55 protein-coding genes, 1 rRNA gene and 1 riboswitch (1 of these 57 only partly in view) are annotated in these 57,411 nt (G+C 53.8%); of the genes, 30 read left to right on the top strand and 26 right to left on the bottom strand.

The annotated features are described in order from the left end of the window. The 8 genes from ygbI to EDI29_RS15060 all read left to right on the top strand — a co-directional run. Positions 1-356, top strand: partial view of a DNA-binding transcriptional repressor YgbI gene (gene ygbI / locus EDI29_RS15095; RefSeq protein ID WP_137741543.1) — the 3' portion only. The gene continues 406 nt to the left of window position 1, outside the view; 356 of the gene's 762 nt are visible here — the last part of the coding sequence; the start codon falls outside the window, past its left edge; its stop codon occupies positions 354-356. Between the two features lie 29 nt (positions 357-385). Continuing rightward, entirely contained in the window at positions 386-802 is a 417-nt protein-coding gene (locus EDI29_RS15090; protein ID WP_137741578.1) for a hypothetical protein, read from the top strand. A 425-nt stretch (positions 803-1,227) separates the two neighbouring features. Beyond that, positions 1,228-2,562, top strand: a complete 1,335-nt coding sequence (gene ugpB / locus EDI29_RS15085) for a sn-glycerol-3-phosphate ABC transporter substrate-binding protein UgpB (RefSeq protein ID WP_137741542.1) — start codon at positions 1,228-1,230, stop codon at positions 2,560-2,562. A gap of 68 nt (positions 2,563-2,630) precedes the next feature. Continuing rightward, on the top strand, positions 2,631-3,518 hold the full coding sequence (gene ugpA, locus EDI29_RS15080) for a sn-glycerol-3-phosphate ABC transporter permease UgpA (RefSeq protein ID WP_010303217.1): 888 nt from the start codon (positions 2,631-2,633) through the stop codon (positions 3,516-3,518). Further along, positions 3,515-4,360 carry a sn-glycerol-3-phosphate ABC transporter permease UgpE gene (gene ugpE, locus EDI29_RS15075; protein ID WP_113627061.1) on the top strand — a complete coding sequence of 282 codons (846 nt, stop codon included), beginning with the start codon at positions 3,515-3,517 and terminating at the stop codon, positions 4,358-4,360. The genes ugpA and ugpE overlap by 4 nt, the downstream gene beginning before the upstream one ends. 25 nt (positions 4,361-4,385) lie before the next feature. Beyond that, positions 4,386-5,459, top strand: a complete 1,074-nt coding sequence (locus EDI29_RS15070) for a sn-glycerol-3-phosphate import ATP-binding protein UgpC (RefSeq protein WP_137741541.1) — start codon at positions 4,386-4,388, stop codon at positions 5,457-5,459. Continuing rightward, positions 5,459-6,208: a glycerophosphodiester phosphodiesterase gene (gene ugpQ, locus EDI29_RS15065; protein WP_137741540.1), complete on the top strand. Its 750-nt coding sequence runs from the start codon at positions 5,459-5,461 to the stop codon at positions 6,206-6,208. Before EDI29_RS15070 ends, ugpQ begins: the two co-directional genes overlap by 1 nt. Before the next feature lie 115 nt (positions 6,209-6,323). Next, on the top strand, positions 6,324-7,280 hold the full coding sequence (locus tag EDI29_RS15060; protein WP_137741539.1) for an AEC family transporter: 957 nt from the start codon (positions 6,324-6,326) through the stop codon (positions 7,278-7,280). A gap of 13 nt (positions 7,281-7,293) precedes the next feature. Here the strand turns inward: EDI29_RS15060 and EDI29_RS15055 are convergent, their stop codons facing one another. Next, positions 7,294-7,590 (bottom strand): hypothetical protein, encoded by a 297-nt coding sequence (locus EDI29_RS15055; RefSeq protein WP_137741538.1) that lies wholly within the window; start codon positions 7,588-7,590, stop codon positions 7,294-7,296. A gap of 311 nt (positions 7,591-7,901) precedes the next feature. Between EDI29_RS15055 and EDI29_RS15050 the strand changes: the two genes are divergently transcribed. Further along, the gene (locus EDI29_RS15050) at positions 7,902-8,366 is read left to right on the top strand and encodes a tRNA (cytidine(34)-2'-O)-methyltransferase (RefSeq protein WP_107168676.1); all 465 of its coding nucleotides are present in this window, start codon (positions 7,902-7,904) and stop codon (positions 8,364-8,366) included. A gap of 10 nt (positions 8,367-8,376) precedes the next feature. Here EDI29_RS15050 and EDI29_RS15045 read toward each other — a convergent pair whose 3' ends face one another. From EDI29_RS15045 to cpxR, 4 genes are all read right to left on the bottom strand, one after another. After that, positions 8,377-9,186 carry a DUF3142 domain-containing protein gene (locus EDI29_RS15045; RefSeq protein ID WP_137741537.1) on the bottom strand — a complete coding sequence of 270 codons (810 nt, stop codon included), beginning with the start codon at positions 9,184-9,186 and terminating at the stop codon, positions 8,377-8,379. Further along, positions 9,156-11,330 (bottom strand): PA5441 family protein, encoded by a 2,175-nt coding sequence (locus EDI29_RS15040; protein ID WP_137741536.1) that lies wholly within the window; start codon positions 11,328-11,330, stop codon positions 9,156-9,158. The genes EDI29_RS15045 and EDI29_RS15040 overlap by 31 nt, the downstream gene beginning before the upstream one ends. 164 nt (positions 11,331-11,494) lie before the next feature. Then, a complete protein-coding gene (gene cpxA / locus EDI29_RS15035) occupies positions 11,495-12,865 on the bottom strand; it encodes an envelope stress sensor histidine kinase CpxA (RefSeq protein WP_107168682.1) in 1,371 nt (456 codons plus the stop codon). After that, entirely contained in the window at positions 12,862-13,560 is a 699-nt protein-coding gene (gene cpxR / locus EDI29_RS15030) for an envelope stress response regulator transcription factor CpxR (RefSeq protein ID WP_137741535.1), read from the bottom strand. Before cpxR ends, cpxA begins: the two co-directional genes overlap by 4 nt. A 153-nt stretch (positions 13,561-13,713) precedes the next feature. On the opposite strand from cpxR, the gene cpxP reads away from it, so the two are divergent. The 3 genes from cpxP to aguA all read left to right on the top strand — a co-directional run bounded on the left by cpxP (position 13,714) and on the right by aguA (position 16,661). Then, a complete protein-coding gene (gene cpxP / locus EDI29_RS15025; protein ID WP_137741534.1) occupies positions 13,714-14,226 on the top strand; it encodes a cell-envelope stress modulator CpxP in 513 nt (170 codons plus the stop codon). 428 nt (positions 14,227-14,654) lie between these two features. Continuing rightward, a complete protein-coding gene (aguB, locus tag EDI29_RS15020) occupies positions 14,655-15,539 on the top strand; it encodes an N-carbamoylputrescine amidase (RefSeq protein WP_137741533.1) in 885 nt (294 codons plus the stop codon). A 3-nt stretch (positions 15,540-15,542) separates the two neighbouring features. Continuing rightward, entirely contained in the window at positions 15,543-16,661 is a 1,119-nt protein-coding gene (gene aguA, locus EDI29_RS15015) for an agmatine deiminase (RefSeq protein WP_137741532.1), read from the top strand. A 119-nt stretch (positions 16,662-16,780) separates the two neighbouring features. On the opposite strand, the gene tpiA is transcribed toward aguA, so the two are convergent. Then, entirely contained in the window at positions 16,781-17,548 is a 768-nt protein-coding gene (gene tpiA, locus EDI29_RS15010) for a triose-phosphate isomerase (protein WP_137741531.1), read from the bottom strand. A gap of 165 nt (positions 17,549-17,713) precedes the next feature. Then, positions 17,714-18,313, bottom strand: coding sequence for a YiiQ family protein (locus EDI29_RS15005; RefSeq protein WP_137741530.1), 600 nt, complete (start codon positions 18,311-18,313; stop codon positions 17,714-17,716). Between the two features lie 237 nt (positions 18,314-18,550). Between EDI29_RS15005 and EDI29_RS15000 the strand changes: the two genes are divergently transcribed. Continuing rightward, positions 18,551-18,973 carry a DUF805 domain-containing protein gene (locus EDI29_RS15000; RefSeq protein ID WP_137741529.1) on the top strand — a complete coding sequence of 141 codons (423 nt, stop codon included), beginning with the start codon at positions 18,551-18,553 and terminating at the stop codon, positions 18,971-18,973. Positions 18,974-18,990: 17 nt separating this feature from the next. Here the strand turns inward: EDI29_RS15000 and fpr are convergent, their stop codons facing one another. From fpr to EDI29_RS14980, 4 genes are all read right to left on the bottom strand, one after another. Then, positions 18,991-19,737, bottom strand: a complete 747-nt coding sequence (gene fpr / locus EDI29_RS14995; protein WP_137741528.1) for a ferredoxin--NADP(+) reductase — start codon at positions 19,735-19,737, stop codon at positions 18,991-18,993. Between the two features lie 116 nt (positions 19,738-19,853). Next, positions 19,854-20,864 (bottom strand): class II fructose-bisphosphatase, encoded by a 1,011-nt coding sequence (glpX, locus tag EDI29_RS14990; RefSeq protein WP_137741527.1) that lies wholly within the window; start codon positions 20,862-20,864, stop codon positions 19,854-19,856. Between the two features lie 125 nt (positions 20,865-20,989). After that, positions 20,990-22,501: a glycerol kinase GlpK gene (gene glpK / locus EDI29_RS14985; protein ID WP_137741526.1), complete on the bottom strand. Its 1,512-nt coding sequence runs from the start codon at positions 22,499-22,501 to the stop codon at positions 20,990-20,992. 53 nt (positions 22,502-22,554) lie between these two features. Beyond that, a complete protein-coding gene (locus EDI29_RS14980; protein WP_137741525.1) occupies positions 22,555-23,394 on the bottom strand; it encodes an MIP/aquaporin family protein in 840 nt (279 codons plus the stop codon). Between the two features lie 528 nt (positions 23,395-23,922). On the opposite strand from EDI29_RS14980, the gene zapB reads away from it, so the two are divergent. Next, complete coding sequence (zapB, locus tag EDI29_RS14975; protein ID WP_005973326.1) at positions 23,923-24,162, top strand: septal ring assembly protein ZapB; 240 nt, start codon at positions 23,923-23,925, stop codon at positions 24,160-24,162. Positions 24,163-24,281: 119 nt separating this feature from the next. Here the strand turns inward: zapB and rraA are convergent, their stop codons facing one another. From rraA to priA, 7 genes are all read right to left on the bottom strand, one after another. Beyond that, positions 24,282-24,767 carry a ribonuclease E activity regulator RraA gene (gene rraA / locus EDI29_RS14970; RefSeq protein ID WP_039486799.1) on the bottom strand — a complete coding sequence of 162 codons (486 nt, stop codon included), beginning with the start codon at positions 24,765-24,767 and terminating at the stop codon, positions 24,282-24,284. A 134-nt stretch (positions 24,768-24,901) separates the two neighbouring features. Then, the gene (locus EDI29_RS14965; protein WP_137741524.1) at positions 24,902-25,819 is read right to left on the bottom strand and encodes a 1,4-dihydroxy-2-naphthoate polyprenyltransferase; all 918 of its coding nucleotides are present in this window, start codon (positions 25,817-25,819) and stop codon (positions 24,902-24,904) included. Between the two features lie 145 nt (positions 25,820-25,964). Continuing rightward, positions 25,965-27,296, bottom strand: a complete 1,332-nt coding sequence (gene hslU / locus EDI29_RS14960) for an HslU--HslV peptidase ATPase subunit (protein ID WP_137741523.1) — start codon at positions 27,294-27,296, stop codon at positions 25,965-25,967. A 9-nt stretch (positions 27,297-27,305) separates the two neighbouring features. Continuing rightward, a complete protein-coding gene (hslV, locus tag EDI29_RS14955) occupies positions 27,306-27,836 on the bottom strand; it encodes an ATP-dependent protease subunit HslV (RefSeq protein WP_005973334.1) in 531 nt (176 codons plus the stop codon). Between the two features lie 83 nt (positions 27,837-27,919). Beyond that, positions 27,920-28,795 (bottom strand): cell division protein FtsN, encoded by an 876-nt coding sequence (gene ftsN, locus EDI29_RS14950; RefSeq protein ID WP_137741522.1) that lies wholly within the window; start codon positions 28,793-28,795, stop codon positions 27,920-27,922. Between the two features lie 88 nt (positions 28,796-28,883). Further along, positions 28,884-29,927 (bottom strand): DNA-binding transcriptional regulator CytR, encoded by a 1,044-nt coding sequence (gene cytR, locus EDI29_RS14945; protein WP_137741521.1) that lies wholly within the window; start codon positions 29,925-29,927, stop codon positions 28,884-28,886. A 270-nt stretch (positions 29,928-30,197) separates the two neighbouring features. Continuing rightward, positions 30,198-32,396 (bottom strand): primosomal protein N', encoded by a 2,199-nt coding sequence (priA, locus tag EDI29_RS14940; protein WP_137741520.1) that lies wholly within the window; start codon positions 32,394-32,396, stop codon positions 30,198-30,200. A 272-nt stretch (positions 32,397-32,668) separates the two neighbouring features. Between priA and rpmE the strand changes: the two genes are divergently transcribed. Continuing rightward, on the top strand, positions 32,669-32,884 hold the full coding sequence (rpmE, locus tag EDI29_RS14935; RefSeq protein ID WP_010281510.1) for a 50S ribosomal protein L31: 216 nt from the start codon (positions 32,669-32,671) through the stop codon (positions 32,882-32,884). Positions 32,885-32,965: 81 nt separating this feature from the next. On the opposite strand, the gene EDI29_RS14930 is transcribed toward rpmE, so the two are convergent. The 6 genes from EDI29_RS14930 to metJ form a co-directional block, all read right to left on the bottom strand. Further along, on the bottom strand, positions 32,966-33,376 hold the full coding sequence (locus EDI29_RS14930; RefSeq protein ID WP_137741519.1) for a type II toxin-antitoxin system HicB family antitoxin: 411 nt from the start codon (positions 33,374-33,376) through the stop codon (positions 32,966-32,968). A 27-nt stretch (positions 33,377-33,403) separates the two neighbouring features. Continuing rightward, a complete protein-coding gene (locus EDI29_RS14925; RefSeq protein WP_137741518.1) occupies positions 33,404-33,583 on the bottom strand; it encodes a type II toxin-antitoxin system HicA family toxin in 180 nt (59 codons plus the stop codon). A gap of 99 nt (positions 33,584-33,682) precedes the next feature. Next, on the bottom strand, positions 33,683-34,693 hold the full coding sequence (locus EDI29_RS14920) for a FecCD family ABC transporter permease (protein ID WP_039508126.1): 1,011 nt from the start codon (positions 34,691-34,693) through the stop codon (positions 33,683-33,685). After that, entirely contained in the window at positions 34,690-35,652 is a 963-nt protein-coding gene (locus tag EDI29_RS14915) for an ABC transporter substrate-binding protein (RefSeq protein WP_137741517.1), read from the bottom strand. Before EDI29_RS14915 ends, EDI29_RS14920 begins: the two co-directional genes overlap by 4 nt. A gap of 9 nt (positions 35,653-35,661) precedes the next feature. Then, on the bottom strand, positions 35,662-36,459 hold the full coding sequence (locus EDI29_RS14910) for an ABC transporter ATP-binding protein (RefSeq protein WP_137741516.1): 798 nt from the start codon (positions 36,457-36,459) through the stop codon (positions 35,662-35,664). A 216-nt stretch (positions 36,460-36,675) separates the two neighbouring features. Continuing rightward, positions 36,676-36,993, bottom strand: coding sequence for a met regulon transcriptional regulator MetJ (gene metJ / locus EDI29_RS14905; RefSeq protein ID WP_005973355.1), 318 nt, complete (start codon positions 36,991-36,993; stop codon positions 36,676-36,678). Between the two features lie 186 nt (positions 36,994-37,179). Between metJ and metB the strand changes: the two genes are divergently transcribed. From metB to oxyR, 10 genes are all read left to right on the top strand, one after another. Next, positions 37,180-38,340 carry a cystathionine gamma-synthase gene (metB, locus tag EDI29_RS14900; RefSeq protein WP_010299271.1) on the top strand — a complete coding sequence of 387 codons (1,161 nt, stop codon included), beginning with the start codon at positions 37,180-37,182 and terminating at the stop codon, positions 38,338-38,340. Positions 38,341-38,342: 2 nt separating this feature from the next. Beyond that, positions 38,343-40,778, top strand: a complete 2,436-nt coding sequence (locus EDI29_RS14895; protein WP_137741515.1) for a bifunctional aspartate kinase/homoserine dehydrogenase II — start codon at positions 38,343-38,345, stop codon at positions 40,776-40,778. Between the two features lie 217 nt (positions 40,779-40,995). After that, entirely contained in the window at positions 40,996-42,162 is a 1,167-nt protein-coding gene (locus EDI29_RS14890) for an ABC transporter ATP-binding protein (RefSeq protein WP_137741514.1), read from the top strand. Between the two features lie 22 nt (positions 42,163-42,184). Beyond that, entirely contained in the window at positions 42,185-43,318 is a 1,134-nt protein-coding gene (locus tag EDI29_RS14885; RefSeq protein WP_137741513.1) for an extracellular solute-binding protein, read from the top strand. A gap of 70 nt (positions 43,319-43,388) precedes the next feature. Then, entirely contained in the window at positions 43,389-44,228 is an 840-nt protein-coding gene (locus EDI29_RS14880) for an ABC transporter permease (RefSeq protein WP_137741512.1), read from the top strand. Further along, positions 44,225-45,031 carry an ABC transporter permease gene (locus EDI29_RS14875; RefSeq protein WP_137741511.1) on the top strand — a complete coding sequence of 269 codons (807 nt, stop codon included), beginning with the start codon at positions 44,225-44,227 and terminating at the stop codon, positions 45,029-45,031. The genes EDI29_RS14880 and EDI29_RS14875 overlap by 4 nt, the downstream gene beginning before the upstream one ends. Then, positions 45,028-46,032 carry a LacI family DNA-binding transcriptional regulator gene (locus EDI29_RS14870; protein WP_137741510.1) on the top strand — a complete coding sequence of 335 codons (1,005 nt, stop codon included), beginning with the start codon at positions 45,028-45,030 and terminating at the stop codon, positions 46,030-46,032. The genes EDI29_RS14875 and EDI29_RS14870 overlap by 4 nt, the downstream gene beginning before the upstream one ends. Positions 46,033-46,080: 48 nt before the next feature. After that, complete coding sequence (locus EDI29_RS14865; protein WP_137741509.1) at positions 46,081-46,842, top strand: phosphodiesterase; 762 nt, start codon at positions 46,081-46,083, stop codon at positions 46,840-46,842. A gap of 528 nt (positions 46,843-47,370) precedes the next feature. Continuing rightward, entirely contained in the window at positions 47,371-48,267 is an 897-nt protein-coding gene (gene metF, locus EDI29_RS14860) for a methylenetetrahydrofolate reductase (RefSeq protein WP_137741508.1), read from the top strand. Between the two features lie 492 nt (positions 48,268-48,759). Beyond that, entirely contained in the window at positions 48,760-49,668 is a 909-nt protein-coding gene (gene oxyR / locus EDI29_RS14855) for a DNA-binding transcriptional regulator OxyR (RefSeq protein WP_010281486.1), read from the top strand. Here oxyR and sthA read toward each other — a convergent pair. Continuing rightward, complete coding sequence (sthA, locus tag EDI29_RS14850) at positions 49,660-51,066, bottom strand: Si-specific NAD(P)(+) transhydrogenase (protein WP_137741507.1); 1,407 nt, start codon at positions 51,064-51,066, stop codon at positions 49,660-49,662. The two genes, oxyR and sthA, sit on opposite strands and share 9 nt — an antisense overlap. A gap of 212 nt (positions 51,067-51,278) precedes the next feature. Here sthA and fabR point away from each other — a divergent pair, with 212 nt between their 5' ends. Next, positions 51,279-51,908: an HTH-type transcriptional repressor FabR gene (gene fabR / locus EDI29_RS14845; protein WP_048263022.1), complete on the top strand. Its 630-nt coding sequence runs from the start codon at positions 51,279-51,281 to the stop codon at positions 51,906-51,908. A gap of 32 nt (positions 51,909-51,940) precedes the next feature. After that, complete coding sequence (locus tag EDI29_RS14840; RefSeq protein ID WP_137741506.1) at positions 51,941-52,327, top strand: YijD family membrane protein; 387 nt, start codon at positions 51,941-51,943, stop codon at positions 52,325-52,327. 40 nt (positions 52,328-52,367) lie between these two features. On the opposite strand, the gene trmA is transcribed toward EDI29_RS14840, so the two are convergent. Then, entirely contained in the window at positions 52,368-53,471 is a 1,104-nt protein-coding gene (trmA, locus tag EDI29_RS14835) for a tRNA (uridine(54)-C5)-methyltransferase TrmA (protein ID WP_137741505.1), read from the bottom strand. A 131-nt stretch (positions 53,472-53,602) separates the two neighbouring features. Beyond that, positions 53,603-53,835: riboswitch (cobalamin riboswitch) on the top strand. 66 nt (positions 53,836-53,901) lie between these two features. Here trmA and btuB point away from each other — a divergent pair. The 3 genes from btuB to EDI29_RS14820 form a co-directional block, all read left to right on the top strand. Continuing rightward, positions 53,902-55,755 (top strand): TonB-dependent vitamin B12 receptor BtuB, encoded by a 1,854-nt coding sequence (btuB, locus tag EDI29_RS14830; protein WP_137741504.1) that lies wholly within the window; start codon positions 53,902-53,904, stop codon positions 55,753-55,755. Then, positions 55,700-56,557, top strand: a complete 858-nt coding sequence (gene murI, locus EDI29_RS14825) for a glutamate racemase (protein ID WP_137741503.1) — start codon at positions 55,700-55,702, stop codon at positions 56,555-56,557. The genes btuB and murI overlap by 56 nt, the downstream gene beginning before the upstream one ends. 380 nt (positions 56,558-56,937) lie before the next feature. Then, positions 56,938-57,411: ribosomal RNA gene (locus EDI29_RS14820) — 16S ribosomal RNA — on the top strand; the annotation flags it as partial.

The following is a 57,411-nucleotide window of genomic DNA, read 5'->3' as shown; positions in this document are numbered from 1 at the left end:
GTCGCATGATCCACACCGGCGGCACGCTGTGTCGGGAAAACCGATCCTGCATCGGCGAAGCGGTGGCGCAGGCGCTGCGCAACCTGTTTATCGACATCGCCTTTATCTCCGCATCGTCATGGAGCCTGCGCGGGCTGTCCACGCCGAATGAAGACAAAGTCGTGGTGAAACGCGCGGCGGTGGAAGCCAGCAGAAAACGCGTGCTGCTGTGCGACACCTCAAAATACGGCCGCATTGCTACCCACCTCGCCACGCCGCTCAACGTATTCGACAGCATCATCACCGACGACGGCCTGCCCGCCGCCGCCAAAGACGCGCTAGGTAAAATGGGTGTTGAGGTGCTGGTAGCGGGGTGAGGGGGTTGTTTATGCTAATGTTTTATAATATGAAAAGAAGAATAAGCATACTGTTAAGTATATCGATCCTAATTGCGTTGCCGCTTATCTATTATTGGCCTGCAATGGTTATCCTGACGGAAGGGAGTTCTCGCTATACAGAACAGGATACTCGGCGGTATGAAATGCTTACAGACGACATCATTAAAAATAGCCCGCGCATTTCTTCTCTCTATGATTTTGGCTATGCAACGGTTGATGGCCCTGCGTTGGAAGTCAGCAATATTACGTTTCAAAACATCGATGATGCGACAAACATACGCGGCTATCTAGCGTCGCTTGGTTTTACGCTGAGCTACACAGACACGACGGGTGAGTATTGGAAGTCGACGGATTCAGATAAAACGATACATATAGGAATCATCAACGATCCTAAAACCGTTATCGTTGATGTCATACGAAAATAGCCCTGAGCGTGGTAGTCAGAGTGTTTAATATAACCTTATGGTTTCACACCGTTACTCTAGCCTTCATTATGAGGCTGGTTATGAGACCGCTTTTGATTCGCGGCAATTTCATGCAGCGTCAATGGGCTTTCGCCGCTTTCATCTCCTGCCAAGATAGCGTGATATAAAGAGTTGCGGTCAGCATTATCTTGAGGATCGGTTTTTAGGCCGTTACTCCACTTATTACTCCTGTTGTCGTCCATGTTTAGTGAAAACCTGTAAAATTTATTTCCTGTAGCATAAGTGAATTCTTTACTTATGCCCCCTCCCTCTGTCACTTTCCCGTCATCTTCCAGTTATTTTTCTGTCATGCGCTCATGTCATGTTTACCTTCGCATAAAAAACGCCGTGATGATGGCGAACTTAATCGATTGCAGGAGACAGGCATGTTCAACAACACAATTCGTAAAACACATGCTATTCGCACCGCCGCGGCGTGTGTGGCATTCGCGCTGATGAGCGCCAGTGCGCAGGCCGCGACAGAAATTCCTTTCTGGCATTCCATGGAAGGCGAATTAGGGAAAGAAGTGAATTCTCTGGCCGACCGTTTTAACCAAGCACACAGCGATGTAAAAATTGTGCCGGTCTACAAAGGCAACTACGAACAGAATCTGGCTGCCGGGATTGCGGCCTATCGTGCGGGGAATGCACCCGCCATTTTGCAGGTCTATGAAGTCGGTACGGCGACCATGATGGCAAGTAAAGCCATCAAGCCAGTCTATGAAGTGTTCAAAGACGCTGGCATTAATTTCGATGAGTCGGTGTTTGTACCGACCGTCTCCGGTTATTACACCGATGCGAAGAGCGGCCACCTGCTGTCGCAGCCATTTAACAGCTCGACCCCGGTGCTGTACTACAACAAAGATGCCTTCAAGAAAGCAGGGTTAGATCCAGAGCAGCCGCCGAAAACCTGGCAGCAGATGGCCGACTACACCGCCAAACTGCGTGCTGCTGGGATGAAGTGCGGCTACGCCAGCGGCTGGCAGGGCTGGATTCAGATTGAAAACTTCAGCGCCTGGCATGGTCTGCCCGTTGCGAGCAAGAACAACGGTTTTGACGGCACCGATGCCGTGCTGGAATTCAACAAGCCGACGCAGGTCAAACACATCCAGCTGTTGCAGGACATGAACAAGAAGGGGGACTTCACCTATTTCGGGCGCAAGGATGAGCCGACCGAGAAATTCTACAACGGCGACTGTGCTATCACGACCGCTTCTTCCGGTTCGCTGGCGAACATCCGTGAACACGCCAAATTCAACTACGGCGTTGGCATGATGCCGTATGACGCCGATGCGAAAGGCGCACCGCAGAACGCCATTATCGGCGGAGCAAGCCTGTGGGTGATGGGCGGTAAAGATGCCGCGACCTACAAAGGCGTCGCTGAGTTTATGAAGTTCCTGGCCGAGCCGGAAAATGCTGCCGAATGGCACCAGAAAACCGGTTACCTGCCGATCACCACGGCGGCGTATGAGCTGACGCAGAAGCAGGGCTTCTATGAGAAAAACCCTGGTGCAGATATCGCTACGCGTCAGATGTTGAACAAGCCACCGTTGCCGTTCACCAAAGGGCTACGTTTGGGCAATATGCCGCAAATTCGTACCGTCGTGGATGAAGAATTAGAAAGCGTATGGACAGGTAAGAAGACGCCACAACAGGCGTTGGATAGCGCGGTAGAACGCGGTAACGCGCTGCTGCGTCGCTTCGAGCAGTCAACGAAGTAATACGTGTTGAGTAATACCGGGCCGAAGGGAATCGGCCTGTTTCTTTTCTGTTTGCAATGAGTTACCGCATGACATCATCCCGCCCCGTTTTTCGCAGCAGTTGGTTGCCCTATGTGCTGGTGCTGCCTCAACTGCTGATTACCGTGATTTTCTTTATCTGGCCTGCTGGTCAGGCGCTGTGGTATTCGGTGCAGAATCTGGACCCGTTTGGGCTATCCAGTGAGTTCGTCGGCATGGAGAACTTCAGACAGTTGTTCAATAACCCCTACTACCTCGATTCGTTTTACACCACGCTGATATTCAGCTTTCTGGTGGCAGGGTTTGGCATGCTGATTTCACTCTTTCTGGCCGCGCTGGTGGACTACGTGATCCGTGCCAGCCGCCTGTATCAGACGTTGATCATCCTGCCGTATGCTGTGGCACCTGCTGTCGCTGCCGTACTGTGGATGTTCCTGTTTAACCCCGGACTGGGGCTGATTACCCATTTTCTCGGGCTGCTGGGCTATACGTGGAACCACGCGCAGCACAGCGGTCAGGCGATGTTTTTAGTCGTACTGGCCTCGGTCTGGAAGCAGATTAGCTATAACTTCCTGTTCTTCCTCGCCGCGCTGCAATCGATCCCCCGTTCGCTGGTGGAAGCGGGTGCGATTGATGGTGCTGGCCCCGTGCGGCGCTTCTTCAATCTGGTGCTGCCGATGATCTCGCCGGTGAGCTTCTTCTTGCTGGTCGTCAATCTGGTGTATGCCTTTTTCGATACCTTCCCGATTATCGATGCCGCGACGGCTGGTGGGCCAGTGCAGTCGACGACCACGCTGATCTACAAAATTTATCGTGAGGGCTTCGCAGGGCTGGATCTGTCCAGTTCAGCAGCGCAGTCGGTGGTGCTGATGATACTGGTTATCGGGTTGACCGTGATTCAGTTCCGTTTTGTTGAGCGGAAGGTGAATTACCAATGATTGAGAATCGTCGCGGGTTAGATATTTTCAGCCACGTCATGCTGATCGTCGGCATTCTCGCCGTCTTGTTTCCGCTGTACGTGGGGTTTGTCGCTGCCACGCTGGATAATCAGGAAGTCTTTCAGGCTCCGATGACGCTCATCCCCGGTTCCCACCTGTGGGAAAACCTGCGTTATATCTGGCTGCACGGTGCGGGCAACAACACCACGCCGTTCGGGCTGATGCTGCTTAACAGCTTCGTGATGGCGCTGGCGATCACGGTGGGCAAAATTACCGTATCGATCCTGTCCGCCTACGCCATCGTCTATTTCCGTTTTCCGCTGCGCAATCTGTTCTTCTGGATGATTTTCCTGACGCTGATGCTGCCGGTGGAAGTGCGTATTTTCCCGACGGTGGAAGTGATCGCGCGGCTGGACATGATGGACAGCTACACCGGTTTAACGCTGCCGCTGATGGCCTCGGCAACCGCAACCTTCCTGTTTCGCCAGTTCTTTATGACGCTGCCGGATGAGCTGATGGAAGCGGCGCGTATCGACGGTGCCAGCCCGATGCGCTTCTTCTTCGACATGGTACTGCCGTTGTCGAAAACCAATTTGGCTGCGCTGTTTGTGATCACGTTCATCTACGGCTGGAACCAGTACCTGTGGCCGCTGCTGATTGTCAGCGATGCCAATCTGGGTACCGCCGTCGCTGGGATTAAAAGCATGATTGCCTCCGGCGATGGCGCGACCCAGTGGAATCAGGTGATGGCCGCAATGCTGCTGACCATGCTGCCGCCGCTGCTGGTGGTACTACTGATGCAGCGCTGGTTCGTTCGCGGTCTGGTCGACAGCGAAAAATAAATCAAGACGAATTTCGGAAACGCTTATGGCATGTTTAAAACTTCAGGCCGTCACCAAGTCTTACGATGGCAAAACACAGATTATCCAACCTATCGATCTGGACGTCGCTGACGGCGAATTCGTCGTGATGGTCGGGCCGTCAGGCTGCGGTAAATCGACGCTGCTGCGCATGGTGGCAGGCCTCGAACGCACCACCAGCGGCGATATCTATATTGATAACCAGCGCGTCACCGATCTGGAACCAAAAGATCGCGGTATTGCGATGGTGTTCCAGAACTATGCGCTTTATCCCCATATGAATGTATTCGACAATATGGCTTACGGCCTGAAAATCCGTGGCTTCGGCAAGACGCAGATTCGTGAGCGCGTGGAAGACGCGGCGCGAATTCTGGAACTGATGCCGCTGCTGCAACGCAAGCCGCGTGAACTATCCGGCGGTCAGCGTCAGCGTGTGGCAATGGGACGGGCAATTGTACGCGAACCAGCAGTGTTCCTGTTTGACGAACCGTTGTCGAATCTGGACGCCAAACTGCGCGTACAAATGCGGCTCGAACTACAGCAGTTGCACCAGCGCCTGAAAACCACCAGCCTGTACGTCACGCACGATCAGGTTGAAGCCATGACGCTGGCACAGCGCGTCATCGTGATGAACAAGGGTATTGCCGAGCAAATCGGCGCGCCGGCTGATATTTATCGCCGCCCGGCATCGCTGTTTGTGGCCAGCTTTATTGGCTCACCGGCCATGAACCTGTGGTCGGGTCGCATTAGCGATGACGGCTGCCGTTTTGAAATCGATGGTGACATCGCACTGGCGCTGCCTGAACCGAAGCCGCAGTGGCGCGGTAAAGCATTGACGCTGGGGGTTCGACCAGAGCATATTCAGCTGGCGACGCGTGAAACTGGCGGTATTCCGTTGCAGATTTCAACACTCGAACTGCTGGGCGCGGACAATTTAGCGCACGGCAAGTGGGGCGGGCAGAACGTGATCGCGCGGCTCTCTTATGAGCACTGCCCCGCGATTGGCTCGACGCTTTGGCTACACTTACCGACGTCATCATGGCACCTGTTTGATTCGCAAAGCGGATTACGGATGGAATAATGGAAACACTCTGGCCTTACCCGAGCATTGTCGCCCATCGCGGCGGCGGTTCACTGGCACCGGAAAACACGCTGGCGGCGATTGATGTCGGTGCCAGCCTCGGTCACAAGATGATCGAATTTGACGCCAAGCTGTCGCAGGACGGCCAGATTTTCCTCCTACACGACGACACGCTTGAGCGCACCAGCAACGGCTGGGGAATTGCAGGAGAACTGCCGTGGGACAAGCTGGTTGGGCTGGATGTCGGCGGCTGGTACGGCCATAAATTTGTTGGTGAACGCCTGCCGCTGCTATCGGAAGTGGCAAAACGCTGCGTGCAGTATGGCATGGCGGCCAATATCGAGATTAAACCCACCACCGGATACGAAGCAGAAACCGGGCGGCTGATTGCGCTGGCGGCGCGTCAACTGTGGGCCGCTCATCCGGTTGCACCGCTGCTGTCATCGTTCTCTGTCGACGCCCTGGAGGCGGCGCAACAGACCGCACCGGAACTGCCGCGCGGGCTGCTGCTGGATGAGTGGGAAGAAGACTGGCTGGCGTTAACGCAGCGTCTGGGGTGTGTGTCCATTCACCTGAATCACAAACTGCTGACGGCAGAACGCGTCGCGGCGCTGAAAGCGGCGGGTTTGCGCATTCTGGTTTATACCGTCAACCAACCCGATCGCGCGCAAACTTTGCTGGATTGGGGCGTTGACTGTATCTGTACTGACCGGATAGATTTAATCGGGGCTAACTTCGCGACCGGCTGAGGTTTGCCTCTATACCCGTCATACTTCAAGCTGCGGCGATGTTGATATTGCTGCAAGAAAATATAATGCGGGGACCTTCTTTCTGACTTGGTGCCGGTAATAAGGAAGTGGCTTCATGCCCGCATTTATTGTTTCGCTTTGGCACCAGATTTTTCTGTCGTTACCCCTCTTTGTTCTTATTGCGCTCGGTTATAGCCTGATTCGCTACGGTAAATGGCCGACCACCGTGACCGACGGCATGACGCGCTTTGTCTTCTCTGTGGCGATGCCCGCTATGCTGTTCCGTCTGATGTCGGATTTCTCTAAACGTCCGGTGGTGGATGCCCGACTGCTGATCGCCTTTTTCGGCGGCTGCCTGCTGGTGTTTGTCCTTGGCCGCATCGTGGCGCGCAAAATCTTTCATCTTGATGGCGTCTCCGGCTCGCTGTTTGCGCTGAGCGGCATCTTCTCCAACAACGTGATGCTGGGGCTGCCGATTGCCACACTGATGCTGGGTGAAGAGGCGATCCCGTCTGTCGCGCTGGTGGTGGTGTTTAACGGGCTGATTTTGTGGACGCTGGTGACGGTGTCGGTGGAATGGGCGCGTAACGGGGCGTTGTCGCTACAGGGCTTCACCAAAACCGCGCTGGGCGTGCTGAAGAACCCACTGATTATCGGCATTCTGTCCGGTACGGCGTTCAGCCTGACGGGCTTGCCGCTGCCGTCGTACGTCGATCAGCCGCTTTCCATGCTGGGGCAGATTGCCGCACCGCTGTCGCTGGTGGCGCTGGGGATGGGGCTGGCGGAATACCGCGTGCGTGATGGTTGGCAGATTAGTACAGCGATTTGTACCATCAAGCTGCTGGTACAACCGCTGGTGATCTGGGGGATTGCGATTGCGCTCGGCCTGCCGGAAATGGAGACGCGTGCGGTTGTGTTGCTCGGGTCGATGGCGGTGGGCGTTAACGTCTATTTGATGTCGCGCCAGTTCGATGTATTGGGCGGCCCGGTGGCATCAAGCCTGCTGCTATCAACGGCGATGGCGGCGTTAACCACGCCGTTGATTTTAACGCTGATGGGTGTGCGGCTATAAGGCCGCCATCGCATCAGGGATTCTGCTTAATTGGCGGTGGCGGTGTGGTTCTCTGTGACCGCTGCAAATCCTTCTGTAGCTGCTGTTGGCGTTGTTGCTGCAATTGCTGATTACGCTGCTCAAGCTGCTGATTCAGCTGTTGCTGCTGCAATTTTTGGCTTTGCTGCATACTTTGCTGTAGCTGTTTCTGGCTGCTGATGCCATTTTCAAACTGCTGCTGAGGCGTGGGCGCTTGCGGCGTGTTGGCGCTTGCCAGAAGCGGCAGGCCGAGCAGGGCAGCACAGGCCAATAGTGTCTTAGGGTGTTTCATTAAACCTCCACACAGGTCTTCGGCCTGTCGATAAGCCATTTGTGAAACGCAAACAGCGATAATGAGATAGAAGAGTAAAGCGTTTGCGCCATGGATGGCGCAAGCCGAGCGTACAGGGATGTATTTACAGCGTCTTTACGATCTATCCATTATCGCTGCTCGAACGCCTTTTTCCGTAAGATCGAGTGTAATCGCTGCGGATGAAAACGTCGTGCAGAGTAATCCGCATTCCGGCGTGCACAGGTTTTGGGCTGCCCCGTTGGAATGCGTTATACTGCGGCGGAATTTTTCTTCGTGGTTGACGTTATCTCATGTTCCATATCGCGCTCTATGAACCGCAAATTGCACCAAACACCGGCAATATCATCCGATTAGCTGCCAACAACGGCTGTACGCTTCATTTGATCGAACCGCTTGGGTTTGATTTTGAAGAGAAGAAACTGCGCCGCGCAGGGCTGGATTACCACGATCTGGCGAAAGTCAGCCGTCATAAGAACTATCAGGATTTTCTGGCCGCAATTCCCGGTCAGCGCATTTTCGCCTGTACGACCAAAGGCAGTCGTCCCTATGACCAGCCGACCTATCAGCCGGGCGATGTGCTGCTGTTTGGATCGGAAACGTCCGGCCTGCCAGACGAGATCCGTAATGGCTTCGAATCGGATTTCCGTATCCGTATTCCCATGCAGTCCGATAGCCGCAGCCTGAATCTGTCCAATGCGGTGGCAATTATCAGCTATGAAGCCTGGCGGCAGAATGGCTTCGGTGGCTGTCTGTAGTTATAGATAGTTACTCCGCTTTACTGCTGCGCGATGGTGATTTCCTCGTCGGAGGGTTTACCAAAAACACCACTTCCCCGCGATAATACGGTGAAGTGGCAAGGCGCTGCTGCCACTGTTTTTCCCATTTGCCGTTTTGTACCAGCCCCAGGCGGAAAGGCAGGGTCAGCTTCATCAGTGCGGGCAGGTACTCAGCGTAGTTGGTTATCGTGTTGCGCCCTTGATAAGTTTGCACCACTACCTCATCCAACTTGCCCTGTAAGCGGTTCAGTGCAGAGACATCCCCCGTTTTCGACCAGTCAAGCAGCCCGGTAATGCTGAGTTGACAATCTTCGGGTAAACGCTCGCGCAATTGCGTTAGAAATGCGACATAGCCTGCCAGTTGATAGCTTTTCGCGTCAAAATCTATCTGAATCCCGACAACGTGATTGCCGTGGCGTTGCCACTTTTCCCGTAACTTTAGCATCCGGTTCAGATGGCGATCGGAAAGCTCCAGTGTGGTCATACGGAAAGCCAGCCAGACGCGCTTAACGCGTAGTTGGCTGGGTGGAACCCCTTGTCGCAGGAAAACGACATTACCCTGACGGCGGGCGACTTCTCCCTGATGCAGGTACAGCGTCTGTGTCTGATGCAGAATCGGCTGGGGTCGCACTGCGGCCCACAGCCAAAAATCCTGATAGCGCGTCGCGTCGACGGTGGCGTTCGCCGCGTTGACGGTTGACGGTACAGCGTTAACGGAAGCGGCCTGCGTACAGAACGAAAGCAGGCAGGCCAGCACGATTGACGGCGTTACCAGTAATAATCGAGCTTTTCTGCCCACACGCTGCCTTTGTATTTGGTTTTCAGTTGAGTAAACCAGGCTTTGCGGGTTGCCTTGCTGATTTCCTGTGGGCCACAGTCGTTATAGCCACTCGGTGCATAGCAGTAGACCGCGCGATACAAGGCATAGGTTTTGTCTTCCGGTGGCGCTTTTGGATCGGCGATCACCTTCATATAACCATCCAGACGGTTATATTCGGCACCGACGAATTGCGTTGGCGCATTGGTGAGTCCGCTCAACATACTGCCTTCACCCCAGTCGAAGCCCACGCTGTTATTGGTGCGCAGGAAGAACTCGCCGAGGCAGTTAATCGCACGAGCGTCATTGGGGCGTTGATTCAGCGTCGCAACTACGCTATCCAGCGCCGGGCATTGATAGTCTTCCTCGGTGTCGCTGCCGTCCCAATCAAAGGCCGTTAGATCTTCCTGATTCCAGCTTTGATTTTCGCTGCTCACCAGCGGCGGGATGTCTTTTCGCAGCTGAACATCTTTGAGATAGCTGGCGTAATCACCGTGGGTCAGCGATTTGGTTAACAGCGTATGCAGCGCAATCGCTCGTTCCTCATGGCTCTGCTGCGAGCCTGTCTGCTGACGGAGTAGATCCGCGTTGGCGCTAACTTTGAGCACGGCAGAACGGAAACGTAGGTTTTTCACCGGGCTATCGGCAGCAAAAATGCGCTCTGGGTGGCCCGCTTTGACCAGCGTTTCTGCCAATGCTAATTGCAGGAACTGATTTTGCGTGTACCCCATTTTATGCGTTAACAGCTGACGCCAGTGCGCTTCAGCCTCATCCCAGTGTTCCAGACGCACCAGCGCTCGACCACGTAATACCTGTAGGCTGAAACGCACGGTATCGGTCAAATCGTTCGCCTGTGTGGCGGGAACGCTGTTAACCACGGCAGCATAGTCTTTTTGACCATAAAACAGCTGGGCGGCCTGGAGGTAGCTGAACGCTTCCTGCATGTTGCCTTGCTCAAACAGCGGTTTCTGCGCGGCCAGTTCGTCGGCAGATAAGGTGGGTAATGCCAGCCAGCCTTCGTCTGAACGCAGGCGTTTGAGATCTTGCACCATCGTCAACGGCGCGCTGCCCGATGCGCTGGTGAACTGCCGATTTTCCAGCAGCTTGTTGTCGATTTCGTCGCTTAATTCAAGGAGGGTTTCGATATCGGCGGTGCTGTCCAACTCATGTTGGTACGTTTTCGCTAAGGCATCCATATCGTTCATGATCCAGTAAGCGCGACGATATAGCCCGTTAGCAGAATCGATGTATTGCCCCTCTGGATACTGTTTCAGATAATCATCAATACGCTTAACCGCCAACTGTGCAGTGTCTTTATCGGCTTTACTGGCGTCGAACATGTTGTACTCATCTAACGCGTTCTCCATGGCTTTATTGATTGCCACGCGAATCAACATGTAGCGCGAGGTTTCCGTCACCCACGGCTGTGGTGAAGACGTTAACGCCTGAAAGCCGCTTTCCGCCTCATCAAAGTGACCCTGATAAAACGCCAGAGCAGCGAATAGATACTGATTGAGTGCACCGGCATGTCCTTCGTCCGGCAGACTGACAAGACCCTCGTTCAGCGCCTCTTTGGTATACAATGGGTTGAGGAGATTGACCCGCTGATGTGCCAGCAGCGTGCGTTGTTCCTCGGTGAGCTGTTTGTCTGCCAACAGGACATCAAAAAACGCTTCCAATGTGGAGAGCGCATTGGAAATATGCCGTCCTTCGTTGTCGTCAGGCGAAAACGTGGAGAGGGTGCCCTGAACGGACAAAGGAAGATTCAGTTGCTTCGCTTTGTTGAGCGTAGAGAGATAAGGTGCATCCGCCGTGACATCTTCCCCTGCCTCTGACGTTTGAGGTGTTTCCGTCGCTGCAATCCCCATGACCCGATAGGCGGTGAAAGGGTCGATACGTGAACGCGTTTGATCGGGTAAAGGATGGGGCAACGGAAGCGACATGTTGTGGAGACGGCTTTGCAGCAACATCAGGTTAGCACGCGTGTCGTTGCCCGGCTGCAAATAGGGCAGGGCGGACATGCCACATTCCGAGTCGGAAAAGCCGCACACTCCATCGCTGGAACTGAATGCCTGACTGCTCATTAACGTGGTCAGTACGCCAGCCAGCAGCGTTACTCCTTTCATGGTTGGTATCCTTCATTCAACACGGGTCTTGCCTGTTTTCGGCATGAGTGCGATCACTCTACGCAATCGCGTAAAAAACTCAATGCAGAGAAGATAAACAGAACGTGACAGGTGCCCGTGTTGGGCACCTGAGAGGATGTAGCGTAGGAAAGAGGTTGTCCGATTTAGCGTTGATGCAACGGCAGCCAGATGATTAAGCGCAATCCACCCAGCGGGCTGTCTTCCGCTTTTACCCACCCTTTGTGCTGCGTAATCGCGGTTTCCACGATGGCGAGCCCTAAACCGCTGCCGCCGGATTCGCGGTCACGCGCTTCATCGGTACGGTAGAAAGGGCGGAAAATCTGTTCACGATCTTCCGGGCTAACGCCGGGGCCGTCGTCATCCACTTTGATGGTGATGCCCTGATTATCGACCGAGAAAGCCACTTCGATGTGGTTGTGAGAATAACGCAGCGCATTGCGCACGATATTCTCCAGCGCACTGTCGAGCGAGGCCGGATTACCGAAGAGCGTCCAGGGACCCGGAGGGTAAGGGACTTCCAGCGTTTTACCCATCTGCTCGGCTTCAAAAGCCGCATCATCCAACACATTGCCCCACAGTTCATCAGCATGCAGGAACTCGCGGGTCAGTTCATTCTTGTGCTGATTGCGTGACAGCACCAGCAGGTCGTTAATCATGCTGTCGAGCCGCTGCGTTTCCGTCTCGATGCGGTTCAGTTCATTGCCTTCTCCCTGACGCCGACGCAGTAGCGCCGTTGCCAACTGCAAGCGCGTCAGCGGCGTGCGCAGTTCGTGCGAGATATCCGACAGCAGACGTTGCTGTGCGGTCACCATCCGTTCCAGCGCACTGACCATTTGGTTAAAGCTGACGCCCGTCGCCTGAAACTCCTGCGGACCAGATTCCAATTCAGGATGCTGACGTAAATTGCCTTTGGCGACTTCATCGGCGGCGTGCTTGAGCTTCCGCGCGGGTTTCGCCAGACTCCAGGCGAGCCAGAGCAATAGCGGTGAACTGATCAGCATGGTGAAGATCAGTAGCAGCAAAGGACGGTCAAACAACAGGCTAATGAAATCGGACTGCGGGCTACTGGCAGGACGAATCAGATAAAGCTGGTAGTTGTCATCACCATCGCGGATCGCAAAGGGACCGAGAAGCTCAATGCGGCCGTAATTTTTCTTTTGTGGATGATCGGCGTTATCCGACAACCCGATAAAATTACGCACAATCGGAGTTTCATGTTTCTCTGCGCCAAAGATCCGACCTTCGCTGGTGACCAGAAAAAGGCGCTGCCCCGGTGGAGCCCACTTCTCCAACACCCAGAACAGCCGTAGCCACCAGCGCAGATCGTTGGCAGGGGTGTTGGCGAGGTCTGCTTCAATGTGCTGTTCCAGCATGATGCCCTGCCGCTGCTCGTTTTCCAGCAAGGCAGTAAGCTGGCGTGAGTCCAGCTTGGGCACCATCAAAACCAGCATGAGTACCAGCGCCAGCGTTAACCAAAAAATGGCAAAGATACGGGCGGTCAAACTATTGATCATGCAGCCGATACCATCAAATAGCCTCGTCCACGCAGCGTTTTAAACCAGGGCAAGCCGTCTTTACGTTCTGGCAATTTACGCCGCAGGTTCGAGATATGCATATCAATCGCACGATCAAACGGCGTCAGCCGTTTCCCCAGGACTTCCTGACTTAAATGCTCGCGGGAAACCACCTGTCCTAACCGCTGCGCCAGCAGATAGAGCAGCGTGAATTCGGTGCCTGTCAAATCCAATACAACATCGTCAAAGCTGGCTTCCTGTCGTCCGGGGTTCAGACGCAGGCCATCGACTTCCAGCGTGGGCGCGCTGTTATCACCCGCCTGCTGTTGATCGGTCCAGTTGGAACGGCGGAGAATCGCGCGAATTCGTGCTACCAGTTCCCTGTCGTTAAAGGGTTTCGGCAGATAGTCATCGGCACCCAGCTCCAGGCCAAGAACGCGATCTAACTCACTGCCGCGGGCGGTCAACATGATGACCGGCGTTTGATGCTGCTGTCGTAGTTCTTTTAATGTATCGATACCGTTTTTCTTCGGCATCATCACATCCAGTAATAACAGGTCAATGGTGTTATCTATTATCTGTAACGCCTGCTCGCCGTCGTAGGCGACAACGACGTTAAAACCTTCCATTTCGAGCAACTCTTTCAATAAAGCCGTCAGCTCTTTATCGTCATCAACCAGCAGAATTTTATTCATGTTTTCTCTACCTCCAAGGGCAAAATACGACATAGATTAGCGCTATTCCATGACTTTACGTAGTTTTACATCCTCTGACGCATGTTTGCAGCAAGATGCGTAGACTCATGCTCATTGATTCACAAAATGACGTACCGCTCTGGAGAGTTATTGATGCAACAGTTCGCAACCTTATCTCTTGCTTCACTGCTTATGTTAGGCACTTTTACCGCCTTTGCAGCAGAGAGTGGGGATGCTCCGGCGAGCGGCGGCTGGCATATTGATGATTCCGCCACGAAAGGCGTATCCAGCCAGCAAGGTATGTTCGATGGCGTGAGGTTGACTGAGCAACAGCGTCAACAAATGCGTGATTTGATGCACCAGAGCCGTCAGGACAAACCGGCGTTTAATACCGAAGATATTAAAGCCATGCACCAGTTGGTGACTGCGGAAACGTTTGATGAAGCGGCGGTGCGAGCGCAGATAACCCGAATGATGAGTGTGCAGATTGAGCGTCAGATTCAGATGACCCGAGTGCGCAACCAAATGTATAACCTGCTGACGCCAGCACAGAAAGAAATACTAGAGCTGAAGCATAAGCAACGCATGAAAGAGATGCAGCAGCAGATATCCATGTTTAACCAGATGGCCGCGCCGGCACCAGGCACGACAAGTAATCCTGAGTAGTAGTGTAGTAAGTAGTCTGTAAGCGTAGTGCAGTCCGAGTAGTAAATGTGTAGTAGGTACACACCCTGTTTTTCCTTGCCATAGACACCATCCCTGTCTTTTTGCCCTCCATGATGGAGGGCTTTTTTTTGGGTTTTTTTAACGTCGATGGTGCATTTTGACTCCAATCGAGCTGTGTCCGATTTACGTGGGCAAGATCATTCTTCGGCATAGTGAAGTGCTGTCATTAACTGGCATAATACACATGTCATTCTCGGTCAATATATTAACGGGAGACGCCTACTGGGCATGCGTTGGTGTGTTGTCCTACACTCGTTAAGGCCGCGCCGGTTAGCGCTGATGCATAATCGTGGCGGAGAGAAACACTGATTGCTGATACTTGCCGGTGAGAAAGGGCGGGTATATATCGTTATTATTGAGGTTTTCGCATGAAAAAAGTTACCGTTGCCGCAACACAAATGGCGTGTTCCTGGGATCTGCCCAAGAATATCGAAAACGCTGAAAAGCTGGTGCGACAAGCGCAGGCAAAGGGCGCGCAGGTTATCCTGATTCAGGAACTGTTTGCCGCACCGTATTTTTGTATCGATCAGAGCCCTGAGCACTATGCACTGGCGCAGGAGCTGGAAACCAGCCCGCTGATTAAACACTTCTCCGCACTGGCGGCGGAGCTGAATGTGGTGTTGCCGTTGAGCTTCTTTGAGCGTGCCAATAATGCCTATTACAACTCGCTGGTGATGATTGACGCGGACGGTTCAGTGTTGGACGTTTACCGCAAAACGCACATTCCGAACGGTCCGGCGTATCAGGAAAAGCAGTTCTTCATTCCGGGCGACACTGGCTTTAAAGTTTGGCAGACACGCTACGCAAAAATCGGCGTGGGCATTTGCTGGGATCAGTGGTTCCCAGAAACTGCACGCAGCCTGGCGTTGCAGGGTGCCGAGCTGATTTTCTATCCTACCGCGATTGGTTCTGAACCCGCTTACCCAGATATCGACAGTCAGCCGCACTGGACCCGCGTTCAGCAAGGTCACGCCGCCGCGAATCTGGTGCCAGTGATCGCATCCAACCGCATCGGTACGGAAGCCAGCAAATACATCGACGGTTTGGAAATGACGTTCTACGGCTCGTCCTTCATTGCCGACCAAACGGGTGCGCTGTTGGCACAGGCCAATAAGACGGATGAAGCGATTCTGGTGCATGAATTTGATTTAGAAGCCATTGCAGCACAGCGTGCGTCATGGGGCCTGTTCCGCGACCGTCGTCCGGAAATGTACGGCACCATTGCCACCTCTGACGGCAAGACCCGGAGATAAGTGATGTCACAGTTAGCGACTCCCCCTCTCACCACGCCGCAGCAGGATGGCTTTGCGATGCCCGCCGAATGGGCACAGCATGATGCCGTGTGGATGATTTGGCCGTATCGTACCGACAACTGGCGCGAGCAGGGCGTTCCGGCGCAGAAAACCTTCGCGCGCGTGGCGGAAGCCATCGCCCAAAACACGCCCGTTATTATGGGCGTGCCTGCACGCTACATGGCGGATGCGCAAAAAGTGATGCCGGTGAACGTTACGCTGGTGGAAATGGAAAGCGATGATGCCTGGATGCGTGATACCGGTCCAACCATCGTGCTGAATCCGGCGGGTGAACGTCGGGGTATCGACTGGCAGTTCAACGCGTGGGGCGGTGAGTTGGGCGGCCTGTATGAAGACTGGCGTCAGGATGAGAAAGTCGCTGCACAGGTGCTGGACTATCATCAGGCGGCACGCTATGCCGCTCCGCTGATTCTGGAAGGTGGCTCGATCCATGTCGATGGTGAAGGCACGCTGTTGACCACGGCAGAATGCTTACTCAATCCGAACCGCAACCCGCACCTGAGCAAGGCGGAAATCGAACAGCTGATGCGTGATTACCTCAGCATCTCGACGATTATCTGGCTGGAAGAGGGCGTGTACAACGACGAAACTGACGGGCATATCGATAACATGTGCTGTTTCGTGCGTCCCGGTGAAGTCGCGCTGCACTGGACGGATGATGAAAACGATCCGCAGTATGCACGCTCCGTTGCAGCCTATGAGGTTCTATCGTCAGCACGGGATGCACAAGGGCGTGAGTTGAAAATCTGGAAATTGCCTGCTCCCGGCCCGCTCTATGCGACTATCGAGGAAGCACAGGGCGTGGACAGCGGTGATGCGATTGAGCGTCTTGCCGGTTCTCGTCTGGCGGGGTCTTACGTGAATTTCCTGATCAGCAATCAGCAGATCGTTTTCCCACTGCTGGATGAGAAGACGGATGACGTTGCACGCGATCTGCTGCAACAGATGTTCCCTGGCTACGTAATTAGCGGCGTGCCTGCGCGGGAAATCCTGCTGGGTGGGGGAAATATTCACTGCATTACGCAGCAAATCCCTACTGTGGAGTTCGTACTGAACTGTTAACGCAAGGTTGAAAGAAGAGTAAAGAGTGCCCTGTTCGTCATAAAAAAGCCGGTTGGCGCGACAGCGTGAACCGGCTTTTTGATTAGACGAACCGTTGTCCGTCCGTTTTCGATAAACGCTTAGCCGCGTTTAGCGCCGGCTGCGGCTTTCACGATGACCGCAAAGGCGTCAGCTTTCAGTGATGCACCGCCAACCAGCGCGCCGTCGATGTCCGGCTGGGTGAACAGCTCTGCCGCATTCGCCGCATTCACTGAACCGCCGTACTGGATGATCACTTGTTCGGCAACGGCAGCATCTTGCTTGGCGATGTGGTCACGGATGAATTTGTGAACGGCCTGAGCCTGTGCTGGGGTGGCAGATTTGCCCGTACCGATAGCCCATACTGGCTCGTAGGCCACCACGGTGTTTTCAAACGCTTTCGCACCCAGTGTATTCAACACGGCGTCCAGTTGACGCGCACAGACGGCTTCCGTCTGGCCTGCTTCGTTTTCTGCTTCAGTTTCGCCAATGCACAGCACTGGAATCAGGCCTGCGTCTTTCAGCACGCCAAATTTCTTGGCAATGAATTCATCGCTTTCTTTGTGGTAGGTGCGGCGCTCAGAGTGGCCGATGATGATGTATTTCGCACCGATGTCTTTCAGCATTTCAGCAGAGGTTTCACCTGTGAAAGCGCCAGAAAGGTTCACGTCAACGTTCTGTGCGCCCAGAGCAATGCGGCTGCCGGCCAGTTGGTGATTAGCTTGATCGAGGTAGATAGCAGGGGGTGCAATGGCTACGCCACAACCGTCAACGGCGCTGAGCTCTTTACGCAGGCCCGCGATCAGTTCGTTGACCATGTTTGTGCTGCCGTTCAGCTTCCAGTTACCCATAACTAATGGATGTCGCATCTTTTTTCCTCCAGCCGGAATCGCGAATGAATCAATATGTTAATAAATCAATGTATTAATGAACCGATGCATAAATTTTACTGCCGTCAGGCAATATAACTTGTCCACAGTATAGAGACGAAATGTGACCGTGGCTCTGTTTTTCGTCATGAATTACCGTGTTGATCACGGTTCAGATAGCGTTAGCTTAATCGGTTCAACAGCAAAAGTTAGCCCTTTTTCGCCGTCATCTGCAACCACATAACGCAAGGCTCCCTCCGTTTGCTGATAAAAGCGCTGTCCTTTGCCCTTTTCCAGCAACTCGGTGACCTTTTTCATACTTTGTTCTTCCGTCAGTGAAGGGGCGAACGTGCGTGCCAGCGCAGCCATATAGTCGATGGCCTGTTTACGGCGCACCGTCGTTGCTTGTTCGCTCTGTGGCTGCGGTAGCAAGGTGATTTGCAGCGTTTTGATTTTCCCCGTGCCTTTCTCCAGCGCGGTTGAAGCATAGAGGTAGTCGTTGATCCGGCTGGCAGCCCGCGTCAACATGCTGGTGATATTGCCGGTATCGACCACCCGAAATTCGCCGATCGGCAACGTTGGGTTGCTCAGGTTGTAGCGAGAACGGAATTGTGTGATGGTTTGATCGAAGGTGGGGGCACCAGCTAGCAGATACGGCGCATTGGCTGAGGTTTTGGGCGGAAACGTCGGATCGGCTCCCGCGTGAGCCTGGTACAGCACCAGCGATGATAAAACCAATAGTGAAGCGATGCGTTTTCGTGTCATAGGGATTCGGGTCAGCCACTTCAGAAGATGTCCAGGCCGATAACGGCAGAATACGTTTGATTAAAGCGGCATTTGTACGTCGTTGTCAAAAATAGTACGTCGTTGTGAGAAATCGCACGCGGCTGACAAAAATCGCGTAAAGATTGCAGGCAAATACTCGGGTTGAGGTAAAATCAGCCACAATAAAATACAGATTAATTCGGCCAGACAGGCTGACAATTCAGGGCGTTATCGTTAATGACATTACAGCAATGGTGCTTCTCGTTTAAAGGCCGAGTCGGTCGTCGTGATTTCTGGCTTTGGATGGCGATTTGGGTCGCGCTGATGGCGGTGCTGTTTACGCTATCCGGTCAAAGCTGGCTGGATACGCAATCGACGGCGTTTGGTTTGGTGGTATTGCTGTGGCCGACGGCGGCGATGATGGTGAAACGGCTGCATGACCGTAATAAGAGCGGCTGGTGGGCGCTGTTGTTAGTGGTGGCGTGGATGTTGGCCTCTGGGAATTGGACGATGTTTTCGTCCATCTGGCAGTGGGGCATTGGCCGCTTCTTGCCGATCCTGATTGTCGTGATGACGCTGCTCGACTGCGGCGTTTTTCTGGGGACAAAAGGGGAAAACCGCTTTGGAGCAGCGGCGGAGCCATTTCGCTTCCGCCGCTAATTAGAACAACTGGCTGTTTACCAATAGTTTTCGGCAGTCATATGACCGGGTCTGCGGCGCAGGTGTTTGGTCATGTTCCGCTCTTCTTTCAGCAACAACTGAGTATCACGCACCATCTGCGGGTTACCGCATAGCATGACATGGCTGGTAGCGGTATCCATCGGCAAGCCTACTGCGGCTTCCAGCGTGCCGTTGCTGATCAACGTAGGAATACGTCCTGTCAGCGAACCTGCTTCCTCTTCCCGGCTAACCACCGTTTGAATATGCAGCTTACCAGGGTAGCGCTGCTGTAATTGCTGCATCAGCGGCAAATAGCTCAGATCGCGTGAGAACCGGGCGGCGTGAACCAGCACGATGTTCTTAAAACGTTCCAGCCCCTTGCCTTCCTGAAGAATGGACAGGTAAGGGCCAATGCCCGTGCCTGTTGCCAGCATCCACAGCGTTTCACAATCAGGAATCTCTTCCAGCACGAAAAAGCCAGCGGCCTCTTTGACGATCATGACTTCCGAACCGGGTTGCATGGCATGTAAATGAGGACTCAGTTTGCCTTCCGGCACCGTCACCAGATAGAACTCAAGCGTAGGATCGCTGGGCGCGTTCACGTAGGAATATGCGCGCTGCACTTTTTCACCCTCAATCTCCAGCGCCAACTTGCCATATTGCCCGGCAGTGAATGAATCGACGGGTGCATGAACCCGAATGCTAAACAGACTTTCTGTCCAGTTTTCCACCTGAACTACCTTGCCTGTCACCCATTCAGCCATATTTTTCTGCTCCTGTTGCTTGCATTAGACGCCGCTATTTTTGCATGTAAGTCGTGCATCTACGATACGCTATTTATTAACAACTGTGAAACAATCAGTCAGCCGACAGTGGCCTGCTACAGCAGGAATTCGTGCAGCGTACGATCCTTACGATCCAGGTAGTGCGTTGATTTAATCCGGCGGATCGTGCGGGATTTGCCGCGGATCAGCAGCGTTTCCGTGGTGGCCATATTGCCTTTACGCGCGATCCCATCCAGCAAATCACCTTTGGTGATGCCCGTTGCGGAGAAAATCACGTTGTCGTTGCGTGCCATGTCGTCGAGTTTGAGGACACCACCCGCCTCGATGCCCATTTGCCGGCAGCGTGCCAGCTCGTCTTCACCGATGCGGCGGTTTTCAACGCTATCGCCTTTGACCTCATGACGAGCCAGCAAACGCCCTTGCATGTCGCCATCGAGCGCACGGATAACCGCTGCCGAGATCACGCCTTCTGGCGCACCGCCGATGCCGTACAACACGTCAACTTCGCTGTCTGGCATGCAAGTAAGGATGGATGCCGCTACGTCGCCGTCTGGAATCGCGAACACTTTCACGCCCAACTGCTGCATTTCCGCGATGCAGGCATCATGGCGTGGTTTAGCCAGCGTAGTGACGGTTAACTGGCTGAGCGGTTTACCTAACTTCAGCGCGATATTGCGCAGGTTGTCCGCCAGCGACAGGTTGAGGTCAATCGACCCTTTCGCGTCGGGCCCGACGATCAGCTTTTCCATGTACATGTCTGGCGCGTGCAGAAACGCCCCTTTTTCGCCGACGGCTAGCACAGCGAGCGCATTCGCCTGACCCATTGCCGTCATCCGCGTGCCTTCAATCGGATCGACGGCGATGTCTACGGCATCGCCCTTGCCCGTGCCGACCTGCTCACCGATGAACAGCATGGGCGCTTCGTCGATTTCCCCTTCGCCGATGACAATCTGACCGTTGATATTGACCTGATTCAGCATGATGCGCATCGCCTGTACGGCGGCATTGTCGGCGGCATTCTTGTCGCCACGACCTAGCCACTTATAGCCTGCCAGCGCGGCTGCTTCGGTGACGCGTGAGAACTCAATGGCTAATTCACGTTTCATAAATACCTGTCTGTTGTCGATCGGGAAAAGAAGAGATGTGGGCGGGGATTTTATCACAACGGGGAAGGACGGCGGTTAAGCGATGTGGAAAAAACGGGCGCGACAGGCGCGCCCGATGTGGCGAGTTAGGCGTCGTGCTCTTCCCAGTTACGGGCGCGGGCAACGGCTTTCTGCCAGCCGCTGTAGCGCACGTTACGCTCCACCGTTTCGATGCTAGGGCGGAATTCACGCTCAATAGTCGCTTTGCTCTTCACTTCATCCAGATCGTTCCAGAAGCCAGTGGCAAGGCCAGCCAGGAAAGCGGCACCCAGCGCGGTGGATTCACGCACTTCTGGACGTTCCACGAGCGTGCCGAGGATATCGGATTGGAACTGCATCAGGAAGTTGTTGGCGACGGCACCACCGTCAACACGCAGTGATTTCAGACGCGTACCTGCATCTGCCTGCATCGCATCCAGCACGTCACGGGTTTGGAAGGCGATGGATTCCAGCGTTGCGCGGATGATGTGGTTAGCATTCACGCCACGGGTCAGGCCGAAGATCGCGCCACGGGCATACGGGTCCCAATAAGGGGCACCCAAACCGGTGAAGGCCGGTACGACATAGACGCCGTTGGTGTCCTTCACTTTCGTTGCGAAGTACTCGGAATCCATGGAGTCGCCGATCAGTTTCAGCTCGTCACGCAGCCATTGGATAGAGGCACCGCCAACAAACACAGAACCTTCCAGCGCGTAGTTCACTTCGCCACGCGGGCCGCAGGCGATGGTGGTCAGCAAACCATGTTTGGACTGCACGGCTTCCTTACCCGTATTCATCAGCAAGAAACAGCCAGTGCCGTAGGTATTTTTCGCCTGCCCAGGATTGACGCAAAGCTGGCCGTATAGCGCCGCCTGCTGGTCACCTGCGATACCGGCGATAGGAATACGCGTACCGCCTTTACCGCCAATGTTAGTCTGGCCGTAGACTTCTGAAGACGCGCGCACTTCCGGCAGCATTTCGCGCGGAATATCCAGCGCTTCCAGCATGGGGGCATCCCACTCCAGCGTATGAATGTTAAACAGCATGGTGCGGGAGGCGTTGGTGTAATCCGTCACATGAACGCGCCCTTGCGTCATTTTCCAAATCAGCCAGGTATCAATCGTACCAAACAGCAATTCACCACGTTTGGCACGTTCACGGGAGCCTTCAACGTGATCCAGAATCCATTTAACCTTGGTGCCAGAGAAGTAGGGATCGACCACCAACCCTGTGGTGTTGCGAACATACTCTTCCATACCGTCTTTTTTCAGCTTCTCGCAAATTTCAGCAGTACGGCGACACTGCCAGACGATAGCGTTATAAATCGGTTTTCCGCTCTCTTTTTCCCATACGACGGTGGTCTCACGCTGGTTGGTGATACCAATACCCGCGACTTCATCTGCGCTGATATCGGCCTTAGCCAACACTTCGACCAGCGTCGAACTTTGTGTCGCCCAAATTTCCATTGGGTCGTGCTCTACCCAGCCGGCTTTTGGATAGATCTGGGTGAATTCACGCTGTGACACGCTAATGATATTGGCGTCGTGATCCAGTACGACAGCGCGGGAGCTGGTTGTGCCCTGATCGATAGCAACAATGTATTTTTTTTCCGGGTTCATAAATCCAATCCTGTAATGATTTACCGTGAAATAGGATGGTCGTGGCGTTAAGTTTAACGGCTTTCACGACGCGTGGTAGCTTCTGCCTCGGGTTCGCACACATCGCATGGCAGATTACGGCCAATCAGTGCGCGATAACCGAAGGCACCCAGACAGGCACCGATGATGGGGCCAAAGATAGGAACCAGGAAGTAAGGGATTTCGCGTGCGCCAGTGAAGGCGACATTGCCCCAGCCCGCCAGGAACGCGAACAGTTTAGGACCAAAGTCACGCGCCGGATTGAGGGCAAAGCCGGTCAGTGGCCCCATAGACGCACCGATGACGGCAATCAGAATACCGATCAGCAGAGGAGCGAGCGGTCCACGTGGGATGCCGTTACCATCGTCGGTTAGCGCTAGAATCAGGCACATCAGAATCGCGGTGATGACGGTTTCAACCAGCAGCGCCTGCATCACGGAAATGTGCGGGTTCGGGTACGTCGAGAAAATGCCCGCTAAATTCAGGCTTTCTGTGCTGCCACGTACCATATTGTTAGTTTGTTCAAAATCCACAAACAGGTTGTAATACAGACCGTAGACCAGTGCGGCGGCACAAAATGCGCCCGCAATCTGCGCCACAATGTAAGGCACAACCTTGCGTCCATCGAAGCAGGCAAACAGCCACAAGGCGATAGTGACGGCCGGGTTGAGGTGAGCGCCGGAAATAGCGGCGGTCAGGTAGATTGCCATCGCAACCCCCAGACCCCAAATGATGCTGATCTCCCACTGTCCGAAGCTGGCTCCCGCCAGTTTTAACGCGGCGACGCAGCCGACACCGAAGAAAATCAGCAGGCCAGTGCCGAGAAATTCGGCGATGCACTGGCCTTTTAGCGTTGAACGTTCTGCTTGGCTCATATTTTTTTCCTGCTGGGTAACGTACAGAGTGGTAGGTCTAAGGATACCGTTGGTGGCATCCCCTGTTTTAAATGTATTTATGATGTGAATTTATCGTTAATGCTCGAAAACGAGAAATATCGAAATTGAAATGTGTGTTGCGTGTCAAAAAAATGAGCGTATTCGCTTATAAAATGACTCGCAGTGGTTTTTCGTCCACGGTTAATAGTAACGTTCAGGTTAAATTTATTAACACATTAGGAGTAACGGAGAAGCGAATGGGGTAGTTTTTAGTTTGAGCTGCCCGTTTTTCAGTTTGTACTGATAGTGTTAAGTAAGAAAAGCTGCGACACTCGTGTAGTGGGGGATGTACGCTAGACAGGGCGCCATTGGCTACATACAATTTCGCTATGGTCTGTCTTGCCAGCCGTCCCGCGGTCAGGATTATGTTTGTGGGCGGATGACGCGACACCGTGAGTGTTGGTTACAGAGTCCGAAAGCCAGCGTTAACCGATCTTTGCCTTGTTGCGATTAAAAGGGGTTTGAAGAATGTCATTTGAAGTGTTTGAAAAGCTGGAAGCGAAAGTTCAGCAGGCGATTGATACCATCACGCTGTTGCAAATGGAAATTGAAGAGCTGAAAGAACAGAACAACACACTGTCCCAGGATGTTCAGGCGGCAGCGGGTTCACGTGAAGCGCTGGTGCGCGAGAACGAGCAGTTGAAAGAAGAACAAGTGGTATGGCAAGAGCGCCTGCGCGCGCTGTTAGGCAAAATGGAAGAAGTCTAATCGGACTTGCTGGCTCAGGCGAAGGAACGGCTTATCGATTGAGCCAAATAAAAAAGGGCGTGTATCGCCCTTTTTTGTGGTGAGGTTGCCGCAATAAAAATGCGACCAACTCAACGATATTATTCAATATCCAGCGGGTCTTCCGCCAAAATAATACCGGTATTATCGGCATACAGATGGTCACCGGAGAAGAAGGTTACGCCGCCGAAGTTGACGCGGATATCACTTTCGCCAATGCCTTCGCTACCTGCACCAACCGGAATGGCCGCCATCGCCTGAATACCGATATCCAGTTCCGCTAAATCGTCAACCTGACGCACCGCGCCATAAACGACAATGCCTTCCCACTCGTTTTGTGTCGCCAACCGGGCGATTTCCGCGTTGATCAACGCGCGGCGCACTGAGCCCCCACCATCGATCAGAAGTACGCGCCCGAGGCCGTTTTCTTCAAGGAGATCGAAAAGCAGACCGTTATCCTCGAAACATTTCACCGTGGTGATTTTGCCACCAAATGAGGTACGCCCGCCAAAGTTGGAGAACAGAGGCTCAACAACATTCACCTCTTCGTGGTAGATATCGCACAGCTCGGAAGTATCGTATTTCATAGGATTAACGTCAGGTTGCCGCCGGGATCATGAGTATATCCCTTTCTGGCGGCTGTTGGCAAAATCATCAAATGTTAACTTGATGCGCATCAGTAAATGCACATCGTTTTTTGCCCGCACTAACTTTACCCGCACTAACTCAGTATCACACCCACGGCGAACAGAATATTGGTCAGCAGCGCGCCTTTCACTGTTTTTTCCAGCATCGGACGCATACTGAATGCGCTGGTTTCACGCAGCACATAGAGCGCCTGTTTAATCAGCAGCGGGAGTGCCAGAATAAACAGCCAGCCCGCCAGACTGTGCAGATAAAATGTGGCAAACAGACCGAGGCAAACCGGAGCCAGCAACAGAAGCATCGTGTGGTAGAAGCGCGCTTTTTCCGCCCCAAGACGCACCGCCAGCGTGTTTTTTCCGCTAAGACGATCGTTGTCGATATCGCGCAAATTGTTGATATTCAGTACTGCGGTTGCCAGCAGGCCACAGGCCGTTGCAGGCAGCATCACGACGCTGTCGAAATGCCCGGTTTGCAGATAATACGACCCCGCGACGCTGAGCCAGCCGAAAAAGATCAGCACCGAGATATCGCCAAGCCCGATATAGCCATAAGGTTTGTTGCCGACGGTATAGGTGATCGCGGCAAAAATCGCTAGCAGCCCCAGAATCAGGAAGCCAAAGATATCCGCTGGCTTTTCACACGCCAGAATCACCAGACTCACGCCGGAAACGATGGTGAGCGCCACGGTCACGATGAGCGCATTGCGTAGCTGTGACAGCGTAATAGCACCGGTTTGGATACCTCGCAACGGCCCGATACGTTCCTCGGTATCGCTACCTTTTACCGCATCCCCATAGTCGTTCGCCAGATTGGAGAGAATTTGCAGCAGTCCGGCGGTCAACAACGCCAGTAATGCTACGCCCGGTTTAAAGCTGCTATGCCAACTCGCAATCGCCGAGCCGGTGACGATGGATGCAAAAGCTAATGGCAACGTTTTTGGACGCAGACTATCCAGCCAGGCTTTGGTTTTGCTGCTATGGGTCGATAAGGTCATGGTGTGCTTCAATTTTTATTGACGATTCAATTGCGTGAATCATCCGTTTATAAACAAAAAAAGTCAGTGATGGCGGCGTCAGAAACAAAAGTGGGAGGCCAACGCCTCCCACTTTATCGTTAATCGTGCGATCCGCGAAAACGGATTATAAGATAAATCGACTCAGATCTTCATCTGCTACTAATTCATCCAGATGATTACGTACGTAATCTGCGTCAATGGTAACGCTTTGGCCGTGCATTTCGCTGGCGTCATAAGAAACATCTTCGATCAGACGCTCCATCACGGTATGTAAACGGCGCGCACCGATATTCTCGGTGCTTTCGTTTACCTGCCAGGCCGCTTCGGCAATGCGGCGGATACCATCGGCGGTGAATGAAATATCCACGCCTTCTGTTGCCATCAGCGCTTTATACTGTTCAGTCAGCGAGGCGCTTGGTTCTGTCAGGATGCGCTCGAAATCTTCCGTCGTCAGCGCCTGCAATTCCACGCGAATCGGAAGACGTCCTTGTAATTCAGGAATCAGATCGGACGGGCTGGCAACCTGGAACGCACCGGATGCGATAAACAGAATATGGTCGGTTTTGACCATACCGTGCTTGGTCGATACGGTGCAGCCTTCAACCAGCGGCAGCAGGTCGCGCTGAACGCCTTCACGAGAAACATCCGGGCCGGAGCTTTCGCCACGCTTACAGATTTTGTCGATCTCGTCGATGAACACGATGCCGTGCTGCTCAACAGCTTCAATCGCCTGCTGTTTCAGCTCTTCCGGGTTCACCAGTTTGGCGGCCTCTTCTTCTATCAGCAGCTTGAAGGCATCTTTGATTTTGACCTTACGGGCTTTCTGCTTCTGTCCTGCCAAATTCTGGAACATGGACTGTAGCTGATTAGTCATCTCTTCCATGCCCGGCGGTGCCATGATCTCTACGCCAACGGGAGCGGCAGCCAGATCGATCTCGATCTCTTTGTCGTCCAACTGGCCTTCACGCAGTTTCTTGCGGAATGCCTGACGTGCGGCGGAAGGCTCCGGCGTGCTTTCTGACTGCCCCCAGTTGTTTTTTGCTGGAGGAATCAGCACGTCCAGAATACGGTCTTCCGCCATTTCTTCCGCACGAAAACGATTTTTTTCGATGGACTGATGGCGCACCATTTTGATCGCGGAATCTGTCAGATCGCGGATGATAGAATCCACTTCTTTGCCGACATAGCCGACTTCGGTAAATTTGGTCGCTTCCACTTTGATGAACGGCGCATTGGCGAGCTTCGCCAGACGGCGAGCGATTTCGGTTTTACCTACGCCAGTAGGGCCAATCATCAGAATATTTTTAGGCGTCACTTCATGGCGGAGTGCTTCGTCCAACTGCATACGGCGCCAGCGGTTACGCAGCGCGATGGAAACAGCGCGTTTGGCTTTATTCTGGCCGATAATATAGCTGTCGAGTTCGCTGACTATCTCGCGCGGGGTCATTTCAGACATGGTTGATCCTTACGCCTTGGAGGCTAATTCTTCTATCGTGTGGAACTGGTTGGTGTAGATACAGATGTCGCCAGCAATCCCCAAAGATTTCTCGACGATATCGCGCGCACCCAGTTCGGTATTTTCCAGTAAAGCGCGCGCGGCGGCTTGTGCGTAAGGACCGCCGGAACCAATGGCGATCAGATCGTTTTCAGGCTGTACGACATCGCCATTACCGGTAATGATCAGTGAGGCATTTTCGTCTGCGACGGCTAACAGGGCTTCCAGCTTGCGTAGCATACGGTCGGTACGCCAGTCTTTCGCCAGCTCGACAGCGGCTTTCACCAAATGGCCCTGATGTAATTCCAGCTTGCGCTCAAAAAGTTCAAAAAGGGTGAAGGCATCCGCGGTGCCACCTGCAAAACCCGCGATGACGCGGTCATGATAGAGACGACGTACTTTACGCACGTTGCCTTTCATCACGGTATTGCCCAGAGTCGCCTGTCCATCACCGCCAATGACCACTTGGCCATTGCGGCGTACGCTTACAATTGTTGTCACGAGTCAGTCCCCGTTTGAAGAAAAAGATCCCCGCATGATGCGGGGCACATTGATGTTATAGATGGGGGAACGCGTGGGGGTTTTCAACCCCCGCTAGCAAGAGGAATACAGTTTGATGCGCCCGCGCCTTTAAGGCGTTGGAGCATGCTGTCTGCGGCAGCACGGTTGCTGTAAGGCCCTAACATAATACGGTTCCAGCCGCCGTTAGAGGTGATGCGGCTTTCGATACCTGCAAACGCCAGTTGTGCTCTCACTGATTCGGCAGGGTCCATGGTTTTAAAGGAGCCACACTGAATCGCCCAGCGTTGAGTTTTTTCGACTTTTGGTGCTTCAGGCTGTTTGACCGGCTGTTGCTTCGGTGCTTCCTGCTTTGGTGCCTCTTGTCTTGGCGCTTCTTGTCTTGGAACCACTGGCGTCGTTTGCGTGACCGTTGGTGCGCGTGTTGCAGGCTGTGTCGTCACGACGGGCGGCGGCTGCATCGATTGCGTCGGTGGCTTAATGGTCACCTGCGAGCGTGGAACCTGCGTCTGGTCGTTATACGGCACTTCGGAAAGCTGTGTTGGCTGGCGACGCATATCAGACTGCATCTGTTCCAATAGCTGACGCTGTTCATCCGTCAACTGCACCGGCGAACGGATCTCTCCACCAGCCGAAGGCTCCGTTGGTGCCGTGACGCCCAACTGACGATTTTCCAGTTCTTTGATGTAACGCCAACGTTCTTCCGGCTTGGGTGGCAGCCCGTTACCTTTGCCCACGTTCTGATGCGGAAGGACGGGGGACTCTTCGGGTTTATTATGGGCGATAAAGTACAGACCGCCCGCGAAGGTGACCAAAACGGCAACAGCAAGCGCGACCATCGTTTTGGATGCACCTGAAGCGTTGCCTTTTTTTCGGCTATTTGTCGTTTTCCGACGCGTTCCTGATGAACGTCCCCGGCTCACGTAGTCTCTTTGTGCCACTGTCGTTTCGCTGTGAATTGATAGATAAAGAATATAATTAGGGGGTCATGTTACTGAACCCTCAAATATTTGACCAGCACCTGAAGTCTTAAAGCCTGTTACGGGCGTAATTCGGGGCGGCGACGCTGTCGCGTATGACCAGCTCACTGGACAACAGACGCGAACCGCTTTGTACCGTGTTACCTTGCAACTGCTCTAAGAGTAGCAGCATTGCCTCGCGTCCGATCTGATAACGGGGCTGGGCGACAGAAGTCAGCGGCGGCCAACTGTATTGCGCCTGTTCGATATCATCGAAACCGATAATGGAGAGATCGCGCGGGATGTCCAGCCCCATCTTTCTGGCCTGCGCCAGCACGCCCAGCGCCATGAGGTCGCTATGGCAGAAGATGGCGCTGGGCGGCTGAGGATGTTGCATCAGCGCAATCAGACCGTTGATCCCCGTTTCGTAGGTGAAATCGCCCCGAAAGATATATTGGTTATCGATAAGAATGCCATTGCGACGCAGAGCCTGAATGTACCCTTGCAAACGATATTGACTCAGATGCATATGCTCCGGGCCGGCAATGCAGGCGATGCGCTGGTGACCCGCCTGATACAGATAATGTACGGCTTCAAAGGCGGCGGTCAGGTTATCGATATGCACGGTGGGCAGCGCCAGATCCGGTGAGAACTCATTCGCCATCACCATCGGTGGCAGATTACGCTGCTCTTCCTGGCCGGCATCAAACGGCAGGTTAGAGCCGAGCAACACCATACCGTCGATCTGTTTAGTGATAATCAGATCGACGAAGGTTTTTTCCCTTTGATGTTGGTGCGCGCAGTCGCCAATCAATACCAGATAGCCGTGTTCGGCAGCCGTTTCCTCGATCCCGCGAAATATTTCGGAGAAATAGGGATCGCAGATGTCTGGTACGATCGTCAGGATCGTGCGCGATTCGTTACGCTTGAGGTTTCGGTTGAGTGCGTGAGGCGAATAGCCAACGGCGATGACAGCCTGCTCGACCTTCCTACGGGTGGTCGCAGAGACTTTTTCTGGGTTCATTAACGTTCGGGATACGGTGGCGGTGGAAACGCCCGCTTCATCCGCCACGTCTTTCATCGTCGCCGTGGTGACGCCTTTCTTCTGCTTCAACGCTTTTCTCCTTGCGTCAGCGTTAACTGGCGCTGACTGCCAGCAGAAGGTTCCTGTCTGCTGACGCTCTATGATTACGGGTAATGCTGTTCGGCACGTAGACTAAGGGAAGGGTACCGCGCCTCAGGATACTGCCTGCGCAGACAGTGATAACAGATTGAACGCAGGTTTTGTTGCTTAATTTGCACAGAAAATGTGATGGATGTCGTGTTCTCGACGCCGATCGCAAAAATGTGTGGCAAGAAACCTGACATTGCTTAACAGGAAACGCTAACCATCTGTGGGGTCGACATCCAGCACCCATTTCACTTTACGCGCCTGCGGCAGCGTACCGATTAGCGTCAGCGACGTTCTGACCAGTTTCTGCAATAGCGCTCTGGAGGGGTGCTGTAGCAGGAGCTGCCAGCGGAAGCGCCCCGCACGTTTGGGCTGTAAAGCGGGCACCGGGCCCAGCAGCCAGAGTGATTCATCCCGCAGCGGGCTGGCTTCCAGTAAATTACGTAATTGCTGGAGAAATAAGGCGGCCTGCTGATTATCGTGATCGTCAGCGCGGAAGAGGATATGGCTGGTAAACGGCGGCAGAAAAACACTCTTTCGTTCGGTGAGTGCTTGACTGGCAAAGGCATCGTAGCCTTGGTGCAGCAGCGTTTGTAATAGCGGGTGTTCCGGGTGATGCGTTTGCAGCGCGACTTCGCCTGCTTTACCTGCACGTCCCGCACGTCCAGCTACCTGAGTATAAAGCTGGGCAAAACGTTCGGCCGCGCGGAAGTCGGCGGAGAACAGTGAACCGTCAACGTCCAGCAAGGCGACCAGCGTTACATCAGGGAAATGGTGGCCTTTTGCTAACATCTGTGTACCGATAAGAAGGCGTGCACCTCCCTGTCTGACCTGCGAGAGCTGCTGCTCAAGCGCACCTTTCCGGCTGGTGGTATCACGATCGATGCGGGTGATTGGGACATCGGGAAAGAGCGGGGCAAGGCTTTGCTCCAACTGCTCGGTGCCCAGACCGACGGGCACCATATTGGTCGAGCCGCAGCCGGGGCACTGCTGTGGAACCGGGCGCTGGCTGTCGCAGTGGTGGCAGCGCAACATCTTCTGGTGCTGGTGGTAGGTATAATAGTGATCGCAGCGCTGGCACTCGGCAATCCAACCGCACTCATGGCACATCACCACGGGGGCGAACCCGCGCCGATTAAGGAACAAAATAACCTGATTATCGTTCGTCAGATGGTGGCGGATACGGGTAATCAGCGGCTGGGATAACCCGGCCGTCAGCGGCAAACTTTTCAGATCGATAACGTGTTGTTTGGCTAGTGCGGCGTTGCCCGCTCTTTTGGTCAGATTCAAGCGTCGATACTTGCCGATCTGGACGTTATACAGCGTTTCCAGCGCGGGCGTCGCCGTTCCCATCACGATCGGAATATCTTCCTCTCTGGCGCGGAAGACCGCCAAATCACGGGCGTGATAGCGCCAGCCTTCCTGCTGTTTGTAGGAACTGTCGTGTTCTTCATCGATCACAATCAGCCCTAAACGGGCAAAAGGAGTAAATAACGCTGACCGCGTTCCGATGACGATCGCGGCTTCACCGCTGCGGGCGCGTAGCCAGACGGCGAGGCGCTCGCTGTCGTTGAGTGCCGAGTGCAGCACATCCACCGGGGCGTTAAATCGTTCGCGAAAGCGGGCGATCGTTTGCGGCGTCAGGCCAATTTCCGGCACTAATACCAGAGCTTGTTTGCCTTGTGCCAGTACGTTTTCCAGCACGCTGAGATAGACTTCGGTTTTGCCCGAACCGGTGATGCCTGCGAGCAGCCAGGCGGCAAAGTGGTTATCTTCGCTGCGGATCGCGCCGACAGCAGTGGCCTGTTCAGTATTCAGGCGCAGGCGATCGGTTGCCAAACTAAAGCTTTGACGCCAGTCGTGAAGCGTTTGCTCTGCGGCCTGTAATTCGCATAGCCCTTTGCTACGCAGCGCCTGCAATGCTGTCTCCGTCAGCCCGATTTCGCTCACCTGATGGCGATAAAGCGGCGATTGAAGTAAAGCCGCCAGCGCCTGCTGCTGTTTCGCGGCGCGTTTGAGCGTGCTGAGCGGTGTCGCTCGGCCCTGTTCGGTGGCAAACCACTGCCAGAGCGGCGCGCGGTGTGCGGGTTTCCCCTGGCGCAGTAGTATCGGCAGCGCGTGGAACAGCACTTCGCCAATCGGGTAGTGATAGTACTCGACGGCCCACAGCAAAATACGCCACAGGCTGGGCGGGAACAGCGGCTGTTCGTCCAGCACGTCATGCACGGGTTTTAATTGCTCAAGCGGAAGTTCGCTGGTGTCGCTCAGCGCGGTAATAATGCCGATCGCTTTACGGTGACCAAAGGAGACGCTGACGCGTGCGCCGACCTGCGGAGCGATGCCTCCTGCGGGTAGCAAATAATCGAATGTACGTGCCAGTGGCACGGGCAAAGCGACCTGAGCGACAGACATAGCTTCTCCGTGATAGTCGACGTGATTTGCGTGGCGATCAATGACATAACCGAGCGGTCTGTATCATACGCGACGCGGGTAGAAAATAAGGCAAGGCGCTAGTGTACATGCTGCGAGGGATAATGTGTGGATGCGATTGCATCGGGGTAGCGGATTCTGTATGATCCGCCGCCATTATGCCATTTGCATAATGAAACTTACTTATACAACTTTCGTGTGGTGTCTGGCGGAACAGGGCTGGATAGCGACACGGCCTTAACTGAGGTTTCCCCATGAAAAAAGGTATTCACCCGAATTATTCTGCAGTTACTGTAACTTGCTCTTGCGGTAACGTGATCAAAACCCATTCTACCGTGGGTCGTGACCTGAACCTGGACGTCTGTGGCGAATGCCACCCGTTCTACACCGGCAAACAACGTGATGTTGCAACTGGTGGCCGTGTTGACCGCTTCAACAAGCGTTTCTCCGTTCCAGGCGCTAAAAAATAAGTTCTACTGGCCAATTGGCACAGTAACTTTCTGCAAAGGCACCGACAGGTGCCTTTGTTGTTTTTGGCGTATCAGCATTGTTCATCGAGAAGATGAGATTCGTTCTAATGCCGCCTGTGCGAGAAAACCCGAACGACTTTTAAATTCTGGGTTACTCGCCACGCAACGATCAATGCGGTCAATCAGCGACTTAGGCAGCGTGACGTTAATTTTTTCTGAAGCGCCCATTAAACGCGTCACATCAATATCAACAACCGCCCACGTGTACCCAGCGTATTCTGCGTTTTTTGCCAGTTGGCCTACTGACGACACGGTGGGAATATCCTGACCCATCTCGACCAACAGTCCGATATGTCCGGTAATCGCCTCTTTAGCATTCGCGATGGCATCGTCTAGCGTATCGCCTGCAGAAAAACAGCCCGGTAGATCTGGCACGGTTACACCGTATGCGTGGGTCTCGTCGCCTGCTTCAATTGCAATCGGATAAAACATAATTCAGCCTCTTCGAGTCAGCGATGATCATATTCCTGCCTGTTTCCTGATGCTTTTTACCGTGCCTATCGGTAAATCTTTCTTAGGGTGGGGGATGGTGACTAACCCCGGTTTGCTAGGGGGCATAAAATGGTGGTGGCTTCTGTTCACTCTTATCAGTTCCCACCCATCGGCCTTGATTTCTGCTATTAACGTCCTGCTATCCATCCCTGCACCCCGCAGCCCTTTACTACGATAACGATAACCCCAATAACTCCATCTGGCAATGTTTTGGGGTTATTGGAGTTATTTTTAAACCTGCATTTTTCACCCCTGCTGGCGTTTTACCAGCATCCCCAGAACGAAGATGCCGCCCAATCCCGCTGTAATAATCCCGATAGGCAATTCCTGGGGGGCGAGCAACTGTCGGCTGAGCCAATCGCCGCCGCACAGCAGTATCGCGCCCAGCACGGCGGTCAGCGGCAGCAGCTTCTTGTGCAATACGCCACTCAACGGGCGAGCCAGATGGGGAATCATCAGGCCGATAAAACCGATCACGCCGGTCAGCGCGACTAACAGCGACGTGGCGAACGCGCAGCAGATAAAAATTTCCACCCGTACGCGGGACAGATTAACGCCCATCGAGGCTGCCGTTTGTCCGCCCGCCAGCAGAGCGTCGAGCGCCCGCCAGCGCAGGGCGGTGAGGCCGAATAGCAGCAGGACGCTGAATACCGCGAACGGTAATGTATCCCAGCGGGCAAGACCCAGTCCGCCCAGTGACCAGAAAAGAATCGAGCTGGCTGCCCGCTGATCGCCGGAAAACACCAGATAGTTCGTCAGGGCACCGAACAGAAATGAGATTGCCAATCCGCAGATGATCAGTCGCTCTGCGCCCCGCGCCTGTTGCAGCAGGAACAATACCGTCACGGCGACGGCCGATAAAATGCCGCCACAGAAGGCCGCCATAGGCAGCGCCCAGTCACCGAGCTGCTCGCCAAAGCGAGTGATGACGGCGACCGCGCCCGCCGAGGCTCCGGCAGATAGGCCGAATAGAAAAGGGTCGGCCAGATCGTTGCGGGTTGCCGTTTGCAAAAAGGCACCGACCATCGCTAAACCTGCACCGCACAACGCTGCTAGCAGGCTGCGGGGAATGCGCAGCTCCAGAATGATGCGTGACGTCATCGGCGAGACGTCTGCCGACGATAGCCCCAGTACGCTGGCGACCTGCGTAAGGGGAATCGTCGTACTGCCTGTCGCAATATTTAACAGCATCAGCCCAACCAATATCAGCAGCGCGATAACGACGGTCGCGGCATAACGTGAAGACGTTGGGTTCACTTAAAGGCATCCGGGTAGAGTGCGCGTGCCAGTTTATCGACGGCGGCGATATTCGCTGGTCCCGGTGTTAGCTCTGCATATTGCAGTTTCAGATAGCGATGCTGCTGTACGGCTGGGGTAAATTTCATTAGCGGATGTGATTCCAGAAAGCGCCTTAACGCATCCGCACCGTTGCCCGTCTGGTAATCCAGCAAAATGATAAAGTCGGGCTCGCGGGCCGCCACGCTTTCCCACGATGTCGAAGCCCAGCTCGTTTCCATATCGTCCATCACGTTCTTGCCGCCTGCCGCTTCAATGATGGCGGTTGGCATCGCGAATTTCCCGCTGGTAAAGGGCTTATCGTCGCCAGAGTCATACAGAAAAATCTTCTGCTTTGGCTGATTGCCAATGCGGGTTCGCAGTTCGGCAAGGTGCTGTTTCCAGCCGTCAATTTGTTCCTGAGCCTGTTCCTGCTTACCGAAGATTTTCCCCAGTTTCAGCATGTCGCCGTAGAGCAGATCCATGCTGGCACGTGGACGCTGTTGCTGTTGTTCGGTGAACACGCAGCTTTCGCTGAGTACCAGCGTCTGAATGCCGTATTTTTTCAGCGATTGCGGGGTGACTTCGCCGCCCACTTTCATGCCGTAGTTCCACCCAGCAAAGAAAAAATCCGGGTGTACGGCCAGCAGGTTTTCTAACGTCGGGTATTTTGCTGCCAGCTCAGGGATCGTACCCTGCTGTTGGATAAAGTCTGGCGTTGCCTTATACCAGTCGGTGATCCCAGTCAGCCCGACGATATTTTTTTGTAAGCCCAGAGCAAACGCCATCTCGGCCATATTCAGGTCATGAATAACGGCTCGCTGCGGCGGCTGGGTAAAAGTTAGCGGTTGCCCACAGCTGTCGACCGTGACCGGAAAACCAGAGGCGTGCGCCCAGCATGACGTCAATGCCAGCAGTCCAGATAGAAGCGTTATTTTCATCAGGGTTCCTTAGTGCAGTTCGGGGGCTTCAAAGATGCGAATGGGTGAGCCGTTTAGCGGATGCGGCACCGTAAAGCTCTCCATCCCAAATACGGATTTCACACAGTCGGCGCTTAGCGCGTGCGCAGGCGTTCCCCAGCGGAGTAGCGCCCCCTGCTGCAAAACGGCAACGCGATCGGCAAAGGGGGTAATCAGTGGCAGATCGTGCAGCACCGCCAGCGTTGAAATACCGCGCTTCCGCACCAGAGACAGCAACTGCGCACGCGCTAACGGATCGAGATGGTTAGTCGGTTCATCCAGCAGCAGGAGCTGCGGCGTTTGTGCAAAAGCGCGCGCCAGCGATGCGCGTTGACGTTCCCCGCCGGAGAGCGTACCCAGCAGGCGGTGGCGCAGCGGTAATAATCCGGTATCGTCCAGCGCTTCTTCGATGAGTTGGCGATCCTGCGTAGGCGTACTGAACCCGTGATGTGGAATTCGTCCTAAGGCGACGTATTCCGCGACCCGCAAACGCAGATCCGGTGCATCGTTCTGCGCCAGAATTGCGATGCGCGTTGCTCGTTCATGGCGGCTGAGTGTGTTCAACGGCTGGCCGTTCAACTGGATGTACCCCGTTGTCGCGCCGAGTTCGCTGGTTAACACGCGTAACAGCGTGGACTTGCCGCTGCCGTTGGGGCCAACCAGCGCCAAACGCTCTCCAACTTGCATGGACAGCGAAATATCACTGAGCCTCGGAGCCCGATTAGCGTCGGCAACGGAAACATGGTGAAGCTGTAGCAGTACGGGGCTGTTGGAGAGTGGCTCTATCATGATGCGACATATCATCGTTATACGCTAAAAAAGATATGTTATAACATAACAAATTAAATGCAATCCCGATTCACAACATGAGCGGAAAAGGAAACGGCGGAAAGAAGATAAGGTGGCGGGTGTTAAAGGCGCGATAGGAAGAATGAGGGTTTTCTACATAGCAAAACCCCGCCGGGGGAGGCGGGGTTAGCAAGAAAATCGATAGTGCAAACGCGATCAGTATTCCCACGTATCCGGGTCGATGCCCATTTCACGCATGATGATCTTCGCTGCTTCAGGAATTTCATCGCTGCGTTCTTTACGCAGGTCTTCGTCATTCGGCAACGGTTGTCCTGTGAACGCATGCAGAAACGCTTCGCACAGCAGCTCGCTGTTGGTGGCGTGGCGCAGGTTGTTCACCTGACGACGTGTGCGTTCGTCAGTTAGTATCTTCAATACTTTCAAGGGAATAGATACTGTTATCTTCTTGACCTGTTCGCTTTTTTTACCGTGTTCAGCGTAAGGGCTGACATACTCGCCGTTCCACTCAGCCATGGGATACCTTAAAAATTAATCTAATGAAGACAGCATCTGTCATGAAATGCCACAATTCTAGCGGTTATTATGCTTATGCTCAATCTATACGCAAAGAAGTTTAGATGTCTAGATGTGTTGACGTCCATTAAAACTGCGTTTACTCTTAAGTTCCTATTTTTCAGTCTCCAGCCAGGAAAAGAGCCGATGACGCGTAAACAGGCAACGATCGCAGTCCGCAGTGGGTTAAATGATGACGAGCAGTATGGCTGCGTCGTCCCCCCCATTCACCTTTCCAGCACGTATAACTTTACCGGATTCAACCAGCCACGCGTACACGACTATTCGCGTCGCGGTAACCCTACGCGTGATGTCGTGCAGCGTGCGCTTGCCGAACTGGAAGGTGGCGCTGGTGCGGTAATGACGAGCAGCGGAATGTCGGCGATTATGCTGGTTTGCACGGTATTCCTGCGTCCCGGCGATCTGCTGGTGGCACCGCATGATTGCTACGGTGGCAGCTATCGTCTGTTTGACAGCCTGAGCAAGCGCGGGGCGTTTCGCGTTAAATTTGTCGATCAAAGTGATACCGATGCGCTCAATGCCGCATTGGCAGAAAAACCGAAGCTGGTGCTGGTGGAAAGCCCGAGCAATCCGCTGCTGCGCGTCGTGGATATTGCCGCGATTTGTCAGGCTGCGCGGGAAGCAGGCGCGGTCAGCGTAGTGGATAACACCTTCCTGAGCCCGGCGTTGCAGAAGCCGCTGGAACTGGGCGCCGATCTGGTGGTGCATTCGTGTACCAAGTACCTGAATGGTCACTCTGATGTGGTCGCAGGTGCGGTGATCGCCAAAGATGCCGACACCATTACTGAACTGGCCTGGTGGGCGAACAACATTGGTGTCACGGGGGCGGCGTTCGACAGCTATCTGCTGCTCCGTGGCCTGCGTACCTTATCGCCGCGTATGGCGGCCGCGCAGCGTAATGCGCAACAAGTGGTTGAATTCTTACAGACGCAGCCACTGGTGAAGGCACTGTATCATCCTTCACTGCCGAACAATCCCGGCCATGATATTGCCCGCCGTCAACAATCTGGCTTTGGCGCTATGCTAAGTTTTGAGCTGGATGGAGATGAAGACACTCTGCGGCGTTTTCTGGCCTCGCTGGAGCTGTTTACGCTGGCGGAATCGCTAGGTGGCGTTGAGAGTCTAATCTCGCATGCGGCAACGATGACGCATGCGGGTATGGCACCGGAGGCGCGTGCCGCAGCGGGTATCTCTGAAACATTACTGCGTATTTCTACCGGCATTGAAGACGGCGATGATCTGGTTGCCGATCTGGATCGTGCGTTTCAAGCCGCAGCCAAGAGGTAAGAATGAGTGCATTAGGAGTAGCGCCATCGGTAACAGGCCGACAACTGCATAAGTTTGGCGGTAGCAGTCTGGCCGATGTGAAGTGTTACCTGCGCGTAGCCGGTATTATGGCGGAATATAGCCACCCCGGAGATTTGATGGTGGTGTCTGCCGCAGGCAGTACCACAAACCAGTTGATTAGCTGGTTAAAACTGAGCCAGAGCGATCGTCTGTCGGCGCATCAGGTTCAACAGGCATTACGTCGCTATCACAGTGAACTGATTACCGGGCTTTTGCCTGCGCAAGAGGCAGAGGCGCTGACAGCCCAGTTTATTCGCGATCTGGAGCGTTTGGCTGCGCTGCTGGATGGCAAGATGACGGATGCCGTCTATGCCGAAGTGGTTGGACACGGTGAAATCTGGTCAGCTCGTTTGATGTCGGCCGTACTGAATCATCGAGATATGAATGCAGCCTGGCTGGATGCGCGTGATTTTCTCTGCGCGGAACGTGCCGCGCAGCCGCAGGTTGATGAAGGTCGTTCCTGGCCGCTGTTGCAGCAATATCTGACGCAACATTCAGGGCAGCGTTTAGTGGTAACCGGTTTTATCTGCCGCAATGACGCGGGTGAAACGGTACTGCTGGGGCGCAACGGGAGTGACTACTCCGCGACGCAAATCGGTGCGCTGGCTGGGGTTGAACGTGTCACCATCTGGAGCGATGTCGCCGGGGTGTATAGCGCTGACCCACGCAAAGTAAAAGATGCTTGTCTGCTGCCACTGCTGCGGTTGGATGAAGCCAGCGAACTGGCACGTCTGGCAGCACCAGTGCTGCATACGCGTACTTTACAGCCCGTTTCCGGTAGCGATATCGATCTGCAACTGCGTTGCAGCTATCAGCCTGAACAAGGGTCGACGCGTATCGAACGCGTGCTGGCCTCAGGGACGGGTGCCAAAATTGTCACCAGCCATGATGATGTGTGCCTGATTGAAGTTCAGGTGCCTTCCGAACACGATTTCGTGCTGCTGCAAAAAGAGGTCGAACAGCTTCTGAACCGTGCGCAGTTGAAACCACTGGCAATAGGTGCACATCAGGATCGTAGCCTGCTGCAACTGTGTTACACCTCCGAAGTGGTGGAGAGCGCATTACAGTTGCTGACACAGGCCAAGCTGCCTGTGGAACTCAGCGAGCGTGATGGATTAGCGATGGTGGCGATGGTCGGGGCGGGTGTAGGTAAAAATCCGCTGCACAGCCACCGTTTTTATCAGCAGTTGAAAGATCAGCCGATTGAATTTGTCCGCCAGGCCGATGATGGCATCAGTCTGGTCGCTGTTCTGCGCGTTGGTCCGACAGAGCATTTGATTCGCGGTTTGCACCATTCGCTGTTCCGTGCCGAAAAGCGCATTGGTCTGGTGCTGTTCGGTAAGGGAAATATTGGTTCACGCTGGCTGGAGCTGTTTGCACGTGAGCAGAGCAACCTGTCTGCCCGTACCGGCTTTGAGTTTGTACTGGCTGGTGTGGTGGACAGCACGCGCAGTCTCTTGAACTATGACGGGCTGGATGCCAGCCGCGCATTGGCTTTCTTCGAAAGTGAAGCGCAAGAGCGGGATGGTGAAGATCTGTTCCTGTGGATGCGTGCGCACCCCTTTGATGATTTGGTGGTGCTGGATGTGACAGCCAGTGAGTCGGTCGCCGATCTGTATCTGGATTTCGCCAGCTACGGCTTCCATGTCATCAGCGCCAATAAACTGGCAGGTGCATCCGGCGGCAATAACTATCGCCAGATTCGTGATGCCTTCGCGAAAACGGATCGCCACTGGTTGTATAACGCGACGGTGGGCGCAGGTTTGCCGGTCAACTTTGCCGTACGCGATTTACGGGAAAGTGGCGACAGTATTCTGGCGATCAGCGGGATTTTCTCCGGCACGCTCTCCTGGCTGTTTTTGCAGTTCGATGGCACCGTACCGTTCACCGATCTGGTCGATCAGGCGTGCCAGCAGGGGCTGACGGAGCCCGATCCGCGCGTTGACCTTTCCGGTCAGGACGTCATGCGCAAGCTGGTGATTCTGGCACGTGAGGCGGGATATGATATCGAACCGAGTCAGGTGCGGGTTGAGTCGCTAGTGCCGCCGGGCTGTGAACAGGGATCAGTCGATTACTTCTTTGAAAACGGCGATTCGCTGAACGAGCAGATGCTGCAACGTCTGGAAGCGGCACAGGAAATGGGCTTAGTTCTGCGTCACGTCGCACGCTTTGACAGCAATGGTAAAGCGCGTGTGGGCGTTGAAGCGGTTCGCCCCGATCATCCGCTGGCCTCGCTGCTGCCGGGTGATAACGTGTTTGCGATTGAAAGCCGCTGGTATCGGGATAACCCGTTGGTTATCCGTGGGCCAGGTGCAGGGCGCGATGTCACGGCGGGTGCGCTTCAATCTGACCTAAACCGTCTGGCACAGTTACTGTAAAATCTGCTGTAAGCGCAATATACCGTTGGCCGTCTCCGCGTATGGGGAGATGGCCAATACTAAGAGACCCATTCCCTCGTTTCCCTTCTCGCTAAAACGTTTTCGCTGCTATTTTCCCCGTCATTCGTGTCATTGAAATGTCACGGTGGCAACACGCCACTGACACGATGTCACCGCACAATCAGCGCATTGTTTGCTTATCGTGGAATGCACAGCTGTGCAAAAAACAACTTCCTCTGCGGCAGCCCCGCACATTGTCATCGACCATCTACATGTTGGATACGGCACGACAGCCGTATTGAACGATATCCATCTGGAGATTGCGCAGGGCGAGTTCGTGGCGTTGCTCGGTTCGTCAGGATGCGGCAAGACGACGTTACTGCGTACGGTTGCTGGATTCTCGTCACCACGAGCGGGGGCGATTCGCGTTAACGGGCAGGATATGACGCAAGCGCCGCCAGAGAAACGCGGAATGGCGCTGGTGTTTCAGAGCTATGCGCTATGGCCGCACATGACGGTGGCGCAGCATATTGCTTACGGACTGCGTTTGCGCCGCGTCCCGCGTGCGGAAATTGCCAGCCGGGTGGCTGAGCTGGAAACCATGCTGGGTTTGACGGGCCTGAGCGCTCGTAAGCCAGCGGAACTGTCTGGTGGACAGCGCCAGCGCGTCGCCTTGGGTCGTGCGCTGGCGGTACGGCCCGATATTCTGCTGCTGGACGAACCGCTCTCCAATCTGGATACCCGTATTCGCCTACAGCTACGTGATGAGATCCGTGCGCTGCAACAGCGGCTGGGGTTGACTGCGATCCACGTGACGCACGATCGGGAAGAAGCGATGGTGATGGCGGATCGTATCGTGATTTTGAATCAGGGTCGCATCATGCAGGCGGGTAGCCCGCAAGAGGTGTACCACCATCCGGCCAGCGCGTTTGTCGCGGCGTTTATGGGGGCGGAGAATCGGCTCGTGCTGGAAGCGCGCTATGATGGCGATACGTTGACGATTCCTGAGGATACAGAAAGCCATTCACTGGTGCCGGTAAACACGTCGCTACCGCCCGGCCCGATAGAAGCGCGCTTTCGCGCGGAGGCTGCTCAACTTTACGATCCAGCAGAGGTTCCGCTCATTCAGCCCGGCATGTTGATGCGCTACGGCACGGTACAGGCACAGACCTACCCCGGCGGATACTGGTTGCATACGATTTCCAGCGGCACCTGGCGGATACAGGTTCATGCATCACATCCCTATGCTATCGGGCAGCGGGTTGCCGTGCAGATTCCCGCCGAGGCGCTGTTTCTTTTCCCACTGGCAGAAGAGGCTACCTCTTCGACAGCGGAACCCAATACCACTTCACGTTATTCCTCGCTTCCCGGCCTGACGGCCTGATCCTGAATTGGAGACAAATGATATGAAACGCATTTTTGCTGCAACGCTGATGATGAGTACGCCGCTGGCGGCGGTACAGGCACAGGAATTAACGGTGTTGACGGCGGGCGACCAGAACATGGTCGACTATGTGAATGAATACTTAGGGCCGCTGTTTGAAAAGCAGCATCCCGGCGTGAAAGTACGCGCTGTCGGCACTGGGCCAGGTGATGCAGGGTCGCAGAAGATTCTTGAGCGTTTCAATGCACAGCAGGCCGCCGGTGCCAAAGTCTGGGACACCGATGTGGCGGTCGTGCATGAGAAATTTGTCGGCCCGATGGTGCAAAAGGGCGACCTGCTGAAATATCGCGATGATATCGCCAGCGGCAAGCTGGTCAGCATGGCTGCTGCGGATAAAGCCATGGGCACAGACGTGAAAGGCTATGTCATGCCGATGTTCAGTAGCCAGACGGCGCTGGCCTATAACCCCAGCATGGTAGCGAATCCGCCTAAAAGTTATGACGAAATCCAACAGTGGGCAGCCGCGAATCCGAAGATGTTCGGCTACAACGGTATTAAAGGCGGTGCATCGGGCGTGAGCTTTGTCATGGGCTGGATTTACGCTTACGGCGGCGATGCCCAGAAGTTAATGAACGGACCGTTTGATGAGGCGGAAGCGAAGAAATGGCAACCCGCGTTTGAACGCCTGAAAGCCTTTAACAAGAACGTGACGCTGACGCCGGGCAATGCGGGCACGCTCGACATGTTGAGCCGTGGCGAAATTGCCATGGGGCCGGTATGGGTCGACATGTTCTATTCCTGGAAAGCGAGTGGACAACTGCCGGACAACTTTAAGCTGCTGCTTCCTGCACCGGGTATGCCAGGGCAGCCGATGCACTATGTCATCCCCGCGCAGGCACCGAATCGTGAACTGGCTAAACAGTTTGTCGAGCTGGCAACCAGCGCCAAAGTACAGGCTGAAGGAATTGTAGAGCGCTTTAACTGGTATCCGGGGATCGATGCCAAGTACGTTCAGGCCGAGCTAAAGCCTGTGGTATGGCAGCGTCTGTTCACCGATGTGACGCCGGATGAGCTGGCGAGCAAAGGCAAGACGTTCCCTATCGCGCCTTATCACACTGCGATTTTAAACGCCTATGAGCAGGCGATGGCGAAATAATCCACTCGCTGTATATATCCTTAGTATTACAGGCGCTCTGGCGGGATGAGGTCAGAGCGCGGAGACCTTCATGTTGCAAGTATCCCAATTCTCTTCCCGACTCGCGGGGATCGCGCTTGTGCTACCCGCGTTGGCGGTGGTGGCTGTCTGTTTTATCGTACCGCTGGGGCTGTCGGTTGGGGGCGCTTTCGTCAGTCAGAATGGCGTAGGCATTGATAATTTTGTCACGGCATTGACGCTGTATCTGCCCGATATCCTGTTTACCTTACTGATTGTGAGCCTCGCGACGCTGCTGATCGGCCTGCTGTCCGTCATGATCGGCGGCTACCTGACGCTGGGGGAAAGCCCGCGCATGGTGGCGCTGCTGCGCTGGGTCTATCGCTGGCCGCTGTTTATTCCGTTTATCGTGACCGGGCAAATTTTACGCACGTTTCTGGCCAAAAACGGCTGGCTGAATGGCGCGCTGGATACGCTCGGTATTGTTGATATAGCCAGCGCCAGCAATTGGCTGGACTGGCGCGGCATCGTGTTCGCCTTTGTCTGGAAACAGACGCCGTTTGTGGCGCTGCTGGTAGCTGGCGCGATGGCGTCACTGGATCGCACGATGATCGAATCCGCCCGTAATTTAGGCGCATCGCGCCTGCGAATCCTGTGTGAAATTGTGGTGCCTCAGGTTGGGCAAACGCTGCTCACTGGGCTCATTCTCTCTTTTGTCACCATGATGTCGGTACTGTCCGTGCCGATGATGATCAACGCCCAGTCGCCGACGATGCTCACCGCTAATATTGCCTTCCGCATTAACGCCTACGGCGATTATGGCGTAGCGAATGCGTTGGGGGTGATTTCTCTGCTGATGACTGGCCTGTTTGCTGTGATTTATCTCCGCTTGAACATGAGGGAGAAGGCATGAAGAACGTACTGTGGTGGGTTCCGAGAATGCTGATTCTGGGGACACTAATCTTCTTGATTTTTGGGCCATTGGCTAATCTCCTGCTGTGGTCGGTAGCGGAAAAATGGTTCTATCCGCATCTCTTGCCGAATGACTGGGGCTTTGCCTTCTGGAAGCGGGTATTTTCGCCGCGCGGTGTGGCGTGGGAAGCGTTGGGAAATAGCGTGCTGGTTGCGGTGTTCACGGTGCTGGCTTCGCTATCGCTGGCGATTCCGGCGGGATATGCGCTGGCGCGCCTGCCGCTGCCTGCTCGTGGATTGATATTGCTGATATTCCTGATCCCACAGGCGTTTCCGAATCTGACGGTGTACGTCAATATTGCCCGCCTGTTTTATCAGTGGGGACTAAACGGCACGTTGCTGGGGGTTGTGCTGGTTCACACGGTTCACGGATTGGTGTTTGCGGTCTGGATTGCCTCGGCGGCATTCTCGGCAGTGGGGCGTGAAATGGAACAGGCGGCACGGTCGATTGGCGCCGGGCCGTGGCGTGCCTTTGTCGATATTACCCTGCCGCTGGCTATGCCAGGTTTGATGGCATCAGCGATCTTCGTCTTCCTCGAATCGCTGGATGAATTTACCGGCAGCTACTTCGTTGGGGCACCGGATGTACAGATGATGCCGCTGCTGCTCTATACCGCAGGGGCGGGCGGTAACTATCAGATCGCCTCTATTACCGCGCTGGTGCTGCTGATTCCTTCTGTTCTGTTCATGCTGGTGGTGGAACGTTTTTTGAAGGCCGACGTCATGGCAAGGATTGGGAAATGACGGTGGGTAAACCGGGTTATGTCAGCGCACAGGATGTTGCACGTCGAGCGGGTGTATCGCGCTCGGCGGTATCTCGTAGTTTTACCCCCGGCGCCAGCGTGTCGGCTGCTACCTATGCCAAGGTCATGACCGCGGCACAAGAGTTAGGGTATCAGGTTAACGATCTGGCGCGTGGCCTGCTGGCGAACAGCAGCCGTCTGGTGGGGCTGGTGGTGACGCACCCTGAAGTCGGGTTTCGTGCCAATTTGGTCGCAGAGTTGTCGCAGGCGTTAATTCAACGCGGCTCGATTCCTGTTCTTATCAACACCAGCCATGTGCGGGAAGCGATGGCCGCAGCGCGTTCCATTTTGTTTGGTCACCGTGCGGAAGCAACGATTGTGCTTTCTGGTTCGCCGCCGAAAGAATTTGTCGAACTGGCGCAGCTAAACGGCCAGCCGCTGATTGTCATCGGGCGGCACGAACCCGCGTGTGACAGCGTACACATTGATAATGATACCGCAGCAAGGATGGCCGCGCGGCTGTTTGCCTCATCAGGAAGAACACGTCTGGCTCTGGCTGGCGCGGCGTCGGCAACGCCCAATATCATGGAACGTGAACAGGCGTTTTGTGATGAGGCTCAGCGGCTAGGGCTGCCTGTGGCCGTGGTGCGCGGTGGTGATACGGATTATGACGACGGGCTGACGGTGGGGCAGGCTCTGTTTTCGCTCCCGAAAGTTGCCAGACCGGACGCGGTGTTCTGTGTTAACGATTTAGTGGCGTTTGGCGTGATCGATCGCGCAAAGCAGTGTGGGCTTGCCGTGCCGCAGGATCTTATGGTTGTTGGGTTTGACGATATTCCGGCCGCAGGATGGGATGCCTATGCGTTGACAACGTTTCGTCAGGACCCGGCAACGATGGCGGCACAGGCGTTGGCGTTGCTTGACCGACGCCAGTCTCAGGTACAAGAACCCGCGTGCCGGGCGAAAGTGGCGGCTCCGTTAATCCGCCGCCAGTCGGCGTAACGGCATTGGCGGGTGATAGCGCATGGACAGTAAAAACCGAGGATAACGATGAAACTGATTCAACTTTCCGACCTTCATTTGATCGCACAGGGTGGCCATTTACACGGTCGCGATCCAGCGCAGCAGTTGAAAGCGGCGATTGCCGATATCAATGCCCATCATCGCGATGCCGATCTGGTGGTCATCTCTGGCGATCTGTCCGATGACGGCAGTGCGGCATCTTATGCATTTCTGGCATCGGCACTGGCTGAGCTACAGGTTCCCTGGCGTGTGACGATGGGGAATCACGACGACCGGGAAATGTTTTTGGCCCAGTTCCCGATGCAGGTGGACGAATACGGATTTGTACAGAGCACGAGCGCGGTGGGTGATGATTGCGTCATTCTGCTGGATTCGCTGCATGTCGGTGAGGTAGCTGGAACGCTGTGTTCAGCACGGCTGACATGGCTTGAACGACAGCTTCAGGCCGCGGAAGGAAAAAATGTATTCCTATTCCTGCACCATCCTCCCATGTCGATTGGGCTTCCGGCGCTTGATGACGTTCGGTTGGCACCCGAAGCGGCAGACGCGCTGTATCAGGTATGTCATCGCTTCGGTAACGTGCGGCATATTTCCGCGGGGCATGTGCATCGGCCTGCCAGCGGAAGTTGGCGAGGGATATCATTCACCACGATACGCGGCACCAACCATCAGTCTGCCCTGCGTTTCGCTCCGGGCTTTGAAACCAGTCTGGAAGCCCCGCAGTACGCCATTTTTCTGACGACGGAAGAAGGTCATACCGTACATTTTCACGATTTCCCTAGTGGCTGATGACGTGCTCTCTTTCGTTTAATCACATTTTTTATGCAGTCTGAGAGGCGGTTTTGCTGTTATCCGGCGTAAAAAATTATGCAGCGGTGGGCTTGACCGCCGAGTGAGCGACAGGACGTCGCGAAAGCCAGTGCCGCGTAGGGAACGCGTCACTGGCGGCTCGGTTAGCGGTCAGGAACACCGATGGAACCGCGTCAGCGGCATAATTCCCGCCGAAAGCCTGGGGTCATGGGGCGAGCGGCGTTTGAGCCGCCCCATGTCGGGCGCGTGCTACGAAGTAGCATGAAAATAACGACATTATCGCGCACGAAACTGTCTCCGCGTTGACATAACAATGTGACGAAGAGACAGCACTTTTGCGGGAAACCCATCATGAAATTTTTTCATTTACCGTGAGTAATCATCACCACCTACCGGGCTGAAAAACGTTGACTCTTTAAGCGGATTACGTCATTTTCTATATAGACGTCTAAACGTATAGACGTGTAGCGAATGATAATAACAGTCACGGTCAACGGGGTAGCAGGTATGAGCTTTTTTCACGCAAACCAGCGGGAAGCGCTGAATCAAAGTCTGGCGGAATTACAGGGACGGATTAATGTGTCATTCGAATTTTTCCCGCCACGTACCAGCGACATGGAAGAAACTCTGTGGAGCTCGATTGATCGATTGAGCAGCCTAAAGCCTAAGTTTGTTTCCGTGACTTATGGGGCAAATTCTGGTGAGCGTGACCGTACTCACAGCATTATCAAAACGATTAAAGAACGTACCGGTCTGGAAGCTGCCCCCCATCTGACCTGTATTGACGCTTCGCGCGAACAGCTGCGTGGAATCGCGCAGGATTACTGGCAGAGCGGTATCCGCCATATTGTCGCGCTGCGTGGCGATTTGCCTCCAGAAGGCGGTAAGCCGGACATGTATGCGGCGGATCTGGTTTCCCTGCTGAAAGAGGTTGGTGATTTCGATATTTCGGTTGCTGCCTATCCTGAGGTGCACCCTGAAGCCAAAAGCGCGCAGGCTGACCTGATTAACCTAAAGCATAAGATTGACGCGGGTGCGAATCGCGCTATCACACAGTTCTTTTTCGATGTAGAAAGCTATTTGCGGTTCCGTGACCGCTGCGTGGCAACGGGCATCGACGTAGAGATCGTGCCGGGGATCTTACCGGTATCAAACTTTAAGCAGTTGCAAAAATTTGCCACGATGACAAATGTGCGCGTGCCGAACTGGATGACAAGTGTGTTTGACGGTCTGGATAACGACCCGGAAACCCGCAAAATGGTCGGTGCCTCTATTGCGATGGACATGGTGAAAATCCTGAGCCGCGAAGGGGTAAAAGATTTCCACTTCTACACGTTGAACCGCGCTGAGTTGAGCTACGCGATTTGCCACACGCTGGGTGTGCGCCCAGAAGTCACGCGTTAAGGTAGCGCGCAAGATTTCAGGAAGAAAAAGGCTGCCACGCCGTTGCGATAGATTTAGGTATTGGAATAGCTGAATCTATGGCTTGTGGGAGCCTGGAAAGGGAGGAGTCTCAGGGATGAGATTCCTATTCGTATGTTTCGATGTGCCATAACGGGCTGAATCATTTTTTCTCTTGCTCCTTTGACTACATAAACCTTGCCAGCCCCCACGTACTCCCTCTGTCGTTTTGTGCCTATTTGTATTGCCGATCGTCCAGCCTACGCATCGTATTTCCCTGCCTCCATCACGTCTCTTTGTTTGACCGAAGAACACAAAATGCTGTCATCGTCAAATCACTTGAATATATTAGCCTGCTCGTTATAGCGTGACGGGAGGTTGCAATAAGCAAGCACGTTTCGGTGGGATATATTATTCATTTTGGATGTTGATAGGGATTGTCGTTCGTTGATATCCTATCTATCGCTGTTAGCTATCATGATAAGGAGAATAATAATGAATATTCGGGACTTAGAGTATCTTGTCGCGCTGGCAGAACATCGTCACTTTCGGCGTGCAGCAGATTCCTGCCATGTAAGTCAGCCCACGCTCAGTGGACAGATTCGCAAGCTGGAAGATGAGTTAGGCGTGATGCTGCTTGAGCGTACCAGTCGTAAAGTGCTATTTACGCAAGCCGGGCTGCTGCTGGTCGAGCAGGCGCGAACGGTATTACGCGAGGTCAAGGTATTAAAAGAGATGGCGAGTCAGCAGGGCGAAACCATGTCGGGGCCGTTGCATATTGGCTTGATCCCTACTGTGGGGCCTTATCTGCTGCCGCAAATTATTCCGATGTTGCATCGCACCTTCCCCAAACTCGAAATGTATCTGCACGAAGCGCAAACCCATCAACTGCTCGCGCAATTGGACAGCGGCAAACTGGACTGTGCCATTCTGGCGATGGTGAAAGAATCTGAAGCCTTTATCGAAGTTCCTCTGTTTGACGAGCCGATGAAGCTAGCGATTTATCAGGATCACCCTTGGGCGAACCGCGAACGCGTGGCGATGTCCGATCTGGCGGGTGAAAAGCTGCTGATGCTGGAAGATGGCCACTGTCTGCGCGACCAGGCGATGGGCTTTTGTTTCCAGGCTGGAGCGGATGAAGATACGCATTTCCGGGCGACTAGCCTGGAAACACTGCGTAACATGGTCGCCGCCGGAAGCGGGATTACGCTGCTGCCGTCGTTGTCGGTACCGCGTGAGCGTGAGCGCGATGGCGTTTGCTATTTGCCATGTTATAAACCGGAGCCCAAGCGCACTATCGCGCTGGTGTATCGCCCCGGTTCACCGCTGCGCGGACGCTATGAGCAACTTGCTGATACCATCCGCGAGCACATGCAAGGTTATATGGAAAACCTGTCAAAATAAGCGGTTCAATCCGTTCAGCGCCGCCACACGGTAAGCTTCTGCCATGGTTGGATAGTTGAAGGTGGTATTAACGAAGTATTCGATAGTATTACCTTCACCTTTTTGTTCCATGATGGCCTGCCCGATGTGGATAATCTCAGCGGCGCGCTCACCAAAGCAGTGAATACCCAAAATCTGTTTCGTTTCGCGGTGAAACAGAATCTTCAAACTCCCCACGTTCATCCCGACAATCTGCGCCCGTGCCAGATGTTTGAACTGTGCCCGCCCGACTTCATAAGGCACTTTCATCGCGGTGAGCTCTTGCTCGGTTTTCCCCACGGAGCTGATTTCCGGGATGGTATAAATGCCAGTGGGAATATCTTCGATCAGATGCGCGCTGGCATCGCCTTTAATGATCGCCTGCGCGGCGAGCCGGCCCTGATCGTAAGCGGCCGATGCCAGGCTGGGATAGCCGATAACATCACCGATGGCATAAATATGCGCCAGCGCGGTCTGGTACATGCTGTTGACCTTGAGCTGCCCGCGGCTGTCGGTGCTTAGGCCGATATTTTCCAGCCCCAGCGTTTCCGTGTTCCCCGTGCGCCCGTTGGCATAGAGCAGGCAGTCTGCTTTCATCTTCTTGCCAGATTTCAGATTGACAATGACACCATCAGACAGCCCTTCAATACTCTCGAACTCTTCGTTATGGCGGATAACCACGCCGTTGTTCCAGAAATGGTAGGACAGCGCATCCGACATTTCCTGATCGAGAAAGGCCAACAACCTATCGCGGGTGTTGATTAGATCGACCTTAACGCTCAGGCCGCGAAAGATAGAGGCGTATTCGCAGCCGATAACGCCCGCGCCGTAGATGATAACGTGCTGAGGTTCGTGGTCGAGTTGCAGTATAGAGTCGCTATCGTAAATGCGCGGGTGGTCGAAATCGACGTCTGCCGGATGATACGGACGTGAACCGGTCGCGATAATGATATTCGCGGCGGTCAGCGTTTCATGGGTATTATCTGGGTAATGAACGGCAATCGTATGGGCGTCGATGAAGCTGGCTTCACCAGAGAACAGCTCACACTGATTACGCTCATAAAACCCTTGTCGCATACGGGTTTGCTGACCAATGACGCTGTCGGCATGGCGCAGGATGTCAGAAAATGAGGAGCGAATAATGCGGGAGTTGTCACTGTAGAGGGGGTTTTGATTGAACTCGATAATGCGGCTGACGGCGTGGCGGAGGGCTTTAGAAGGAATCGTACCCCAGTGGGTACAGCCGCCGCCGACATTGTAGTGACGTTCAATCACCGCAATTTTGGCACCGTGCTTAGCCAATCCCATTGCTGCGCCTTCACCGCCGGGACCGGAACCAATAACGATGGCATCGTAATCGAATTGATGTTGTAGAGTCATGGTAGGTTAAACCTGTTTTTATACAAAATAATAACGTGGCCTTAACATCGTGCGATTGTAGCATCGACTGTGGCAGAACCCAATCATCCCTGCCTTTACTATGGAAACAGATTTTCACATTCTTAATATGGCAAACTTTGTCTCATTCTGCGGACAATAAAGTTTGCTATAGTGCCCCTCTGGAAAAGGGAGTAGATCATTTGGGCAGCATAATGGGTGTCAGAGCACAACAAAAAGAACGGACCCGTCGTTCCCTTATCGAAGCTGCATTTAGCCAGTTAAGCGCTGAGCGCAGCTTTACCAGCTTGAGTTTGCGTGAAGTGGCCCGCGAAGCAGGTATCGCGCCGACCTCTTTCTATCGTCATTTTCGTGACGTAGATGAGCTGGGGCTGACAATGGTCGACGAAAGCGGGCTGATGCTGCGCCAGCTAATGCGGCAGGCTCGGCAACGTATTGCCAAAACCGGTAGCGTAATCAGGACGTCGGTTTCCACCTTTATGGAGTTTATCGGTAATAATCCTAATGCCTTCCGGCTATTGCTGCGTGAGCGCTCGGGGACATCGGCGGCGTTCCGTGCGGCGGTGGCGCGGGAGATTCAGCATTTTATCGCTGAGCTGGCGGATTATCTTGAGGTGGAAAATCATATTCCTCGCAGCTTCGCAGAAGCGCAGTCAGAAGCGATGGTGACCATTGTTTTCAGCGCGGGGGCGGAAGCTCTGGATGTTTCTCTGGAACAGCGTAAACAGCTGGAAGAACGGCTGGTGCTGCAACTGCGGATGATCGCCAAAGGCGCTTATTACTGGTACAGAAAAGAACACGACAGCAGCTTTACCGTGCCATAAATCCTCTATACCCACATGAGAAGGGAGAAACCATGACAGAAAAACCTCATCAAGAAAAAGGTACGCTGGTTCTGGCGCTGATTGCGGGCTTATCCGTCAACGGCGCATTTGCCGCCTTGTTCAGCAGTATTGTTCCATTCTCGATTTTTCCGCTGATTGCGTTGGTATTGTCGATCTACTGCCTGCATGAACGTTATTTGCACCACAGTATGCCGGAAGGCATTCCGATGCTGGCGGCGGCCAGTTTTCTGCTGGGGTTATTGATTTACAGCACTATCGTGCGCGTGGAATATCCCGCTATTGGATCGAACTTTATTCCGTCGATCCTGTGCGTGGCATTGGTTTTCTGGATTGGCCTGAAACTGCGTCGTAGAAAAGCGACGGAGCCCGTCTCAGCAGAAGAGAGCGATACGCTGTAACGAATGCGTTTTGGCGGGGTGACCCGCCAGTTTGCGTGTGTTACTGACGTTTTTCCAACAGCACGCCACACTCCATATGGTGGGTGTAAGGGAATTGGTCGAACAGTGCCAGACGGCGAATGTCGTGGGTTTCCGATAGCGTTTGCAGGTTGTTGCTCAACGTTTCTGGGTTGCAGGAAATATAAAGAATACGCGGATACGCCTGCACCAGTTTCACTGTTTCGTCATCCAGTCCGCTGCGCGGCGGGTCAACAAAAATGGTTTCGCACTGGTAGCTTGTCAGGTCGATGCCTTGTAAACGGTTAAACTGACGCACGCCCTGCATGGCCTGCGTAAATTCTTCTGCCGCCATGCGGATGATCTGCACGTTTTCTATCTGATTCGCGGCGATATTATATTGTGCTGCCGCGACGGATGGCTTGGCGATTTCGGTTGCCAGTACGCGTTCGAAATTTCTTGCCAGCGCGAGTGAAAAATTACCGTTACCACAATACAGTTCCAGCAAATCCCCTGTCGATCCCGCTGTCGCATCCAACGCCCACTCCAGCATCTGAATATTGATTGCGGCATTTGGCTGCGTGAAGCTGTTTTCCACCTGTCGATAAATCATATTCCGGCCTGCAACCGGCAGACATTCATCGACATAGTCTCGATCGAGGCAGATTTTGGTTTTCGTCGCGCGACCGATCAACTGTAGACGGAACCCCTGCGCTATCAGGCTATCGCGCAGCGCACGGGCATGTTGCTGCCATTCCTCATCCAGTGCACGGTGATACAGCAGAGAAACGATCACTTCGCCGCTTAGGGTCGACAGATAGTCTATCTGGAACAGTTTACGGCGCAGTACGGGGTCAGGCTGAATGGCGGCAAGCAGCTCCGGCATCAGGCGGTTGATCAGTTCACTGGCTGCCGGAAAGCGATCGACCCGAATGCGCTGTTTGGTTTGCTGGTCAAACATGATGTGGTAAAGCTCGTCACCCTCGTGCCAAATACGGAATTCGGCGCGCATCCGATAGTGGCTGACGGGAGAACGGAAGACGACAGGCTCCGGTGCATTGAAAGGTGCCATCATTCCACGTAGACGCTCGGTTTTCTCTGCAAGCTGGTCGTCATAGTCTTCGATAGGCAGGATTTCTGGCGTCATGGTTTTCTCGTCTGAACAGCGTCTAAAAGGGGGTTATTGGCCGGGAATTGTAGGGAATCCGGCCAGGAAGTCCAGTTTTGTTACGTTATTATCCTGTAGTGATATAGAAGTCTAGACTTCCGTAATGTGCGATTGTAGGATGGGCGTCCGGCCTTGTTTCACAAGTCAAAAGGGAATCCAGTGTAAATCTGGAGCTGACGCGCAGCGGTAAGGAAAGCCCCGGCGATAGCATTATTATGCAGACACTGCCTTCATCCTTTGAGGGTGGGAAGTCATCGCTTTCGTTGTACGCCCTACCGTCGTTGACGGTTTGTGGTAACAACGGCATCCAAGCCCGAAGACCTGCCGGAATACGTCGCAATTGGTTCTGCATATCGCGTGCTATTAACAGAGCCTGCGGCATCCTTATTATTTCTCGGATGCTTTAACAATGATTAAAAAAGTTTCGCTGCTGACGGCGCTTTCCGTCACGGCATTTTCTGGCTGGGCACAGGAAAACAGTTCATCTCCAAATTCGTCATCGGAAAAAAATACCGATGACATAGTGGTAACCGCAAACCGTTTCGCACAGCCGGTTTCTTCGGTGCTGGCGCCCACGACTGTAGTGACAAGAGAAGAGATCGACCGCTGGCAGGCTAAAAGCCTAACTGATGTTATGCGTCGTTTGCCGGGTGTGGACATCGGACAAAATGGCGGCTTAGGGCAAAAAAGTTCGTTGTTTATTCGTGGGACTAACTCTAGCCATGTGTTGGTACTGATCGATGGTATTCGCCTAAATCAGGCTGGTATTAGCGGTTCTTCTGATCTCAGCCAAATCCCCCTCTCACTGGTGCAGAAAGTTGAATATATTCGTGGCGCACGTTCTGCGGTTTATGGTTCTGATGCGATTGGCGGCGTAGTAAACATTATTACTACCAGAGAGAAGAACGATACGACGCTATCCGCTGGTATCGGCTCTAATGGGTATCAATCTTATGATGCAGTAACGCAACAAGCGTTGAGTAACAGCACAACGGCGACTGTTGCTGGTAATTATACTTATACGAAAGGGTTTGATGTTGCCGCCGCAGATGCGCCGCGTCAGCCAGATCGTGATGGGTTTATGAGTAAATTACTCTATGGCGCGGTCAGCCATCGGTTTAGTGATGAGTTTGGCGGCTTTTTACGTAGCTACGGGTTTGACAACCGCACTGGTTATGATGGGTTTGGACATGATACGCGCCAACTCTATGGTCAAACTTGGGATTCTGGCTTGCGTTATCAGAATGGCATTTATGCCACACAACTTATCGGAAGCTACAGCCATAGCAAGGATTACGACTACGATGCGCAAAAAGGCCCATATGAGCGCAGTGCGACGTTAGTTGATTCTCAGCAATACAATGCGCAGTGGGGCAATACGCTGCAAGTAGGTTCGGGTACGGTGAGTGCTGGTGTTGATTGGCAAGATCAGGTCATTAAACCCGATTCAACCAACGTAAACCGCGAAGAAAGTCAGCACAATACGGGAGTTTACCTTACTGGCCAGCAACGCTTTTCTTCCATAGTGCTTGAAGGTTCTGTACGTGGTGACGATCAATCTGAATTCGGTTGGCACAACACTTGGCAAACAGGAGCATCTTGGGAATTCATTGATGGCTACCGTTTAATAGCTTCTTATGGCACTGCATTTAAAGCGCCAAATATGGGGCAGTTGTATGGCAGATCAGGGAGCAACCGAGCACTTCAGCCAGAAGAAAGCAAACAATGGGAAGGCGGGGTTGAAGGCCTTAGTGGGCCAGTTACATGGCGAATTTCTGGATATCGTAATGATATTAACAATCTAATCACTTCAACGAGTGGGACTAACTGGGTTTTTCAAAATATAGATAAAGCTGAAATTAAGGGCATTGAAGCAACAGCTACTTTTGATACTGGGCCTGTAAGCCATCGTGTTAGCTATGATTATGTTGACCCACGCAACGCTATCACCAATGAGGTCCTGATTCGCCGAGCTAAGCAGCAAGTTAAATATCAGTTGGATTGGCAACTCTACGATCTTGACTGGAGCGTTACATACCATTATCTCGGCCAGCGTTATGACAAGGATTTCAGTACATTTCCTGAACGCTCTGTCAAGCTTGGTGGCGTAAGTCTCTGGGATCTCGCCGCCTCATATCCGATCACCTCTCATCTGACAGTTCGTGGTAGAATCGCCAACCTGTTTGATAAAGATTATGAGACGGCATATGGCTACCGCACGGCAGGGCGAGAATACTATCTCACAGGAAGCTATACCTTCTAACCTGCCATCCCGTCCTACGATTCTGGTCTTCGATTCCGGCGTAGGCGGGCTGTCTGTTTATGATGAAATCCGGCAGCTCTTGCCGGATCTTCACTATATATACGCATTCGATAATGAAGCGTTTCCCTATGGTGAGAAATCACAGCAGTTTATTATCGAGCGCGTGGTTGAGATTGTTAGCGCAGTCCAACAACGTCATCAGCTCGCATTGGTTGTGATTGCTTGCAATACGGCAAGTACGATTTCCCTTCCTGCATTACGTGAGCGCTTTGCTTTCCCTGTCGTGGGCGTTGTCCCAGCGGTTAAACCGGCGGCTAAGCTGACACGCAACGGCGTTGTTGGCCTATTGGCGACTCGCGCAACGGTTCAACGTCCCTATACGCATGAACTGATTGCCCGTTTTGCGACGGATTGCCAGATTCTGTCATTGGGATCGTCAGAACTGGTCGAGTTAGCAGAAGCGAAATTGCAGGGTGAGACGATCTCAATTTCCGAACTGCAAAAAATTCTGCGTCCTTGGCTACGTCTGCCAGAGCCACCCGATACGGTCGTGCTCGGGTGTACGCATTTCCCATTGTTAGCAGAAGAGCTGAAAATGGCTCTGCCAGATGGTACACGTCTTGTGGATTCAGGCGCTGCTATAGCCAAAAGAACGGCATGGCTGATTGCTAATCTGGATAATCCTCCACTTTCTACAGATAAAAATCTGGTTTATTGCCTGACGATTACGCCTAAAGTCGCTACGCTGTGGCCAATATTGCAGCGTTATGGCTTCGATTCGCTGGAAAAACTGCCACTTTAATCGCTTTGTGGGTGAATAGTAGACAAACGATAATTATTTTGCATTTAGCACTTGTCAGCCGCCGAGAAGTCCCTATAATGCGCCTCCACTGACACGGCAACAGCGACACGCGGTCGTGGTGACAGGAAAAAGATTTACGAAAGGCAGTCAGTAATGACTTGACTTTAAAGCGGATTAGCATAGTATATGCAGCCCGCGCCACCGAAGAAGTGGCACTGCTCTTTAACAATATAATCAGACAATCTGTGTGGGCACTCACAAGACCGTATCTTAACGATATAAAAAAGTCTTGAAGAGTGAACAACAGTAAATTCATTACGAATAAACAGTTACTAATTCTTTGAGCATCGCTGACGAGTTCAGCAAATCAAACAAATCTTAAATTGAAGAGTTTGATCATGGCTCAGATTGAACGCTGGCGGCAGGCCTAACACATGCAAGTCGAGCGGTAGCACAGGGGAGCTTGCTCTCTGGGTGACGAGCGGCGGACGGGTGAGTAATGTCTGGGAAACTGCCTGATGGAGGGGGATAACTACTGGAAACGGTAGCTAATACCGCATAACGTCTTCGGACCAAAGAGGGGGACCTTCGGGCCTCTTGCCATCGGATGTGCCCAGATGGGATTAGCTAGTAGGTGAGGTAATGGCTCACCTAGGCGACGATCCCTAGCTGGTCTGAGAGGATGACCAGCCACACTGGAACTGAGACACGGTCCAGACTCCTACGGGAGGCAGCAGTGGGGAATATTGCACAATGGGCGCAAGCCTGATGCAGCCATGCCGCGTGTGTGAAGAAGGCCTTCGGGTTGTAAAGCACTTTCAGCGGGGAGGAAGGCGGTGAGATTAATACTCTCA

It is taken from the genome of Pectobacterium polonicum (genome assembly GCF_005497185.1).
GTDB lineage: Bacteria > Pseudomonadota > Gammaproteobacteria > Enterobacterales > Enterobacteriaceae > Pectobacterium > Pectobacterium polonicum.
Note: the sequence above shows the minus strand (reverse complement) of the source record. Positions and strands in the feature narration are given on the sequence as shown.

Bases quoted from the DNA above. Each gene is read 5' to 3' on its own strand.
- metJ (WP_005973355.1), bottom strand. From the start codon at position 36,993: ATGGCTGAGTGGAACGGCGAGTATGTCAGCCCTTACGCTGAACACGGT.
- EDI29_RS14910 (WP_137741516.1), bottom strand. From the start codon at position 36,459: ATGATAGAGCCACTCTCCAACAGCCCCGTACTGCTACAGCTTCACCAT.
- metB (WP_010299271.1), top strand. From the start codon at position 37,180: ATGACGCGTAAACAGGCAACGATCGCAGTCCGCAGTGGGTTAAATGAT.
- EDI29_RS14930 (WP_137741519.1), bottom strand. From the start codon at position 33,376: ATGTTTTATCCGATTGCAATTGAAGCAGGCGACGAGACCCACGCATAC.
- aguB (WP_137741533.1), top strand. From the start codon at position 14,655: ATGAAAAAAGTTACCGTTGCCGCAACACAAATGGCGTGTTCCTGGGAT.
- aguA (WP_137741532.1), top strand. From the start codon at position 15,543: ATGTCACAGTTAGCGACTCCCCCTCTCACCACGCCGCAGCAGGATGGC.
- ugpE (WP_113627061.1), top strand. From the start codon at position 3,515: ATGATTGAGAATCGTCGCGGGTTAGATATTTTCAGCCACGTCATGCTG.
- trmA (WP_137741505.1), bottom strand. From the start codon at position 53,471: ATGACGCCAGAAATCCTGCCTATCGAAGACTATGACGACCAGCTTGCA.
- rpmE (WP_010281510.1), top strand. From the start codon at position 32,669: ATGAAAAAAGGTATTCACCCGAATTATTCTGCAGTTACTGTAACTTGC.
- cpxP (WP_137741534.1), top strand. From the start codon at position 13,714: ATGCAACAGTTCGCAACCTTATCTCTTGCTTCACTGCTTATGTTAGGC.
- cpxA (WP_107168682.1), bottom strand. From the start codon at position 12,865: ATGATCAATAGTTTGACCGCCCGTATCTTTGCCATTTTTTGGTTAACG.
- EDI29_RS15050 (WP_107168676.1), top strand. From the start codon at position 7,902: ATGTTCCATATCGCGCTCTATGAACCGCAAATTGCACCAAACACCGGC.
- sthA (WP_137741507.1), bottom strand. From the start codon at position 51,066: ATGACTCTACAACATCAATTCGATTACGATGCCATCGTTATTGGTTCC.
- EDI29_RS14880 (WP_137741512.1), top strand. From the start codon at position 43,389: ATGTTGCAAGTATCCCAATTCTCTTCCCGACTCGCGGGGATCGCGCTT.
- EDI29_RS15040 (WP_137741536.1), bottom strand. From the start codon at position 11,330: ATGAAAGGAGTAACGCTGCTGGCTGGCGTACTGACCACGTTAATGAGC.
- EDI29_RS14965 (WP_137741524.1), bottom strand. From the start codon at position 25,819: ATGACCTTATCGACCCATAGCAGCAAAACCAAAGCCTGGCTGGATAGT.
- glpK (WP_137741526.1), bottom strand. From the start codon at position 22,501: ATGAACCCGGAAAAAAAATACATTGTTGCTATCGATCAGGGCACAACC.
- murI (WP_137741503.1), top strand. From the start codon at position 55,700: ATGGCTACCGCACGGCAGGGCGAGAATACTATCTCACAGGAAGCTATA.
- priA (WP_137741520.1), bottom strand. From the start codon at position 32,396: ATGTCTGTCGCTCAGGTCGCTTTGCCCGTGCCACTGGCACGTACATTC.
- ugpQ (WP_137741540.1), top strand. From the start codon at position 5,459: ATGGAAACACTCTGGCCTTACCCGAGCATTGTCGCCCATCGCGGCGGC.
- btuB (WP_137741504.1), top strand. From the start codon at position 53,902: ATGATTAAAAAAGTTTCGCTGCTGACGGCGCTTTCCGTCACGGCATTT.
- EDI29_RS14885 (WP_137741513.1), top strand. From the start codon at position 42,185: ATGAAACGCATTTTTGCTGCAACGCTGATGATGAGTACGCCGCTGGCG.
- ugpB (WP_137741542.1), top strand. From the start codon at position 1,228: ATGTTCAACAACACAATTCGTAAAACACATGCTATTCGCACCGCCGCG.
- fpr (WP_137741528.1), bottom strand. From the start codon at position 19,737: ATGGCTGAATGGGTGACAGGCAAGGTAGTTCAGGTGGAAAACTGGACA.
- EDI29_RS15055 (WP_137741538.1), bottom strand. From the start codon at position 7,590: ATGAAACACCCTAAGACACTATTGGCCTGTGCTGCCCTGCTCGGCCTG.
- tpiA (WP_137741531.1), bottom strand. From the start codon at position 17,548: ATGCGACATCCATTAGTTATGGGTAACTGGAAGCTGAACGGCAGCACA.
- EDI29_RS14895 (WP_137741515.1), top strand. From the start codon at position 38,343: ATGAGTGCATTAGGAGTAGCGCCATCGGTAACAGGCCGACAACTGCAT.
- EDI29_RS14870 (WP_137741510.1), top strand. From the start codon at position 45,028: ATGACGGTGGGTAAACCGGGTTATGTCAGCGCACAGGATGTTGCACGT.
- EDI29_RS14925 (WP_137741518.1), bottom strand. From the start codon at position 33,583: ATGGATAGCAGGACGTTAATAGCAGAAATCAAGGCCGATGGGTGGGAA.
- zapB (WP_005973326.1), top strand. From the start codon at position 23,923: ATGTCATTTGAAGTGTTTGAAAAGCTGGAAGCGAAAGTTCAGCAGGCG.
- EDI29_RS14980 (WP_137741525.1), bottom strand. From the start codon at position 23,394: ATGAGCCAAGCAGAACGTTCAACGCTAAAAGGCCAGTGCATCGCCGAA.
- metF (WP_137741508.1), top strand. From the start codon at position 47,371: ATGAGCTTTTTTCACGCAAACCAGCGGGAAGCGCTGAATCAAAGTCTG.
- EDI29_RS15000 (WP_137741529.1), top strand. From the start codon at position 18,551: ATGACATTACAGCAATGGTGCTTCTCGTTTAAAGGCCGAGTCGGTCGT.
- glpX (WP_137741527.1), bottom strand. From the start codon at position 20,864: ATGAAACGTGAATTAGCCATTGAGTTCTCACGCGTCACCGAAGCAGCC.
- rraA (WP_039486799.1), bottom strand. From the start codon at position 24,767: ATGAAATACGATACTTCCGAGCTGTGCGATATCTACCACGAAGAGGTG.
- EDI29_RS15060 (WP_137741539.1), top strand. From the start codon at position 6,324: ATGCCCGCATTTATTGTTTCGCTTTGGCACCAGATTTTTCTGTCGTTA.
- EDI29_RS14915 (WP_137741517.1), bottom strand. From the start codon at position 35,652: ATGAAAATAACGCTTCTATCTGGACTGCTGGCATTGACGTCATGCTGG.
- EDI29_RS15005 (WP_137741530.1), bottom strand. From the start codon at position 18,313: ATGACACGAAAACGCATCGCTTCACTATTGGTTTTATCATCGCTGGTG.
- oxyR (WP_010281486.1), top strand. From the start codon at position 48,760: ATGAATATTCGGGACTTAGAGTATCTTGTCGCGCTGGCAGAACATCGT.
- EDI29_RS14840 (WP_137741506.1), top strand. From the start codon at position 51,941: ATGACAGAAAAACCTCATCAAGAAAAAGGTACGCTGGTTCTGGCGCTG.
- fabR (WP_048263022.1), top strand. From the start codon at position 51,279: ATGGGTGTCAGAGCACAACAAAAAGAACGGACCCGTCGTTCCCTTATC.
- cpxR (WP_137741535.1), bottom strand. From the start codon at position 13,560: ATGAATAAAATTCTGCTGGTTGATGACGATAAAGAGCTGACGGCTTTA.
- hslU (WP_137741523.1), bottom strand. From the start codon at position 27,296: ATGTCTGAAATGACCCCGCGCGAGATAGTCAGCGAACTCGACAGCTAT.
- EDI29_RS15070 (WP_137741541.1), top strand. From the start codon at position 4,386: ATGGCATGTTTAAAACTTCAGGCCGTCACCAAGTCTTACGATGGCAAA.
- EDI29_RS14865 (WP_137741509.1), top strand. From the start codon at position 46,081: ATGAAACTGATTCAACTTTCCGACCTTCATTTGATCGCACAGGGTGGC.
- EDI29_RS15090 (WP_137741578.1), top strand. From the start codon at position 386: ATGAAAAGAAGAATAAGCATACTGTTAAGTATATCGATCCTAATTGCG.
- ugpA (WP_010303217.1), top strand. From the start codon at position 2,631: ATGACATCATCCCGCCCCGTTTTTCGCAGCAGTTGGTTGCCCTATGTG.
- EDI29_RS14875 (WP_137741511.1), top strand. From the start codon at position 44,225: ATGAAGAACGTACTGTGGTGGGTTCCGAGAATGCTGATTCTGGGGACA.